This window comes from Streptomyces cirratus (assembly GCF_014650775.1).
In the GTDB taxonomy this organism is placed as follows: domain Bacteria; phylum Actinomycetota; class Actinomycetes; order Streptomycetales; family Streptomycetaceae; genus Streptomyces; species Streptomyces cirratus.
In genome coordinates this window covers 1-57,671 of record NZ_BMVP01000025.1, presented here as the reverse complement: position 1 = coordinate 57,671, position 57,671 = coordinate 1, and the positions used below count along the sequence as shown (strand labels likewise).

Here is a 57,671-nt window from a genome sequence, read left to right as displayed (position 1 = left end):
GCCGCCGCCCGGCGCGCCGCAGCACGGTCCGGCTCCCGTGGCGGCGCAGCAGCCCGGTGTCCCCACGGTGGGTCCCGGCTACCAGGCCGTGTTGCGCTACCGCGCGCCCGACGGTTCCGAGCAGCAGCTGATCCGTCGTTCGGCGCCTGGCACACCGCACCCGGAGTGGCAGATCCTGTACGAGCTGCGTGCGATGAACGTGCCGCCGCAGCAGGTGCTGGAGCTGCACACGGAGCTGGCGTCGTGCGAGCTGCCCGGTGGCTACTGCGCGCGGATGATCCGGGAGACCTGGCCGCAGGTGCGGATCACGAGCGTGGCCCCGTACGGGACGGATCACGCGAGCCGTCAGCAGGGCATGAGGCATCTGATCACCCACCAGAGCGAACTGCACCAGGTGGCGGACGGTCCGGCGCGCCCCGCGCCGGTTCGGGCGCCGCTGCCGCAGGTTCCGTTGCAGCCGGCGATCCCGCTGGAGGCGATCGCGCAGGAGCTGGCGGGGGCGTTCGGGCCGCAGGGCGTGTTCCGGTTCGAGCAGCGTGCGGTGTCCCGTCAGGGTGTGCCGGAGATCGTGGCGCAGACGCTGATGTGGTCGGGTCTGCCGGTGGACTTCGGGCCGTTCTTCTGGGCGCAGGCGGTGCCGGGTCAGCCGTTGCCGACGCTGGCGGAGCTGGCGGCGCAGCGGCAGGTGCAGGCGGCGACGGACGCGGGTTCGTACCTGGTGGTCGGCAGTGACTTCGGCAAGGCGCTGTGCGTGCAGTACGGGACGGCGCACATCGTGGCGGTTCCGGTGGAGGGCGGCCCGGGCGGGGCGCCGGTGCCGCCGCAGTTCGTGAATTCGAGTCTGCCGCAGTTCGTGCGGTCACTGGCGATGCTGGGTCAGATGTGGCGCCTGCGCCAGCATTTGACGCCGGAGCAGGCGGGGCGTTGGACCGTCGATTTCCAGGCGAATCTGGCGGGGCTGGACAGTGCGGCGCTGGCCTCACCGGAGAGCTGGTGGTCGGTGCTGCTGGAGCAGATGTGGGACGGGCTGCTCTGATCGCAGCCGTCGGCAGGTGTGGCCGGGCCGGTACCCCCGCGAGGGGTTACCGGCCCGGCCATTCCGGCTTCTGGGAGCAAATGGCGCATCCTAGACGGGAATCCCCGCGAGAGAGGCGCTTCCAGGATGAGTGCACCGATGACACCTCAGGGACCTCAGGGTTTGGCGACCACGCGCGGTCGCGGCTACCGGACGGATCAGGTCGACCGGTATCTCGCGCGGCTGTCGGGGAGCCGGGACGAGGCCTGGGAGCGGGTGGCTCGGCTGACGGTCCTGGCGAAGCGGATGGAGGCGGAGGCGCAGCGGCTGCGGGAGGCGGTGGCCTCGCTGGCGCCGCAGACGTACGACGAGCTGAGCGAGCGGGCGCGGCGGATCCTGGCGCTGGCCCAGGAGGAGGCGCAGGCCCTGCGGGAAGACGCCCGGGCGGACGCGTCGGCGACGGTGATCGCGGCGGACGCGTACGCGGAGCGGGTGGCGGAGCTGGCGCGGCAGGACGCGCACGCGGTGGTCGAGCAGACCGAGGTGCGGGCGCGGCAGGGGCTGGAGCGGGCGCAGCGCGAGGCGGAGGCGGTACGGGGCGAGGCGAGGGACGACGCGGCGCGGTGGCGGGCGGAGGCGCATGCGGCGCTGGTGGAGACGCGCCGCCGGGCGGACGTGCTGGTGGCGGAGCGGGAGCAGGAGCAGCGGGAGCGCTGGGAGGCGGCTGAGCGGGAGATCGCCGCACGGGAGGCGGAGTCGCAGGCGCGGCTGTCGGAGCTGGAACGGCACGCGGAGGCGCGGCTGTCGGAGGCGCGGCGGGGCTTCGCGGAGGCGGAGGAGGCGGCGCGGCACGGGCAGGAGGACGCCGAGGCGCGGGGGGCGGAGCTGGTCGCGGCGGCGCGGGTGCGGGAGGAGCGGGTGGGGCGGGAGACGGAGCGGGTGCTGCGGGAGCATGCGGAGGCGCAGGAGGAGATGCGGGCGCACATGAGCCATGTGCGGTCGAGCCTGGCGGCGTTGACGGGGCGGGCCCCGGCCTGAGCCCTGCGGGGCGGGGCGGGGCGGGGGCGGAGTGCGGGGTGCTGCCCGGCGCCGCCCCGTGCAGCGGCCCCGGCTGCGCCGGGCTTCGCGGGGCTCCGCCCCGCACCCCGCGCCTCAAACGCCGGCAGGGCTGGAGGGTGCGCCTGGGACGTCGGCGGGGTTGGAGGGTGCGCCTGGGACGTCGGCGGGGTTGGAGGGTGCGCCTGGGACGTCGGCGGGGTTGGACGGTGCGCCTGGAATGGCGGCGGGGGCGGTGGGGGTGGGTTGGGTCGTGTAGATGTACGGGTCGCTGCGCAGGCCGTGGGAGGTGACCGTCACGGGGAAGGGGACCTGCGGGGGGTTGGGCAGGGGCGTGGTCAGGGCGCAGGTCACGGGGTCGAGGACGGCCGGGACGGGGGTGTCGGCCACCGTCACGCGGGCGTCGTCGAAGCCGCCGCCCTCGATGGTGAGGATGCCGTCCGCGAGGGTGACGCGCGTGATCACCGGGTTGGCCCGGGTGGCCAGTTTGTTGACCAGGTAGGCGCCGGCCGGGGCTCCGGTCAGGGCCCAGATCTCCCCGGGCAGGCGCGGCAGCCCGCCGCCCACGTCGGTGAGGAAGAAGAGGACGACGTAGAGCATCGTGACCGCGCTCAGCGCCACGTACTGCAAGTCGACCAGGTCCGTGCGCCCGCTGTCGTTCGCGATCAGTTCCCGCAGCGGCCGCCGGCCCGTGGTCGTCGGCTTGGCGGCCGGTTTGGCGAGGCTGCCGTTCTGCACGCGCATCCCGACGACCGTCTTCGCCCCGATCAGTGCCAGGTAGGGGCCGCCCAGCAGCGGCAGGTACACCGTCGTCAGGTTGGACAGCGGGCCGTGTTCGCCCTGGAACCAGGTGACTCCGCCGCCTGCCGTCAGCCCGTAGGCGAGGCAGGCGAGCAGCAGCCAGACCAGGATGACGGTCCAGGCCAGGGCGAGGGTGGTGGAGGTGGAGAGCCGGCCGTCTCGGCCGGTGATGAAGGCGGGGTGGTGGTAGAGCCGCAGGGCGGTCGGGCCGGCCAGGGCGGCGAGTAAGGCCAGGGCGAGGAGTGCGGAAGTCATGGGTCCCCCGTGTGGTGGTGCCGGGCGGCGGTCGCCCTCCAGAGAGATACCCGGCCGCCCGGAGCATGACAACTCGCGGGGGCTACTCCTGGCCCGGCAGGACGGGGAACTTCCGGGGCGCCACCGTCAGCAGGATCACCAGCGCGGCGAGGGCGGCCACCGCCGCGCCGAGGAAGATGTGGTGCACGGCGGCGTTCACGGCGGCCCGCAGGTGGTCGGCGGCGGCCCGCGGGAGGAGTTCCGGCCGGTCCAGTGCCTTCGATACGTCGTCCAGGTGGTCCGGCAGTCCGGGAACGGGGGCCCGCGTCAGCCGGGCGGCGATGGTGGCGTTGGCGACGGCCCCCATGAGTGCTGCTCCCACGCTCTGGCCGACCTGCCGGGAGAACAGGACGGAGGCCGTCGTGGTTCCCCTTTCCGCCCAGACCACCGTGGACTGGACCCCGGCGATCAGCGGGAGTTGGAAGAGCCCGAGGGCGGCGCCGAGCAGCAGCATGACCGTCGCGGCCTGCCAGGGCCGGGCCGGATAGGGGAGCAGGGTGAAGGAGAACAGGACCACGGCGGCCAGGGCGACCCCGGTGGCGGCGGTGTCGCGGAAGCCGATGCGCCGGTAGACGTGCTGGGCGAAGGCGGCGGAGACGGGCCAGGTCAGGGTCATGGCGGAGGCGACCAGGCCGGCGTTGACGGCGCCGAGGCCGAGTACGGCCTGTGCGTAGGTCGGCATGAAGACCTGCGGGGCGGCCATGAGGAGGCCGAGGGCGGCCATGGCGAGGTTGACGGCGGCGATGGTGCGCCGGCGCCACACCCAGCCGGGCAGGATCGGTTCCTCGGCCCGGCGCTCGACCCGGACGACCAGGGCGGCCAGCAGCGCGCCGGTGGCCAGGAGCCCGAGGGAGGGGGCGGAGAGCCAGGGCCAGGCGACGCCGCCTTGGACGAGGGCGAAGAGCACGACCCCGCCGCAGGCGAACACGCCGAGCGCGCCCGCCCAGTCGATGGGGCCCCGGCGCCCCGGCGACCGTACGGGCTCGGTGAGGTGGCGGGCGATGACGGCGAGCGCCGTGAGGGCGAGCGGCAGGTTGAGCAGGAAGATCCAGCGCCAGTCGGCGTAGGTGGCGATGACGCCGCCCACCGCGGGGCCGCCGACGGCAGAGGTGGCCCACACGACGGTCATCCGGGACTGGATGCGGGGGCGGTCCTTGAGGGGGTAGAGGTCGGCGGCCAGGGTCTGGACCGTGCCCTGGAGGGCGCCGCCGCCCAGGCCTTGGAGGATGCGGAAGGCGATCAGGGCGGCCATGTTCCAGGCGGCGGCGCACAGCAGTGAGCCGAGGAGGAACAGGGTGATGCCGATGAGCAGGACGGGTTTGCGGCCGTAGGTGTCGGAGAGTTTCCCGTACACGGGCAGGGTGACGGTGCCGGCGAGTACGTAACCGGCGAAGATCCAGGAGAAGACGGAGAAGCCGCCGAGGTCGCCGACGATCTGGGGGACGGCGGTGGAGACGATGGCGCCGTCGAGGGCGACGAGACCCATGGTCAGCATCAGCGCGGCGACGACGGCCCCCTTCGGCCGCCCGGCCGCCGCGGCGTCCGCCCCCCGGGCCCCGGTTCGCCCGGCTCCGCCCGACTCCCCGGCTCCGCCCGCCTGTCCGGCGTTCCGGGGTCTCGCCGGCTCCCCGGAGTCGGCGGCTCCGGCCGCCTGCCCGGCCTCCCCGGGTCTCGCCGGCTCCCCGGGCCCGGCGGCGCTGGTCGCTTCCCCGGTGCCGCCGACTTGCTCCGCGTTGGCTGAAACGTTTCGTCCGGTGCGGTGTCGCACGCCCTCCCCAGGGCGGCCCTCCGCGCTCTCCCCCATGCCCACAGAAGTCCCCTCCACCGTGCACACGCGTGCGGGGAACACCCTCTCACCGGGCGCGCGCCGGCGGTATCCCCGAGGCCCGCCGTCCCGAAGGATGAAAACCCCTAGGGGTTCCTCCGCAGCATGGGCGAGGGGTCTTTCGTCCCCACGGAGGAGGTGCCGGTCTCCGGCAGGTCCTTAACTGAGTCATATGAGCGGGCCGGTGGGGGTGGGGGTAACCCCCGTACGGACACGGCGATGGGCACCAGTGCGCAGCGCACCCCCGCTCAACAGACTTGGGCCGGCGAGCTGCGCCGACCACCGACGAGGGGAAGCACCGTGACAACGGCCATGACCGAAACCAGGCAGGGGGGCACTGGGGGGCATCCCGCCGTCGCGGCCCGGGCACGCGAGGTCGTCAAGGCGTACGGCTCGGGCGAGACCCGCGTCGTCGCCCTCGACCGCGTCGACGTGGACATCCACCGCGGCCGGTTCACCGCGATCATGGGCCCCTCCGGCTCCGGCAAGTCCACCTTGATGCACTGCCTGGCCGGCCTGGACACGGTGACCAGCGGCCACATCCACCTGGACGACACGGAGATCACCGGCCTCAAGGACAAGAAGCTCACGCAACTGCGCCGCGACAAGATCGGCTTCATCTTCCAGGCGTTCAACCTCCTGCCGACGCTGAACGCCCTGGAGAACATCACGCTCCCCATGGACATCGCCGGCCGCAAGCCCGACGCCCAGTGGCTGGCGCGGGTGGTGGAGACCGTGGGCCTCGCGGGCCGCCTCAAGCACCGGCCGACCGAGCTGTCGGGCGGCCAGCAGCAGCGCGTGGCGGTGGCCCGCGCCCTCGCCTCCCGCCCGCAGATCATCTTCGGTGACGAACCCACCGGCAACCTCGACTCCCGCGCCGGGGCCGAAGTCCTCGGCTTCCTGCGGCAGTCGGTGGACGAGCTGGGCCAGACCATGGTGATGGTCACCCACGACCCGGTCGCCGCCTCCTACGCGGACCGCGTCATCTTCCTCGCCGACGGCCGCATCGTGGACGAGATGGCGAACCCGAGCGCCGACCAGGTGCTGGACCGGATGAAGGACTTCGACGCGCGCGGGCGGACCTCGTGACCGTCATGAAGACCGCGCGGCGCAACTTCGTCGCGCACAAGGGGCGCATGGCCCTCTCCGCCATCGCCGTACTGCTCTCCGTCGCGTTCGTCTGCGGCACGCTGGTGTTCACGGACACCATGAACACCACCTTCGACAAGCTGTTCGCGGTCACCAGTTCCGATGTCACGGTCAGCCCGAAGCAGCCCGACGCCGGCAAGGCGCCCGGTGACAGCGGCAAGCCCGAGGTGCTCGCCGGCCCCGTCGTCGAGCGCGTCTCGAAGATCGAAGGCGTCAAGTCCGCCGAGGGCGGCGTGATCTCGGCGGCGGTCACCGTCGTGGGCGCCAAGAACGAGAACCTCGGTTCGGACGGCGGCGCCCCGACCCTCGCGGGCAACTGGACCGAGAACGAACTCAAGTCCATGAAGATCACCTCCGGTCGGGCCCCGCGCGGCCCGACCGAGGTGATGATCGACGCCGACACCGCGAAGAAGCACCACCTCGCGCTCGGGGACGACATCCGCACGATCGCCGTCACCGGCGACAACCGGGCCAAGATCAGCGGCATCGCCTCCTTCACGGTGACCAACCCGGGTGCCACCGTCGTCTACTTCGACACCGCCACCGCCCAGCAGCTGCTGCTCGGCGCCCCCGGCGCCTTCACGCACGTCAACGTCACCGCCAAGGACGGGATCGGCGACGAGCAGCTCAAGCAGAACATCGCGAAGGCCGTCGGCGCGGACACGTACAAGCTGCAGACCGCGAAGGAAGCCGCCGACGCCAACCGCAAGAGCGTCGGCTCGTTCCTCAACGTGATGAAGTACGCGATGCTCGGCTTCGCCCTGATCGCCTTCCTGGTCGGCATCTTCCTCATCTTCAACACCTTCTCGATGCTGGTCGCCCAGCGGACCCGCGAGATCGGCCTGATGCGTGCCATCGGCGCCGACCGCAAGCAGATCAACCGCTCCGTCCTCGTCGAGGCCTTCCTGCTCGGCGTCGTCGGCTCGGTCCTCGGCGTCGGAGCCGGGGTGGGCCTGGCCGTCGGCCTGATGAAGCTCATGGGCCAGATGGGCATGGACCTGTCCACCGACGACCTGACCGTCGCCTGGACCACCCCGGCCGTCGGCCTCTTCCTCGGCATCCTCGTCACCGTCGTCTCCGCCTACATCCCCGGCCGCCGCGCCGGGAAGGTCTCGCCGATGGCCGCGCTGCGCGAGGCCGGCACCCCCGGCGACAAGCGGGCCGGCCGGATCCGGGCCGCCTTCGGCCTGGTACTGACCGGGCTCGGCGGCGCCGCGCTCTACCTCGCCTCGGCCGCCGACAAGGCCACCCAGGGCTCGATGTGGCTCGGGCTGGGCGTCGTGATGACCCTCATCGGGTTCATCGTGATCGGCCCCTTCCTCGCCGGGATCGTCGTACGGGTGCTGTCCGCGCCGGTGCTGCGGCCCTTCGGCTCCGTCGGCCGGCTCGCCGAACGCAACGCGCTGCGCAACCCGCGCCGCACCGGTGCCACCGCCGCCGCGCTGATGATCGGCCTGGCGCTGGTCGCCTGCCTGTCGGTGGTCGGGTCCTCGATGGTGGCCTCCGCGACCGCCGAGCTCGACAAGTCGGTCGGCGCGGACTACATCATCAACTCCCCTTCCGGGCAGCCGGTCGTGCCGCAGGCCGAACAGGCGATGCGGGCCGCCGCGAACCTGGACCACGTCACCGCGTACCGCGAGATCCCGGTGAAGATCACCGCGCCCGACGGGTCGAGCGCCGACGACGGCCTGGGCGCGACGGACCCCACGTACGCCAAGGACATCCGGCGCACGATGACGGCCGGCGAGCACGCGGCCGCGTACGGGCCGAACGCCATGTCGGTCGGCTCCCTCTACGCCGCCGAGCACCACCTGAGGCTCGGCGACGAGCTGACGGTCGCCTTCAACGGAGGCAAGACGGCCAAGCTGAGGATCGCGGCGATCACCAGCGACGAGGGCAACCTCGACAAGGGGATGAAGTACATCAGCACCGCCGTCGCGGAGGCGAACCTCCCGGCCGACCGGCTGCCGCGCCCCTTCATGCTGCTGGCCACGGCCAAGTCCGGCCAGGCGGACAACGCGTACGAGGGGGTCAAGGCCGCGCTGGCGCAGTACCCGCAGTACAAGGTGCTCAACCAGGCCGACTACAAGCAGGTCCTGCGTGACCAGGTCGGACAGCTGCTGAACATCGTCTACGGGCTGCTCGCCCTCGCCATCATCGTCGCGGTGCTGGGCGTCGTGAACACCCTGGCGCTCTCGGTGGTCGAGCGGACCCGGGAGATCGGTCTGATGCGCGCCATCGGTCTCTCCCGCCGTCAGCTGCGCCGCATGATCCGCCTGGAGTCGGTGGTCATCGCCCTGTACGGAGCGCTCCTCGGGCTCGGCCTCGGCATGGGCTGGGGCGCGACTGCGCAGCGGCTGCTGGCCCTCGAAGGGTTGAAGGTGCTGGAGATCCCCTGGCCGACGATCCTCGGGGTGTTCGCCGGCTCGGCCCTGGTGGGCCTGTTCGCCGCACTGGTCCCGGCGTTCCGGGCGGGGCGGATGAACGTACTGAACGCGATCGCCACCGACTAGATGTTCGACGGGGAGCGCGACATGGCCGTTGGCACTGGTTGATCGACTCGATGGTCTGCCGCAGCGGCTCGAACAGGTGCGCTCCGGCTTCGTACTCGCAGGCAATCCCTTCAACTCGTTCATTTCCGGGTGGAGATCGCCACGACATCGGATGGGGGAACGGTGCATTCACCGGACAGCGTGCTCGTGCTCGGCCCGGGCGGGCCCGTTGGTACCGCCTGGATGGGCGGACTCGCCCACGGCCTGCGCGGCCTGGGAGTCGACCTGGGCGCGGCGGACCTGGTCGTCGGCACCTCGGCCGGCGCGATCGTGGGCGCCGCGCTGGCCACCGGCCAGGACCTCGCGCACTTCGCCGACCCCGCCGGCAGCGGCGGCGACGGTCCCCGGCCGCCGCAGGCCGATCCGCAGCGCATGGGTGAGGTCTTCGCGGTCCTCGGGGCCGGCCTGCCGCCGGAGGAGGCCCGCCGGCGGGTCGGGCGGCTCGCCCTCGACGCGGCCGATCCGGATGCCGAGCAGGCCTTGGTCGCGGTGCGACGCCGGCTCGTCGGTACGGACGCCTGGCCGGCTGAACGCCGCCTGCTCATACCTGCCGTGGAGGCGGAAGGCGGCGAGCCGGTGGTCTGGGATCGCGACAGCGGCGTCCCGCTGGCGACTGCTGTCGCGGCCTCCAGCGCTTTCCCGGGCGCGGCGCCTCCCGTCTCGATCGCCGGGCGCCACTACATCGACGGCGCGCTGCGGGCCGGCACCAACGTGGACCTCGCGGCCGGTGCGCGCACGGTGGTCGTCGTGGAGCCGATGGCGCGTCAGGCTCCCGGGCAGGAAGCGTCGGCCGCGCCGGGCGCGCAGACGGTGGTGTCGCTGTTCCCGGACGAGGCATCGGCGGCGGCGCTCGCCACGGACCCGTCGGACCCGTCGGCGTGGGTGCCCGCGTTCCGGGCGGGGCAGCTGCAAGCCGCTGCCGCGCGGGAGCAGCTGGCCGACTCCTTCGGTCACTGACCGCGACGGCACCCCCTGGCGGGGCTGGTACGGGAGGCGTTCGCCACGGGGGTACACCGGCCCCGGTCCCGCCCGCGAGGGCGTGGCCGGGGCCGGTGCCGTGTCCCGTCCGGGGTCCGCGTCACAGCCGCTGGAGGACGATGACCCCGCCGGCCTCGCCGAGCACCCCGAACCGGGCGCCGGGATGCAGGTGGCGGGCGTAGGCGACCGGGTCGTCACCGGCCCAGCCGGAGGAGGTGTCGAAGGCGACGAAGGCCGGGAGCACGCCCGGGGCGGAGCCGATCCAGTAGACGCGGCAGCGCGAGGTCAGCCGGGACAGCGGCGGGGTGTCGGCCTCGACGCTGGCCCCGTCCGGGATCCGGGCGAGGAGCCGGTCGGCCTCGGTGACGCGGGCCGGAGTGGTGTACGTGGAACGGTGCCCCAGCCGTTCCAGGGGAAGGGTCGTGGCGCTGAGGGCGAGGCCGGCCGCCAGGAGGGCCCCGGGCAGCTGGACGGCGTAGGCGCGCAACCACGGCCGGGCGGCGCGCCGGGCCGGACCGAGGGCGTCGGTCAGGGCGAGCGCGGTGACCGGCATGAGGACGGCGCTGTAGTGCCAGTCGGTGGACCAGTAGTGGTCGTCGCCGGACAGGAACCGCCAGCCGAGGGTGGGCAGCGCCACCAGCAGCAGCGGGGAGCGCAGCGCCAGCAGCCCGGTGGTGGGGACCAGCACCCAGGCGAGCGTGCCCAGCTTGGTGGCGAGCCCGGCGGTCGGCGAGACGCCCCCGACCTTCTCCCAGTAGGCGTAGCCGCTGCCGAAGGCCGGTATCACGACGGTGAACACGAGGACGGCCGCCAGCACGCCGAGGACGGCGGTCAGGGCGGCGGCCAGGGCGGCCCGCCGGTCGGTGCGCCGGGCCCGCCGGGCGACGAGCAGCGCCAGAGCGGCGAGGGTGAGGCCGAGGTCCTCCTTGACGAGGAGCAGGGGCAGCCCCCACAGCAGCGCGGCCCTCGGGCGGCCGGCGAGCAGCGCCTCCAGCGCGAAGGCGAGCAGCGGCACGGCGAAGCAGACCTCGTGGAACTCGAAGTCGACGGCCCTCTGGACGCCCCAGCTCAGCCCGTACGCGGCGCCGACGCACAGGCCCTGGGCCCGGCCGAGCGCACGGGTCGCGGCGCGGGTGACGGGTACCGCGGAGACGGCGAACAGGGCGGCCTGCGCGAGGAGCAGCGTGGCGGGCCCGGGGAAGACCCGGTAGAGGGGAGCGAGCAGCGCGATGACGGGGCTGAAATGGTCGCCGAGGATGTTGGCGCCGGGGCCCTTGAGGTCGACGACGGGCGCCTGGAGGTGTGCGTACGCCCTGACCGCCTGCTCGAAGATGCCCAGGTCCCAGGAGGTGGCCTCCATCCTCCGGTGGCGGGAGAGGGAGAGCGCGGCGTACGCGCAGAACAGCAGGGCGGCCAGTGCGTACGGCTCGGCGCGTCGCGGGTGCCGGCCCGCCGCGTCCCGGGCGACGGCGGCGGGCCCGGCTATGGCGTCAGTCGTCACGCGGTGGTGCTCCCTCTGCCGGTCGGGGTCGGGCGGGGGGTGATCCCTTGCGGCGGGGCGACGCGGCACGTTCGGTCGGTGGTTCCGGGACATCGTAGGGGCGCGGCGGCAGCGCGGAGCCGGACGGGACCGCCGCGGCGGCAATCCCTCGCGCGGGTGTCGGTCCCGCGTCGTACGCTGGGAGCCCCCGGCCCGTTCACGTGTCGGGTCCTTCGCGTTGCCCCTTCACCGGACGGAAAGCCTCCTTCATGAGCCTGCACGGACTGCTCGACGCCGTCACCCGGGACCCCGCCCTCACCGAGGCGGTCGCGGCGGCCGGGGACGGCAACCGGATGCACGTCGACCTGGTGGGGCCGCCCGCCGCCCGGCCCTTCACGATCGCGGCGCTCGCCCGGCGCACCGGGCGGACAGTGCTCGCGGTGACCGCCACCGGGCGCGAGGCGGAGGACCTGGCGGCCGCGCTGCGGTCCTTCCTGCCCGCGGACGAGGTGGCGGAGTACCCCTCCTGGGAGACGCTGCCGCACGAGCGGCTCTCCCCGCGCAGCGACACCGTGGGCCGGCGGCTCGCGGTGCTGCGCCGGCTCACGCACCCCAGCAAGGACGACCCGGCCGCCGGTCCCGTCAGCGTCGTGGTCGCGCCGATCCGCTCGGTGCTCCAGCCGCAGGTCAAGGGGCTGGGCGAGCTGGTGCCGGTGAGCCTGCGGCAGGGCGAGAGCGTCGATCTGGGGCAGGTCACCGAAGCGCTGGCCGCCGCCGCGTACGCGCGCGTCGAACTGGTGGAGAAGCGCGGCGAGTTCGCGGTGCGCGGCGGCATCCTCGACGTGTTCCCGCCCACCGAGGAGCACCCGCTGCGCGTGGAGTTCTGGGGCGACGAGGTCGAGGAGATCCGCTACTTCAAGGTCGCCGACCAGCGGTCCCTGGAGATCGCCGAACACGGGCTGTGGGCGCCGCCGTGCCGGGAGCTGCTGCTGACCGGCCAGGTGCGCGAGCGGGCGGCGGCGCTGGCCGAGGAGCACCCGGAGCTCGGCGAACTGCTGAACAAGATCGCCGAGGGGATCGCGGTGGAGGGCATGGAGTCCCTCGCGCCCGTACTCGTCGACGACATGGAACTGCTGATCGACGTCCTGCCGGCCGGGTCCATGGCGGTGGTCTGCGACCCCGAGCGGGTCCGGACGCGGGCCGCCGACCTGGTGGCGACCTCGCAGGAGTTCCTCATGGCGTCCTGGGCGGCGACCGCCGGCGGCGGCGAGGCCCCCATCGACGTCGGCGCGGCCTCGCTGCGCGGCATCGCGGACGTACGGGAGCACGCGCGCGAGCTGGGCATGATGTGGTGGTCGGTGTCCCCCTTCGCCGCGGACGAGGAAGCGGCCGGGAGCGACACCCTCAAGCTGGGCATGCACGCCCCCGAGGCGTACCGCGGCGACACCGCCCGTGCCCTCGCCGACACCAAGGCGTGGATCGCCGACGGCTGGCACACCGTCTACCTGACCGAGGGCCACGGCCCGGCCGCCCGCACCGTGGAGGTGCTCGGCGGCGAGGGCATCGCGGCCCGCCTGGAGGCGGACCTGCGCACCCTGGAGCCGTCGATCGTGCACGTGTCGTGCGCCTCGCTCGACCAGGGCTTCGTGGACCCCGCGCTCAAGATCGCCGTCCTGACCGAGACCGACCTGACGGGCCAGCGCACCGCCAGCAAGGACCTGGGCCGGATGCCGACCCGGCGCCGCAAGTCCATCGACCCGCTCACGCTGGAGACCGGCGACTACATCGTGCACGAGCAGCACGGCGTGGGCCGCTACATCGAGATGGTGCAGCGCACCGTCCAGGGCGCCACCCGCGAGTACCTCCTGGTGGAGTACGCGCCCGCCAAGCGCGGCCAGCCCGGCGACCGGCTGTACATCCCCACCGACCAGCTGGAGCAGGTCACCAAGTACGTCGGCGGTGAGGCCCCGACCCTGCACCGGCTCGGCGGCGCGGACTGGACGAAGACGAAGGCGCGCGCGAAGAAGGCCGTCAAGGAGATCGCCGCCGACCTGATCAAGCTGTACAGCGCGCGGATGGCGGCCCCCGGCCACACCTTCGGGCCGGACACGCCCTGGCAGCGGGAACTGGAGGACGCCTTCCCGTACGCGGAGACCCCCGACCAGCTCACCACCATCGCCGAGGTCAAGGAGGACATGGAGAAGTCCGTCCCCATGGACCGCCTGGTCTGCGGCGACGTCGGCTACGGCAAGACCGAGATCGCGGTCCGCGCGGCCTTCAAGGCCGTCCAGGACGGCAAGCAGGTCGCCGTCCTCGTCCCCACCACCTTGCTGGTGCAGCAGCACTTCGGGACCTTCTCCGAGCGCTACAGCCAGTTCCCCGTCAACGTGAAGGCCCTCTCCCGCTTCCAGTCCGACACCGAGGCCAAGGCCACCTTGGAGGGGCTGCGCGAGGGCTCGGTGGACGTGGTCATCGGCACGCACCGGCTGTTCTCACAGGAGACGAAGTTCAAGGACCTGGGCCTGGTCATCGTCGACGAGGAGCAGCGCTTCGGCGTCGAGCACAAGGAGCAGCTCAAGAAGCTGCGCGCCAACGTCGACGTGCTGACGATGTCCGCGACGCCGATCCCGCGCACCCTGGAGATGGCGGTGACCGGCATCCGCGAGATGTCGACCATCACCACCCCGCCGGAGGAGCGCCACCCGGTCCTGACCTTCGTCGGCCCCTACGAGGAGAAGCAGATCGGCGCGGCCATCCGGCGCGAACTGCTGCGCGAGGGCCAGTGCTTCTACATCCACAACCGGGTCGAGTCCATCGACCGGGCGGCCGCGAAGCTGCGTGAGATCGTGCCCGAGGCGCGGATCGCGACGGCGCACGGGCAGATGTCCGAACAGGCCCTGGAACAGGTCGTGGTGGACTTCTGGGAGAAGAAGTTCGATGTGCTCGTCTCCACCACGATCGTCGAGTCGGGCATCGACATCTCCAACGCCAACACCCTCATCGTGGAGCGCGGCGACAACTTCGGCCTCTCCCAGCTGCACCAGCTGCGCGGCCGCGTCGGCCGCAGCCGCGAGCGAGGGTACGCGTACTTCCTCTACCCGCCGGAGAAGCCGCTGACCGAGACCGCGCACGAGCGGCTCGCGACGATCGCCCAGCACACCGAGATGGGCGCCGGCATGTACGTGGCGATGAAGGACCTGGAGATCCGCGGCGCGGGCAACCTGCTGGGCGGCGAACAGTCCGGGCACATCGCGGGCGTCGGCTTCGACCTGTACATCCGCATGGTCGGCGAGGCCGTCGCCGACTACCGGGCGGCGGTAGAGGGAGGGGTGGAGGAGGAGCCGGCGCTGGAGGTGAAGATCGAGCTGCCGGTCGACGCGCACGTCCCGCACGACTACGCGCCCGGCGAGCGGCTGCGCCTGCAGGCGTACCGGTCCATCGCGTCGGCGAACTCCGAGGCCGACATCAAGGCCGTGCGCGAGGAGCTGACCGACCGCTACGGCAAGCTGCCCGAGCCGGTGGAGAACCTGCTGCTGGTGGCGGGGCTGCGGATGCTGGCCCGCGCCTGCGGGGTCGGCGACATCACCCTCCAGGGCAACAACATCCGCTTCGGGCCCGTGGAGTTGCGCGAATCGCAGGAGCTGCGGCTCAAGCGGCTCTACCCGGGGGCGGTGCTCAAGCCCGCCACCTCACAGGTGCTCATCCCGCGGCCGAAGACCGCGAAGGTCGGCGGGAAGCCGCTGGTCGGGCGGGAGCTGCTGGGGTGGACCGGGGAGTTCCTCACCACCATCCTCGGCTCGTAACACCCGGCGCGAGGCGGTCCGGACCCGGTGTCCGGGCCGCCTCGCCGCGGATCGTGCGGCGACCGTACAACGGTTGGGCACATCCCCTCACCATGGCCGGAAACGCTGTATACGCTCATACCCGCAACCCTTCCGCACGGCCCGTCAGGAGCACCGATGCACCCCCCCGGCATCCCGCCGCAGCATCAACACCGGCCCAGTACCGAGGGCGTGGTGGCGCTGCGCGTGCTGTTCGCGCTGCTGCCGGTCCTCAGCTGCGGATTCCTGGCCTGGGGCACGATGCTGCGGCTCGCGATAGTGACCCGCGCGACCCGTGACTGGACGCTGCTGGCGCTCAGCTGCCTGCTGTCCGTGGCCTCGATCGCGCTGATCGGCGCGGACCCGACCCCGGACACCAGCGGCTGGCAGGGCAACGCCGGCGCCGGCATCATCCTCCTCACCGGCTTCGCCACCTGCGTGTACTTCCTCGTCGCCGACATCCGCCACCACGAGAAGCGGGCCCCGGCCCCCGCCGCGCACTGGTACGCCGCGCAGAACCCGCCCTACCCGGGACCGCAGCAGCAGACCACGCCCGCCTACGGCTACCCGCCCGTGCAGCCGCCGGTGCAGACGCCGCTCCCGACGCCCCCGCCGCCGCAGGTGCCGCCGCAGCCGACCCCGCCCCCGCGCATCGGGCAGGTCCGCGCCGAGCTCGACGAGCTGAGCGAACTGCTGCGCAAGCAGACCCCGCCGCCCGGCGGTCCCCACCACGACCCGGACCGGACCGCCGTGCAGGGCCCCGAGCAGTGACCGACCGGCTCATCGGCGAGCGCTACCAGCTCGCCTCCATCCTCGGCCAGGGCGGCATGGGCCAGGTGTGGACCGCCTACGACCGTCGCCTGGACCGCCGCGTCGCCGTCAAGCTGCTGCGCCCCGACAAGGTCGCCGGTCCCGGTACCGTCGCCGAGGAGCTGCGCCGCCGCTTCGTGCGCGAATGCCGGGTGACGGCGCAGGTCGACCACCCCGGCCTCGTCACGGTCCACGACGCGGGCAACGACGGCGACGAACTGTTCCTGGTGATGGGCCACGTCGACGGCTCCAACCTCGCCGACCACCTCGTGGAGCACAGCCCCTACCCGTGGCAGTGGGCCGTCGCCGTGACCGCGCAGCTGTGCTCCGTGCTGTCGGCGGTGCACGCCGTGCCGATCGTGCACCGCGACCTGAAGCCCCGCAACATCATGGTCCGGCCCGACGGCACCGTGCTGGTGCTGGACCTCGGCGTCGCCTCCGTGATGGACACCGACACCACCCGTCTCACCAACACCGGCACCCCCATCGGCAGCCCCGCCTACATGGCCCCCGAGCAGGCCATGGGCGGCGCGGTGGGCCCGTACACCGACCTGTACGCGCTCGGCGTCCTGCTCTACGAACTCCTCAGCGGCAACGTCCCCTTCGCCGGGTCGACGGCGCTGGGCGTCCTGCACCGGCACCTGTACGAGCCCCCCGCGCCGGTGCGCCGCGTGCGGCCGGAGATCCCGCACGCGCTGGAGGCCGTACTCCTGCACCTGCTGGCCAAGGACCCGCAGGACCGGCCCGCCTCCGCGCAGGCGGTCTACGAGTCCCTCGCGCCGCTGCTGCCCCGCCAGGGCGGCGCCCCCTCCGGACCGCTCGACCCGACCCGGCCGTTCCTGCGCCCCCAGGCCCCCTGGCCCGACCGCGCCACCGCCGCCCTCCAGCCCCCGCCGCAGCCCCCGGCCGCGCCCCGGCCGGACATCCCGGGAGCGGTGGACGAGGCGCGCAAGCTGCTGGACCAGGGGCAGCTCACCCAGGCCGTGGACATCCTCGGCGGCATCCTCCCGGCGGCCGCCGCCGAGCACGGGGAGCACTCGCCGGTGGTCCGCTCGCTGCGCAAGCAGTACGCGGCCACCTTGATGGACGACGGCCAGTACCGCCGGGCCCTGCCCGAACTGCGCTGGCTCGCCGAGCAGTTCCCGGCCGGGGACACGCAGTCGCTGCGCTTCCGCTACGACGCCGCACAGTGCCTCGAACAACTCGGGGAACCGGCGGCGGCGCTCGCCGAATACCGCTCCCTGCTCCCCCTGTTCGAGAACCACTACGCCAACCCGGACCCGGGCCTGCCGCTGGAGGTCCGGCGCCGGATCGCGCACCTGCTGCTGTCCATGGGCGACCGGGCCTCGGCCCACGACACCCTGGTCCGCCTCCTGTTCGACGCGGACCGCCTCCACGGGCCGGCCCACCCGCTCCCCTCGGAGATCCGCCGCACCCTCCAGTGGCTCGGGCAGGTCCGCTGACTCACCCCCGGCGCCGGCGCCGGGTTGCCCGTACGGTCACCACCAGCAGGGCCGCCACCGCGAGGGCCGAGCCCGCCGGCAGCCCCGGGGGCAGGAAGGTGCAGCTCACCGTGGTCGCGCGGCCGTCCAGCGGGACGGCGACGAGCCCCAGGCGCGCCCCGGCCGGCCGCCCGTCGCAGCTCCAGCCGGCGATCGCGGGCGCGGCGAGGACGGCGGTGCCCGTGGTGCCCGGGCGGAAGGTGGCCCGGGCCCCCGACGCCCCGACCCGCACCGCGACCGGCGCCGACGCGCGCAGCGCCGCCACCGCCGCGTCCAGGCGGGCCCGGTCCAGGCAGGACAGCAGCCATCGCGCGGGCTCGGGGGCGTCGAAGACCAGGGCCGAGGAGGCGCCCCGGGAGGGGCCCATCGGCTGGAGGGCGGCCCGGTTGCGCGGGGGAGTGGAGTTGAGGCGGAACGCCGGCCCGTCCGCGAGGCGGGCGGTGGCGTTGTACTGCGGCGCCCACAGGAACGCCTCGGTTCCCGCACGGCACACCCCGGGCGCGACGGGGTCCTCGTAGACCCGGGAGCCCAGCAGGAGTTCCTGGTTGGCGAAGGGGGATTCCCCGTAGGACGGCGCCGGCCCCGGCGGGCGGAGCGTGACCAGCGGAAGGGTGCCGGCGCGGGTGACCGTACCGTCGGGCCGAAGGCGGGCGCCGACCGAGAACAGGGCGTCCGTCACGGGGTTGTCCAGGCTCTGGACGTTGCGGCCCCGCGAGGTCCAGCCGGCCCCCAGGGCGACCATCGTGCGGGTGAACACGTCAGGGGTGTGACTGCTGTAGTAGGCGCCGCCCTCCCCGCCCAGCAGCAGCGGGTCGTTGCCCGTCAGCGCGGGCCTGCCCGGGTCGGTCCGGTACGCGGGCCAGCCCTCGGCGCGGGCCAGCGCATCGGCGCGGGCCGAGTGGGCGGGCCCCCAGGAGGGGTAGTCGTCCAGGCCGCGCAGCGTCCCCTGGTGCCCGTACGCGGTCGTCGCCGCGGCCTGCGCCACCAGTACCAGCGCCAGCGCGGCGGCCGCCGGCCAGGCGGGCCGGCCGCGGCGGCCGAGCACCCCCCAGGCGGCCACCGCCAAGGCGCCCCCGGCGCCGAACAGGGCGAACCCCCAGCCCGTCGCGAGCCCGCTCGCGGCCGCCCCGAGCGCGACGGCGGCCAGCACCCCCGCCCCCGAGGCCAGGGCCGGGAGGCGGGGCGGGCCCGCCGCCAGCGCCGTCCAGGCGGCGATCACCACGATCCCGGCGAGGACGAAGGTCTGCCGGTACGGGCTGCCGTTCGGCGTCGCGAAGACGTGCCAGGCCAGATGGGTCGGCGCCCACTGGAGCGAGAGCAGCACCGCCACCACCAGACCCGCCCACCACAGCCGGACCCGTACCGGCAGTGCGCGGTGGAAGGGCAGGGCGGCCGCGAGCAGCAGTGTCCCGGTGCCCACGAACAGTGCCGGGGAGGAGAAGGAGTAGGTGGCGGGCAGCAGCCGCGCCAGCAGATCGGCCGCCGGTACCGGCCGGAACTCCTTGAACCAGCCCGGGTAGGCCTGCTTCGAGCTCAGGAACACCGGCAGTAGGACCGGCGCGGACAGCGCCACCCCCAGTACTGCCGTCACCGCCGCCCGCCCGCACACCCGCAGCCGTTCCCGCACACCGTCCCGGGTCAGCACCACCCGTACGAGCAGCACCAGCGCGGCGCCCAGCGTCGCCATGTAGGCGGTGTAGAAGTTCGCCGTCCAGCAGAGCGCCACCACCGCCGCCCCCGCCACCGGCCGCCGCCCGCGCAGCGCCCACTCACCCGTCAGACACAGGAGCGGGAAGGCGATCAGGCCGTCCAGCCACATCGGGTTGTATGACGCCTCGATCACCGACCAGCCGCACAGCGCGTACGAGGCGCCCAGCAGCCCCGCCGCCCACCACGGACCGGGCCGCTGCGTGCGCAGCAGCCACGCCATCGCCGCCCCCGCCGCGGCCGTCTTGAGCACGGTGACGACGTACACCGCCAGGTCGATGTCCGTGCGCGGGAACAGCCCCACCAGCACGGCGAACGGGCTGCTCAGGTACGTCCCGTAGTCCGGCAGGAAGCTCGTGCCGTACCCGGACTGCCAGTTGAGCAGCATCCCGCCCTCGGCGCGCCCGTGCAGCAGGTCCCACAGGTGCGCGTGGAAGGGCACGAACTGGTTGCCGAGGTCGTTGACGCTGCGGTGGCGGTGCCCGTACGGGAAGACGCGCGCGAGGGCGTCCCCCGCGCACACGGCCGCCGCGGTGGTCAGGGCGGCGAGTACCGCACCCATGAGGGAGGTGCGGCGCCGGGAGCGGTGCGGTGTCGACATGGTGGGCCGACCCTGACAGCGGCACCGGTCCGCGCGGTGACCGCCGGGTGGCGCCGGCACGAACAGGCGCCGCCCGGCGCGGACGGAGAGCAGCCCGGCGCGGACGGAGAGCAGCCCGGCGCGGGCGGGCGCCGCACCCCGACACCGGTGGTAATCGTTGGTCGAACCGGTGGCTCGGAACCCCCCGACTGCATACCATCGATCACCGCACGGCCTTCTTGTGCATTGCCGCACAATCTCCCGGCCCTGGAGGCTCCTTTGCACCGTCGCACAGCGCTCTCCGTCTCCGCCGCCCTGCTCGCGGCGGCTCCCCTGCTGTCCGCCTGCTCCGGTCAGCCGCATCCCGGCACGGCGGCCGTCGTCGGCGGCGAGCGCATCACCACCTCCGCCCTCCAGGACCAGGTGAACGAGGTCCGCAGCGCGCAGAACCGTTCCGAACAGGGCGCCCAGCTCATCGAGGCGACGCCCCGCCTGGACCGGTCCAAGCTGAACCGGATGATCCAGACCGCCGTCCTGGAGCGCGCCGCGAAGGACGCCGGGGTCACCGTGACGACCAAGGAGATCGAGGACGTCCGCAAGGCCCAGCTCCAGCAGGCGGGCACTCCCGCGGCGCTGGAGACGGCGGCCCTCCAGCAAGCCCAGCTCGCCCCCGACCAGATGGACGCGGACACCCGCTTCAAGCTGCTGCGGGACAAGCTGTTCGAGCACTACGGCAACCAGGACAAGGCGCTGGAGAGGCTCGGCGCCGCCGCGAAGGCGCTGCACGTCCAGGTGAACCCGCGCTACGGCCACTGGGACGCGCGGCAGATCCTGCTCGGCGACGAGACGACCCCGTGGATCACCCAGCAGACCCGGCCCGAGCAGGCCCCCGCCGGGGCCTGAGCCGTGGGCGCGGGGGTAGGTTCGGAGGGTGACTGAGCACGCGCCGCCCTCCGAGCCCACCGGCCGCATCGTCTTGCTGACCACCAGCCACCGGGTCGCCCCCGGCCTGCTGTCCTGGTCGGCGTGGCAGACCCTGCACGCCGCCGACCGGGTGCTGTGCGCGGACCCCGGCCACCCGCAGCTGCCGTACCTGCGCGAGGCGGGCGTGGAGGTGGAGCACGAAGACCCCGACGCCCACGCCCTCGTAGGGGCGTGCGCCGGCGGCCGCACCGTCGTCGTGCTGCCGGTCGGCGAAGGCGACCGGCGGCTCACCGACGGACTGGCCCGCCTGGCCGGCTCCGGCCGCATCGCCATGCCCGACCTGGAGCTGATGCCCGGGTCCTACGACCTGCCCGGTGCCCGCCTCCTCGACCTGGTCCAGGTGATGGACCGGGTGCGCCGCGAATGCCCCTGGACCTCCCGCCAGACCCACGAGGGGCTGGTGAAGTACGCCATCGAGGAGGCGTACGAGCTGGTCGAGGCGATCGAGGCGGGTGACCGCGAGGAGCTGCGGGAGGAACTGGGCGACGTCCTGCTCCAGGTCTTCTTCCACGCGCGGATCGCGCAGGAGGATCCGGACGAGCCGTTCTCCATCGACGACGTGGCCGGGAACCTGGTCGAGAAGCTGATCCGGCGCCACCCGCACGTCTTCGGTGACGAGGCCGCCGAGACCCCCGAGGACGTCAGCGCGCACTGGCAGCGCACCAAGGCGGTGGAGAAGCAGCGGGAGTCGGTCACCGACGGCGTTCCGCTGGGCCAGCCCGGTCTGGCGCTCGCCGCCAAGCTGGCGGGCCGCGCCAGAGCGGCCGCCGTGGAGGCGGAGCTGCCCCGGGGCGAAGGAGTCGGCTACGAACTGCTGGAACTGGCGGCGCGCGCCGAGGCGCAGGGCATCGACCCCGAGACGGCGCTGCGCGCGGCGGCCCGCGCCTACCGGGCGGCGATCCGCGCGGCGGAAGGCGTCGCAGCGGAGTAGGTAAAAGGAGCGGAGTAATAGAGGAGCAGGCGTCAGGGCCGGCGGGGCGCCCGGGCCGCCGGGTTGTGCCAGTGCGGTGACGGCCGGCTGAGGAACCACTCGCCGAAGCCGAGGGGCCGCCCGTTCGGGCCGTGCCCGCCACCGGCCCCCGGCACGGGCACGGTGTCGTGGAAGACGCGCGCGGGATGTGCGCCGAGCCCCTCCAGGAGCCGGCCGGTCTCCCCGATGAACTGCGCCGGCCCGCTGAGGTAGACGTCCTGCTCCCACCACGGCCCCTGGTGCCCGAGCACGGTCGCCAGCCGGCCGGTGGCCTCGGCCCGGTGCCGCCCGGGCGCCGGGGTGATGCAGGTGACGGCGAGCCACCCGAAGGCGGCGGCGTACGCGTCGATGAACGGGCGGTCGTAGAGGTGCGCGGCGTCCCGCGCGACCACGAAGAGCCGTACGCTCTGGTCGGGCGGATGCTGCGCGAGCTCCTCCAGCAGGGCCCGGACCGGGGCCCAGCCGGTGCCGGCGGCGATGAGCGTGACGGGCCGGCCCTCACGGCGCAGGGTCAGCCCGCCGCCCGGCGCGCCCAGCCGCAGCAGCTCGCCCGGGTCCGTGCCGGCGACCAGGACGGTGCTGAGCCGGCCGCCCTCGATCCGGCTGACGTGCAGGTCGACCGTCCCGTCGGCGCGGGGCGCGTTGCCCAGGGAGTACGTGCGCCAGGTTGCCGGGACGCGGTCGCTGCTCACGCTCACGTACTGGCCGGGCCGGTAGCCGAGCGGGGCGTGCGGTCGCAGGGTCAGGACGGCGAGGTCCTGCCCGTGGCGCAGCCGGCGCACGATCTCGGCGTCCCACCAGGGCGGGTCCTCGCTCTGCTCGGCCGCGGCGGTCATCACCCCGGCGATCACCCGGTACGCCTCGGCCCAGGCCCGTGCCACGGCCGGGGTCCACGCCTCACCGGCGGCCTCGGCGAACGCGGCGAGCAGGCTGGTGCCGACGGCCGCGTACTGCTCGGGTCCGGCGAGGAACTTGCGGTGGTCGCGGCCGAGGTCGCGGAGGTGGGGGAGGAGGGACTCGCTGTCCAGATGGGCGATGACATGGGTGAGGGCGGCGAACAGCCGGTCCCGCTGGCGCTCCATGTCCTCGGCGGAGGCGGGGAAGAGCCCGCGGATCTCGGGGTGGTGCCAGAAGAGGTGGGAGTAGAAGAACCTGGCCGCGTGCTCGGCGCGTCTCTCCACCACCGCGAAGCTGCTCTTCAAGATCCTCACGTCCACAGGACCGAAGTAGGAACGGCGGACGCGGCCCCGTCAAGGGATGGCGCATCTACGGCCAGCCCGGACGAACCGGCCATAGCGGATGACCGGCCGGCGGCCGGGATACGGTCGAGGGGTGCACGAGCCGACTCCCGCAGCCCCCGAAGACCCCGCCTCCCCCCAGGGCCCCACCCTGTTCGACTGGGAGTTCGCCACCGACCCGTACCCGGCGTACGCCTGGCTGCGCGAGCACGCGCCCGTGCACCGCACCAAGCTGCCCAGCGGGGTCGAGGCCTGGCTGGTGACCCGCTACGCCGACGCCCGTCAGGCCCTCGCCGACCAGCGGCTCAGCAAGAACCCGGCGCACCACGCGGAGCCGGCGCACGCCAAGGGCAAGACCGGGATCCCGGGCGAGCGCAAGGCGGAGCTGATGACGCACCTGCTGAACATCGACCCGCCGGACCACACCCGGCTGCGGCGGCTGGTGTCGAAGGCGTTCACCCCGCGCAGGGTCGCCGAGTTCACCCCGAGGGTGCAGGAGCTGACCGACCACCTCATCGAGCGGTTCGAGAGCAGGGGTGAGGCGGACCTCATCCACGAGTTCGCGTTCCCGCTCCCCATCTACGCCATCTGCGAGATGCTCGGCGTCCCGCGCGAGGACCAGGACGACTTCCGTGACTGGGCCGGGATGATGATCCGCCACGGGGGCGGGCCGCGCGGTGGTGTCGCCCGCTCGGTCAAGCAGATGCGGACGTACCTCGGCGAACTCATCCACCGCAAAAGGGACGATCTGGGTGACGACCTCATCTCGGACCTGATCCGGGCCAGCGACCACGGCGACCACCTGACGGAGGCCGAGGCCACGGCGATGGCTTTCATCCTGTTGTTCGCCGGTTTCGAGACGACTGTCAATTTGATCGGCAATGGGCTGCATGCCCTTTTCATGAACCCCGATCAGCGCGAGCGGCTCCAGGCCTCGCTCGCCGCCGGGGAGAGCGCCCTGCTGGCCACGGGCGTCGAGGAACTGCTGCGCTACGACGGCCCGGTGGAGCTGGCGACCTGGCGTTTCGCCACCGAGCCGTTCCTCCTCGGTGGGCAGCACATCGCCGCCGGCGACCCGGTCCTGGTGGTCCTCGCGGCCGCCGACCGCGACCCCGAGCGGTTCGCGGATCCGGACACCCTGGACCTGTCCCGCAGTGACAATCAGCACCTCGGGTACGGCCACGGCATCCACTACTGCCTCGGCGCTCCGCTGGCCCGGCTCGAAGGGCAGACCGCCCTCGCGAGTTTGCTGATGCGTCTGCCGGATCTGGAACTGGCTGTTCCGCCTGCGGACCTGCGGTGGCGCGGCGGACTCATCATGCGTGGCCTGCGCACGCTTCCGGTCCGCTTCACACCCCGAAACGTATGAGGGCGTAACCGGACACCACCTGACCCCAAGTCAGTTACCGGCCGAACTTGTGACATGCGTTCGAAGGCGGCTAGGTTCTGCCGTTACCCCGCCGTTATGCGAAAGGTGCACTACATGCGTTCCGGGAACGGCCGCCACAGACGCCCCCGCCAGGTACCCGCCCTCGTCGTCACCGCCGGAGTCACGGGCTCCGCGCTGGCGCTGCCGCTGCTCGCGGCCACCAACGCCTCGGCCGCGGACACGTCCACCTGGGACAGCGTCGCCGAGTGCGAGAGCGGCGGTACCTGGAGCGCCAACTCCGGCAGCGGAGCCTACGGCGGGCTCCAGTTCACGCAGGAGCAGTGGAACAACGCGGGCGGGCTCGAATTCGCGAAGCGCCCCGACCTCGCCAGCCGGTCCCAGCAGATAGCCGTCGGCGAGCGGGTGCTCGCCTCGCAGGGCCCCCAGGCGTGGCCGCTGTGCGCGGCGTCGTCCGGTCTGGTCAAGGACGGCCCCGCCGCCGACGTGGACCCGGGCGCACTGGGATCCCCGCGGCAGGTCGCCCCCAGCCCCTCGCGCCCCGACGCCGCAGTGCCGGGCTCCGGCTCGGCCGACCCCGCCACCGACTTCGGCGCGCCCACCCCGGCCGCCCCGGCCCCCGCCGCTCCGGGCCCGTCGGCCACGGCGCCGTTCACGCTGCCCATCGCGCCGCTCGCGCCCAACAGCGGACTGCCCGTCATGCCCGACCCGGACCCCGTGACGCCGACGCCGACGCAGCCGGGCGACCCGAACGCCACCGTGCCGGCGACCCCCACCGCCCCGGTCACTCCGACCGTCCCGGGCGCGCCGGGGACCCCCACCACGCCGTCCCCCTCCGGGACGCCCACCACGCCCGCCGTCCCGGCCACCGGAACCCCGTCCGCCACCCCGAACGCGCCCTCGGCCGACTCCGCGACGGAGGGCGGCGGCAAGCACCGCGGCCCGGCCGCGGTCGAGACGCCCGTGGCGCCTGACGCCGCGTCGGGCCCCACCTACACGGTGAAGGCGGGCGACAGCCTGACCGCGATCGCCGACGCCAAGGGGCTCAAGGGGGGCTGGAACGCGCTCTACCAGGCCAACGAGCAGGTCATCGGCAGCGACGCCGACCTCATCAAGCCCGGTCAGAATCTGGATCTAACCAAGAAATAACGGGCACTTCGGACGGTCGTAAAGACCTGAATGCCCGTTATCCGCAAGTGAGACATGCGTCTCTTCCGGTCAACTGGCGTGTCTCGTACCGAAGCTCCCGCAAACCCCGCCCTCACCTGCGAAAACGCCCCTAAGCGGAACGCAAGCAGGTCGATTTCTCCCCGATGTCCCTCGTTGAACATCGGGGAGAGACCTGTCTACCTTCTGAATCGCTCGCCACCGCGAGCTCCTTCGACCGCATCGCCGAATCCTGCCGGCGGACGGAGGGAACAGTCGTCGCGTAAAGCGCCGAAGGCAGGAGCGGGGGAACCAAGGTAGGCGCCGGGCCCGGCCGTTGAGAGACGGTCACGGAACCGGCTAGGGGTTAAGCCGCGCGCTGGTCGCGCGGCCGGGCAACTCACTCGCCCGAACCCGACAGCTCACCTCGTAGGCGTCGGTGAGGAGAAACTCCATGCTGCTTTCCGGCAAGGGCAAGCACCGCCGCGCCACGGCCATTGAGCGGACCACCCGCATCGTCACGCTCGCCGGCGTCGCCGGTGTCGCCGTCGCCGCGCCGCTCATGGCAGCCGGCTCCGCGAGCGCCGCGACCGCCTCCGAATGGGACCGCGTCGCGGCCTGCGAGTCCGGCGGCAACTGGGCCATCAACACCGGCAACGGCTACTACGGCGGCCTGCAGTTCTCGTCCTCCACCTGGGCCGCCTACGGCGGCAAGGCTTACGCCGCCCAGGCCAACCAGGCCTCGAAGTCCCAGCAGATAGCCATCGCCGAGAAGGTCCTCAAGGGCCAGGGCAAGGGCGCGTGGCCGTCCTGCGGCGTGGGCCTGTCGAACTCCTCGTACAGCGGTGGCGGCGCGGCCGAGGCCCCCAAGCCGAAGCCGAAGACCGAGACCGAGACCAAGGCCGCCCCGGCGCCGAAGAAGGAGACCAAGCGGCCCGAGGCCCCGGTCACCCGCTCCGAGCGCTCCGAGGCCACCCCGGCCCCCAAGGCTGCCCCGAAGACCGAGGCCCCGAAGACGGGCAACGGCTCGTACGAGGTCCAGGAGGGCGACACCCTGGGCACCATCGCCGAGGTGAACGCCGTCAAGGGCGGCTGGGAGAAGCTGTTCGAGCTGAACAAGGACATCGTGTCGGACGCCGACCTGATCTTCCCGGGCCAGAAGCTGAAGCTCAGCTGAACCATCGGGTAACACCGATTCCGACCACCGCCCGGCGCGTACCCCCCACGCGCCGGGCGGTGGTGCGTGTGCGTACGGACGCGCCCGGACCGGGGCCGAACGGCGGTCCCTTTGTCCGGGAAAGCGGGTGTCCGGCCGGTTTTTCGTCCCAGGACCCGGGCGGTCGGCCGGTCCACTGCCCGGAGCCGGTTAGGCTCTAGTCGGCAGGGCCGTCCCACGGTCCCCCGCCACCGCACACCCAGCGTCACATCCCAGAAGGAGATGCTCGTGCCGTCCATCGACGTCGTCGTAGCCCGGGAAATCCTGGACTCCCGAGGCAACCCCACGGTCGAGGTCGAGGTGGGCCTCGACGATGGCAGCACCGGCCGTGCTGCAGTCCCGTCCGGCGCCTCCACCGGTGCATTCGAGGCCATCGAGCTCCGTGACGGTGACCCCAACCGTTACATGGGCAAGGGTGTCGAGAAGGCCGTCCTCGCCGTCATCGAGCAGATCGGCCCGGAGCTCGTCGGCTACGACGCCACCGAGCAGCGCCTGATCGACCAGGCCATGTTCGACCTGGACGCCACCGACAACAAGGCCTCGCTCGGCGCCAACGCCATCCTCGGCGTCTCCCTCGCCGTCGCGCACGCCGCGTCCGAGGCCTCGGACCTGCCGCTCTTCCGCTACCTCGGCGGCCCGAACGCGCACCTGCTGCCCGTCCCGATGATGAACATCCTCAACGGTGGGTCGCACGCCGACTCCAACGTCGACATCCAGGAGTTCATGATCGCCCCGATCGGCGCGGAGTCCTTCTCCGAGGCGCTGCGCTGGGGCGCGGAGGTCTACCACACCCTCAAGAAGGTCCTCCACACCAAGGGCCTGTCCACCGGCCTGGGCGACGAGGGCGGCTTCGCCCCGAACCTGGAGTCCAACCGCGCCGCGCTCGACCTCATCGTCGAGGCCATCAAGCAGGCCGGCTACACCCCGGGCAAGGACATCGCGCTCGCGCTCGACGTCGCCGCGTCCGAGTTCTACAAGGACGGCAAGTACGAGTTCGAGGGCCAGTCCCGCTCGGCCGCCGAGATGACCGAGTACTACGCCGAGCTCGTCGAGGCGTACCCGCTCGTCTCCATCGAGGACCCGCTGTTCGAGGACGACTGGGCCGGCTGGAAGACCATCACCGACCGTCTGGGCTCCAAGGTCCAGATCGTCGGCGACGACCTCTTCGTCACCAACCCGGAGCGCCTGGCCCGCGGCATCGAGGAGGGCTCCGCGAACGCCCTGCTCGTGAAGGTCAACCAGATCGGTTCGCTGACCGAGACGCTGGACGCCGTCGAGATGGCGCAGCGCAACGGCTTCAAGTGCATGATGTCGCACCGCTCCGGCGAGACCGAGGACGTCACCATCGCCGACCTCGCCGTCGCCGTGAACTGCGGCCAGATCAAGACCGGCGCCCCGGCCCGCTCGGACCGCGTCGCCAAGTACAACCAGCTGCTGCGCATCGAGGAGATCCTCGACGACGCCGCCGTGTACGCGGGCCGCAGCGCCTTCCCGCGGTTCCGCCCCGCGGACCAGTAGGCACAGCGCCCCGCGGACCAGTAGGCACAGCGCCCCGCGGATGCATCAGGCGCAGCCAGGGCCAATCACCGCCTCGCGGCGCTGGCCTCCGTACGTCCCCGCACTCGGTCCCGTACCGTGTGCGGGGACGTATTGCGTACTGCGGGCGAAGGGGAGGCGGGGCCATGGCCGGGAACCGGGATCGGTTCTCCACCTTCTCGACCGCGACGAGGCTCAAGCAGCTCGGTGAGCGGACCGCCGCGCACGTCTACCGCTCGCAGTCGCGCCGCCAGGTCCGCCGCAGCCGGCTCACCGGCCGGGCGGCGCTGCTGGTACTCGTCCTCTGTACGCTGGTCGTCGCCCTCGCGTACCCGATGCGCCAGTACGTGTCCCAGCGCTCGGAGATCGCGGACCAGCAGCGGGCCGCCGACGGCGCGCGCAAGCGCCTCGAGCAGTTGCGCGACGAGAAGGCCCGCTGGCAGGACCCGGCCTACGCCGAGCAGCAGGCGCGCAAGCACCTGCACTTCCTGCGGCCGGGCGAGATCGGCTACATCATGAACGACCCCGGGGCCGAGGCCGCCGAGCACCGCCGCACCGGGCAGGCCGGTTCCGACCGGCCCTGGTACTCGAACGTCTGGGACGGCGTCGACAAGGCCGACCGGCCCGGCGACTGACCCAGACCACCCATACGAAACGAAGAGACAGCACTCCAGGCATGCAGACGCCCCCGCCCCAGACCGACCGCACCGAGCCGACCGCCGCGGACATCGAGGCGTTCGAGCAGCAGCTCGGCCGCCCGCCGCGCGGCCTGCGCGCCATCGCCCACCGCTGCCCCTGTGGGCAGCCGGACGTAGTGGAGACCGCGCCCCGGCTCCCCGACGGCACCCCCTTCCCGACGCTGTACTACCTGACGTGCCCGCGCGCCGCCGGTGCGATCGGCACGCTGGAGGCCAACGGCGTGATGAAGGAGATGCAGGCCCGGCTCGCCGAGGACCCGGAGCTGGCCGCCGCCTACCGGGCCGCTCACGAGGACTACATCACCCGCCGCGACGCCATCGAGGTGCTCCAGGGCTTCCCGAGCGCCGGTGGCATGCCGGACCGGGTGAAGTGCCTGCACGTCCTGGTCGGCCACTCCCTGGCGGCCGGTCCCGGAGTGAACCCCTTCGGCGACGAGGCGCTGGCGATGCTGCCCGAGTGGTGGGCCAAGGGGCCCTGCGTCACGCCGTGCGCGGGGGAGAAGGAGTCGCAGTGACCCGGGTGGCAGGCATCGACTGCGGTACCAACTCCATCCGCCTGCTGGTCGCCGACTGCGACCCGGCCACGGGTGACCTCGTGGAGCTGGACCGCCGGATGATCATCGTCCGGCTCGGCCAGGGCGTGGACAGGACGGGCCGGCTGGCCCCGGAGGCGCTGGAGCGCACGTTCGCCGCCTGCCGCGAGTACGCGGCGGTGATCAAGGAGCTGGGCGCCGAGCGGGTGCGTTTCGTGGCCACCTCGGCCTCGCGCGACGCCGAGAACCGTGACGAGTTCGTCCAGGGGGTACTGGACATCCTCGGCGTGGAGCCCGAGGTGATCACCGGGGACCAGGAGGCGGAGTTCTCCTTCACCGGCGCCACCAAGGAACTCACGGGCCGCACCGACCTGGAACGGCCGTTCCTGGTGGTGGACATCGGCGGAGGCTCCACCGAGTTCGTCGTCGGCTCGGAGCACGTCGAGGCGGCCCGCTCGGTGGACGTGGGCTGCGTCCGGATGACCGAACGGCACTTGGTGGTGGACGGCGTCGTCAGCGACCCGCCGACCGAGGCGCAGGTCGCGGCCATACGGGCCGACGTCGAGGCCGCCCTGGACCTCGCCTCCGAGGCGGTGCCGCTGGACCGGGCCCGCACGCTGGTGGGTCTCGCGGGCTCGGTGACCACCGTCGCCGCGATCGCGCTGGGCCTGCCCGAGTACGAGTCGTCGGCGATCCACCACGCCCGGATCCCGTACGAGGAGGTCCGCGAGATCACCGAGCGGATGCTGACCTCCACGCACGCCGAACGCGAGGCCATCGCGGTGATGCACCCGGGACGCGTCGACGTCATCGGCGCCGGCGCCCTCGTCCTCCTCGCGATCATGGACCGCGTCGGCGCCCGTGAGGTCGTCGTCTCGGAACACGACATCCTCGACGGCATCGCCTGGTCCGTGGCCTGAATGGGCCTGGCCCGCGGGTCGTTCGGGCCTGGAGCGGGCGTGGACGGGGCCTGGTGGGGGCCTGTTCGAGAGCCGGAAGGGCCTTCGAATGCACGAGCTTCGTGAAGTTCTTCACAAGGAAAAAAGGCCCGCAGGGTGAAGCGGGGGGTCCTTCGGGGCGCTCCGGCCCCCTGCGGGCCGTTTTTGTGCGAGCGTTCGTGCGATTGTCGGAGGCGCGCGGGGTGGCCCGGTAGGTATCCACGAACCCGGTGGTCTACTCCGTTTTCGGCCCAGGAGGCCAGTTCAGGACGGGTGAACAACGTCCGCCGTTACACGGTGGTTCCCGTTCGGCGCCATGACGTGGGTCACGTGGGCGGCGCAGTGTAGCAGAGGGTGCCGAGCACCTTGTGAAGGGGCTCACGAGCGTCACCCCTGGGGGTGCTGGATACTCGTTCCATGAGCACCACGGAGCGTCCCAGGATCCTCGTTGTAGGAGGTGGGTACGTAGGCCTGTACGCAGCCAAGCGCATCATGAAGAAGATGCGCTACGGCGAGGCGACCGTCACGGTTGTCGACCCGCGCTCGTACATGACCTACCAGCCCTTCCTCCCCGAAGTGGCCGCAGGCAGCATCTCGCCTCGGCACGTCGTCGTCCCGCTGCGACGCGTGCTGCCCAAGGCAGAGGTTCTCACCGGCCGGGTCACCAGCATCGACCAGGACCGTAAGGTCGCCGTCGTCACGCCGCTGGTCGGCGAGGCGTACGAGCTGCCCTTCGACTACCTGGTGATCGCGCTCGGCGCCGTCTCCCGCACCTTCCCGATCCCCGGCCTCGCCGAACAGGGCATCGGTATGAAGGGCGTCGAAGAGGGCATCGGCCTGCGCAACCACGTACTCGAGCAGCTCGACAAGGCCGAGTCCACGACGGACGAGAACGTCCGCCGCAAGGCCCTCACCTTCGTCTTCGTCGGCGGCGGCTTCGCCGGTGCGGAGACCATCGGCGAGGTCGAGGACATGGCCCGCGACGCGGCCAAGTACTACTCCAGCATCAAGCGCGAGGACATGCGCTTCATCCTGGTCGACGCGGCGGACAAGATCCTTCCCGAGGTCGGGCCGAAGCTCGGCACCTGGGGCAAGGAGCACCTCGAGTCCCGCGGCATCGAGATCTACCTCAACACCTCCATGGACTCGTGCGTCGACGGCCACGTGGTGCTGAAGAACGGCCTCGAGGTCGACTCCAACACCATCGTCTGGACCGCCGGCGTCAAGCCGAACCCGGTCCTGGCCCGCTACGGTCTCCCGCTGGGTCCGCGCGGTCACGTCGACGCCTCCCCGACCCTCCAGGTCACCGGCACCGACTACATCTGGGCCGCGGGCGACAACGCCCAGGTCCCGGACGTCGCGGCCCGCAAGGCCGGCGTCGAGAACGCCTGGTGCCCGCCGAACGCGCAGCACGCGCTGCGGCAGGCCAAGGTCCTCGGCGACAACGTCATCTCGGGCATGCGGGGCTTCCCGCAGACCGAGTACTCGCACTCCAACAAGGGTGCGGTGGCGGGCCTCGGCCTCCACAAGGGCGTCGCGATGATCGTCATGGGCAAGATGAAGATCAAGCTCAAGGGCCGGCTCGCCTGGTACATGCACCGTGGCTACCACGGCATGGCCATGCCGACCTGGAACCGCAAGATCCGCGTCTTCGCCGACTGGACCCTCGGCATGTTCCTCAAGCGCGAGGTCGTCTCCCTCGGCGCGCTGGAGTCCCCGCGCGAGGAGTTCTACGAGGCCGCCAAGCCGGCCCCGGCCCCGGCCGCCACCCAGGCCCCGGCCCAGAAGGCGAAGGCCTCCTGACGCGCGCCTGAGCACGCCCAGCACGTCCCCGAAGGGGCCGCCCGCCATCCGTGGTGCGGGCGGCCCCTCCGGCATTCCTGTCCCGGCCGCTCGGAGTGCCGGGCGCCGCCATTTCCGGCTTCGCCGGAGCCTTTCCCGGGGACCGGGCGCCCCGCCCGATCCGGCCTCGCCGGAGCTGCCCCGGGGGCTGGGCGCCGCCGATTCGGCCTCGTGGGGCGCCTCCCGGCGGTGGCCGGGGTGGTTCGGGCGCGCGGGGTCTGGGGCGGAGCCCACGGAGCCCCGAGAGCGCAGTGAGGAGGCCCGCGCGCCGGGTGGTTGGCCCGCGGGGGCTCGCCCGCCCGATCCGGCCTCGCCGGAGCTGCCCCGGGGGCTGAGCGCCGCCGATTCGGCCTCGTGGGGGCGCCTCCCGGCTCTGGGCGGAGCCCCGGGCGAGGGCCCGCCGGGCCGGGGTCCGCAGGGCTACGGGGGCTCGGCACCCCCCGCACCGCCGGCCAGGCGACTCGTGTCGTCCTGGAGGGTTCCTTGAGCCGCCTCCGCGAAGATCGTCCGGACAGGGCCTAACCCGTGCCGGAAATGGGTAGGCCGTTCGGTCGGAACTTATGGAGGTGCCCGCCATGACCGACGCCGCGCCGCGGCTGGCCGCTCTCGCCGAAACCCTGCTGGGCGCCCCCGTGCCCGTCCGCATACGAGCCTGGGACGGCAGCGAGGCCGGCCCGTCCAACGGACCGACCCTGGTCCTGAACCACCGCCGCGCGCTGCGCCGCATGCTGTGGAAGCCGGGCGAGCTCGGCCTCGCCCGCGCCTGGGTGGCCGGTGACCTGACCGTCGAGGGGGACCTGTTCGAGCTGCTGGACCGGGTCGCCGGAATCCTCTGGGAGCGCGAGCCCGCCCCCGCCCCGGCCCCGGAGCCCGCGACCACCGGCCTCGCCAGACTCGCCGCCCTGCGCCGGCACCTGCCGGCCGCCGCCTCCGGCGCCGCCGGAACGGCCGCTCTGCTGCGCGACCCCGAAGTGCGGGCAGCCGTACGCGACCTCGTCGCCCTGGCCCGGCCCTGGCCGGCCCCCGCGCCGCCCCCGGAGGAAGCCGTCCGCCGGGGTGGCGCCATACACAGCAAGGGCCGCGACCGCCAGGCGATCAGCCACCACTACGACGTCGGCAACGCCTTCTACGAGCACGTCCTGGGCCCCTCGATGGTGTACTCCTGCGCCTACTGGACCCCCGGCGGCACCCTGGAGGACGCCCAGCGCGACAAGCTCGACCTGGTCTGCCGCAAGCTCGAACTCGCCCCGGGCCGGCGCCTGCTCGACGTCGGCTGCGGCTGGGGCTCGATGGCCCTGCACGCGGCCCGCGAGTACGGGGTCCAGGTCACCGGAGTCACGCTCTCGCAAGAGCAGGCCGTCTATGCCCGCAAGCGGGTCGCCGAGGAAGGCCTGGCCGACCGGATCGACATCCGGGTCCAGGACTACCGGGACGTCAAGGACGGCCCGTACGACGCGATCTCCTCGATCGGCATGGCCGAGCACGTCGGCGCCGCCCGCTACCGCGAGTACGCCCACACCCTGCACGAACTGCTCCGCCCCGGCGGCCGGTTGCTGAACCACCAGATCGCGCGGCGGCCGGAGCCGGACGAAGAGGCGTACCGGATCGACGAGTTCATCGACGCCTACGTCTTCCCCGACGGGGAGCTCTCCCCGATCGGCACCACCGTCGGCGAACTGGAGCGGGTCGGCTTCGAGGTCCGCGACGTGGAGGCGCTGCGCGAACACTACGCGCTGACCCTGCGGGCCTGGGTGGCCCGGCTGGAGCAGCACTGGGACGAGGCCGTCCGGCTGACCTCGCCCGGCCGCGCCCGGGTGTGGCTGCTGTACATGGCCGCCTCCGCGCTCGGCTTCGAGCACAACCGGCTCGGCGTCAACCAGGTCCTCGCGGTCCGCCCGGGGAACGGCGGGATCTCCGGGATGCCGCTGCGGGCCCGCGTGTGGGGCGCGCCGCAGACCCCGTAGACCCGCAAACCCGCAGGCCGGCGCGCCCCGCAGGCCCGTAACCCCGCAAGCTCCGTAGTGCCGCGAGCCCCGCACCCCACGAGCTCCCACACCCCTACGCGGGCACGCGAAGGGCCCCGCGACCGGAACTCCGGTCGCGGGGCCCTCCTGCGTCGGCGGGCGGTGCCTACTCGGTCTTGATGGCGGTCAGCATGTTCAGCCGGGCGGCGCTGCGGGCCGGCCACATGGCCGCCAGGGCGCCGACCACGCCGGCCAGCAGCATGAAGATCGCGATCCGGTCGAACGGGACGACCAGCGCGTAGTGCGGCACCCCGTCCTTGATGGTCTGCCCGACGGCCCAGGCGATGAACGTACCGAGGACGACCCCGATGACCGCGCCGAACAGCGAGATCACGATGGCCTCCAGGCGGATCATGTTCTTGACCCGGCCCCGGTCCAGGCCGATGGCGCGCAGCATGCCGGTCTCCTGCGTCCGCTCGTAGACGGACATCGCCAGGGTGTTGACGACGCCGAGCACCGAGATGATCAGCGCCATGCCGAGCAGGCCGTACATGATGTTGAGCGCGGTGTTGATCGCGCCGCCGAGCTCGTTGCGCATGTCCTGCTGGGTGGCGATGTTCATCGCCGGGTTCTTGCCGAGGGCGTCGACGAGGGCCTGCTGGGCCTTGGCGGAGGGGCCGCCGTCCATCTTGACGAAGACCTCGGGCAGGTACGGCTTCTCCTCGTGCTGGCTGAGGAGCTTGTAGTCCAGCACGTAGGGGGAGAGCATGCCGTCCATCTCCTTGTAGACGGCGCCGACCACCAGGTCGCCCTTCTTGTCGTCGTCGAAGGCGGCCTTGAGCACCGATCCGACCTTGAGGCCCTGCGACGCGGCCGTCTTGTCGGCGACCGCGAGCTGTCCCTTGCCGAGGCTGTCGAGCGAACCGGAGACGACCTCGATGTTGAGGAGCGAGCCGATCGTGGACGGCTCGACGCCGGAGACGGAGCTGAACTCCTTGCCGCCGCCGAAGCGCAGCGAGCCGGCCTGCTGCGGGGAGACCGCCTTGACGCCCGGAGCCTTGGCCAGCGCGCCGATCACGCTCTGGTCGAGGCCGCCGAAGCCGCCGGACAGGGAGATCTTGTAGTCGGCCTTGAGCTTGTCCGTGGTCATGCGGTCCACGGCCTTGCCCATGGTCACGCCGAGCACCGACAGGGCGGTGACCAGGGTCAGGCCGATCGCGAGCGAGGCGGCGGTGACGGCCGTACGGCGCGGGTTGCGCACCGCGTTCTGCGCGGCCAGCTTGCCGGCGACGCCGAACGCCTTGCGCAGCGCCGGGCGCAGGGCCGCGATGACCGGGCGGGAGAGCGCGGGCAGCAGGACGATGATGCCGATCATCGTGAGGAACGCGCCCCCGCCGATGATCATCTTGCCGTCCTTGCCGGCCAGCGCGCCGCCGAGGATCCCGGCCAGGCCGAACAGGGTGAGCGCGCCGCCGATGCTGTTGCGCAGCACCAGGGACTTGGCGGTGGCCGGCAGGTGGGCGCTGCCCATGGCGGCGACCGGGGCGATCCTGGCGGTGCGGCGGGCCGGCAGCCAGGCCGCGAGCAGTGTGACGAGGACACCGATGACGATCGCGATGCCGATGGTCCCCGGGCTGACGACCAGCGGGCCCGCCGGGATCTTCGCGCCGATGGAGTCCATCAGGGAGCGCATGCCGACGGCGAGGCCGACTCCGGCCAGCAGGCCGACGGCGGAGGACACCACGCCGACGACGAGGGCCTCGGCGAGTACGGACCGCTTGACCTGGCCGCGGTTGGCGCCGATGGCGCGCAGCAGGGCCAGCTCCTTGGTGCGCTGGGCGACCAGCATCGTGAAGGTGTTGTAGATCAGGAAGACGCCGACGAACAGCGAGATCAGCGCGAACGTCAGCAGCATCTGGTTGGTGGTGTCCATCTGCCGCTCGATGTCCTTGGCCTGCTCGGCGGCCAGCTCGGCGCCGGTCTTGGCCGTGGCGTCCTTGCCGACGAGCGGCTTGACCTCGGCCAGCAGCCGGTCGGCGGTGGTGCCGGGCTTCGCGCTGACCGAGAGTTCCTCGTAGAAGCCGGGGGCCAGGTAGAGCTTCTGGGCGGTGGCGGTGTCGAACAGCACCAGCGAGCCGCCCGCGTTGACCTGGCCGTCCTCGGTGGTGAACACGCCGGACAGGGTGTACTCGGAGGGCAGGCCGTTGGAGGCCACCCGCACCTTGTCGCCGACCGCGTACTGGCCGCGGCGGGCGGTCTCCTTGTCGAGGGCGATCTGGTCGGCCTTCGCGGGGCCGTTGCCCTCGGTGAAGGCGTAGCGCGGGTCCTTGCCGTCCTTGACGGGGGCGAAGTTGGAGCCGCGGTTGGCCCAGCCGCTGCCGATCAGCTTGCCGGAGGGGTCGGCGACACCGGCGAAGCCGGAGACCCGGCCGGAGACGGTGTCGACGCCCTGGAGGGCTTTGACCTTGTCGAGGGTCTGCGTGCTGATGCCCGGCTCGCCCTCCTTGGTGCCCTCGTCGTTGCGGGAGGGGCCGTGGGAGGTGACGGAGACGGCGATGCCGTCGAAGCTCTTGGCGGACTGGCCGGACAGCGCCTTGCCGACGGTGTCGGTGAAGACGAGCGTGCCGGAGACGAAGGCCACGCCGAGGACGACGGCGAGCACCGTCATCAACAGCCTTGCCTTGTGCGCGAGTACGTTGCGCAGGGCGGTACGGAACATGGTGGAGGCGTCCAGTGGTCGGGGGTCAGCGGGGACGGGGAGGGGACGTCCCTCAGCTGGTGCGGCCCTTGGCGTCGAAGGCCTTCATGCGGTCGAGGACGCCGTCGGCGCTCGGGCTCAGCATCTCGTCGACGATGCGGCCGTCGGCGAGGAAGATGACGCGGTCCGCGTAGGAGGCGGCGACCGGGTCGTGGGTGACCATCACGACGGTCTGGCCCATTTCGCGGACGGAGTTGCGCAGGAAGCCGAGTACCTCGGCGCCGGAACGGGAGTCGAGGTTGCCGGTCGGCTCGTCACCGAAGATGATCTCCGGCCGGGAGGCGAGGGCGCGCGCCACCGCCACGCGCTGCTGCTGGCCGCCCGACAGCTGCGTGGGGCGGTGGCCGAGGCGGTCGGAGAGGCCGACCATCCGGATGACCGAGTCCAGCCACTGCTGGTCGGGCTTGCGGCCCGCTATGTCCATGGGGAGCGTGATGTTCTCCAGGGCCGTCAGCGTCGGCAGCAGGTTGAAGGCCTGGAAGATGAAGCCGATCTTGTCGCGGCGCAGCTGGGTGAGCTGCTTGTCCTTGAGGGAGCCGAGCTCGGTGTCACCGATGCGTACGGAGCCGCCGGAGAAGGTGTCCAGGCCCGCGACGCAGTGCATCAGCGTGGACTTGCCGGATCCGGAAGGGCCCATGATCGCGGTGAACCGGCCCTGGCCGAAGTCGACGGAGACGTTGTCCAGCGCGACCACCTGGGTCTCGCCCTGGCCGTACACCTTGGACAGCTGCGTGGCGCGGGCGGCCACCGCCTGGGTGGCGGGGGCGTAGTTCATGGCGGTCACGGGTGACTCCTGTCGAGCGGGGTGCTGCGCTGTGGCGGGACCCTCCCATCGTCGCCGAGCCCACCCCCGCCCCGGATCAGCCGTGGTGCCGGTTCGACGGCCCACTGGAGGCTGACACGGGGGCGCGCGCCTCCTCCTCTGGTATGACGCCGCTCCCCCCGGGCGACGCCGTGCGCGGGGTGGCGAGTGGGGTGGCGCGGGGAGGCGAAATCCCGTCAAATGCGCGCGCGGGAGATCGCCGCCCGCGAGGTGCCGACCGTGCGTTATCGCGTCTGACGCCCACTCAAGCGCCAATAAAATCAGACAACATCGGACAGACGCCCAGGTCGGAGCAGGGATACTTACGGATAGGCTCACCCTTAGCGTCCACAGCTTTTCCACGGGGGTCGCCACGCCCTGCCCGGATGGTGGAATGCAGACACGGCGAGCTTAAACCTCGCTGGCCTTCGGGCCGTGCCGGTTCAAGTCCGGCTCCGGGCACCACTCACCCAGGGCAGGGGCGCGCCGGTGACCACGGCCGCCCCGGCGGACGCACCACCCCGGCGCGTGCGCACGTGCTGACTGCGCGTCGACACTCCTTGCGCCAGCGCAGTGCGTGACCGCGGCGGCGGCACCGACGCACATGCGCAGCGGGGATCACATGGCCTGGCCGCCGCCCGTCAGTTTGTGCGCCACCGACTCGATGAAGGCGGCCGCCTCGTGTTCGCAGACGGGGACGTGGTCGATGTCGTCGTGGCCGAGCGCGTAGAGCTTGAGGTACTCGGTCGGCTCCCAGCGAAGGTTGCGGGTGAACGCCTCGTCGTAGGTCCCGTCCTCGTCGATCCGACGTCGGACGATGCCCCTCGGGCTCTGCCGCGGGTGCCGTTCGTCGATCTTCGCGTAGTACGTGATCTCGCCCTCGGCGTCCAGCGCGTCCAGGGTGGCAGGGGCGAGGGTGAGGAAGGGGGGCACGGAGGCGTTGGTCTCCACGGTTCCCAGCGGGATCATCACGCCGTTGAGGTCGAGGTACTCCTCCAGGTAGAACCCGCCACCGCGCTCGAACAGCAGCAGGAGCGGCTCGTACGGGTCCGGCAGACCGGCGGTCGACTCGGTGCGGGCGTCACCCAGGCAGGCCCAGCGGACGGCCGCGCGGCATGTCGTCCGCAGCGACTCCGGTGCCAGCCCCTGCACCAGTTCTTCCACCTCGGCGGCCACGTCGGCGGGCGCATGCACCTCGGCGTCGACGTGTTCCGCCACGTCGAAGAAGGGCCATGCTTCCTCGGCCCCGCAGGCCCGGGCCCACAGCGCCGAGCGGCGCAGGAACTCGCGCATCAGCAGCGCCCGCGAGTGCTCCCGCCCGAAAGCCGAGGTTTCGTCACTCCAGTCGACCGCCCGCAGCCGGTCCAGCACGGTACGCGAAGGACGGTTGGTCACTTGAGGTTCAGCCCCTTGGCTCGCAGCTCCTGGAAGACATCCTTGAGGTTATTCACGGCGCCACTCGCGGATGAAACCGAGGAACACCACCTGTCCCTCCTGGTACTCGGCGATCTCCCCCGTGAACGGTTCTCCCCGGTAGAGCATTCGCAGCCCATGTCCATATCGACGTCGGGGTCATCGATGTCGATGCGCCGCACTGGGTCCCTCATGGAATCACCTCCGGTCCGGCCGGCAAGCCGATTCGGGGCCCGTCCGCAGCAATTCGTACATCGCCTTTTCGTCCGTCCCCAACCCGATTTTCCGGCCCGGGGCATGGCCACCGGGGACGTGGTCGCCCATGGAGCTGTCCGAGCGCGACCAGGCCCTCACTGCTCTTTGCGCGCCTCGTGCGCGACTCCCGGGTCTCCAGTACGGAACCGCCGGCTTCCGGCCAGTTGGTCCTGGTCCTGGCACACGACGGCCAGGGGGAGGCGGTGAGCCGTGGAGCCGCGAACCGAGGCGTCCAGCATTCGGATCTGACGGTTGATCCGGCATTCCACGGTCCCCTCGGTCGCGGAAGCCGTGGCGAAGATGGCGGATCCCACCTGCAGGGCGTTGACGACCGCTTCCCAGGTCTCCAGCTTCGCCGCACGAGGGTCGACCGTGCAACGTGCGCCGAGGTGGAGGAGCGCGTTGTTGAAGACGCGCCCGAGGGCGTGGGGGCGCCGCTCCAGCTTGTCGATGTCATCGGCCAGATCCTCACCGAGTGACTCGGCCCACTCTTCTTCCGTGGCCCCCGGTGCGGCAAAGTGCCTACTGACAACCGTGGTCACCGCAGGGTCCCCTTACTGATGCCGAAGCGCTGGAACTGGTAGCCACTGTACTGGAGCCCGTTTTGGTCGCCCTTGACGACCACGTATTCCAGATTCCCGTCGTCGAAGGCGTCTTCCAGTGCCTTCGCGAGCCTCCGCTCGCTCGGGATGGTCTTACCGCGCTCCTTCATTTCGCGGATTATGAAGAGGTCGACCGGCGGATAAAGAATTTTGAGCATCAAGTCTTTGCCTGGCGATCCGCACGTTCGCCGGGGCCGTGAGGTCCATGGCGCGAGGCAAGGTGTCCCAGTTCTCCGGGCGGCCGAACCAGTGGTTCTGGATGGTCTCGATCCAGGGGTAGGCGTATGCGTCGAATTCCGCATCGGACGCGCGCAGGAAAGAGAGGGGGAACCTGCGCCAGTTGCTTCACGCGGTCGTTCTCGCGGCGTATCGCGGCCAGATAGAAGGAAGTGAGCCAGTTCCCGGCGTGCAGGTACTCCTGTGGCCCGTTGGCCGGCAGTTGCCGTTCATCCCCGTTGACCCCGATCCGGCAGGTGACGGTGCCTTCGGTGGCCGGCCCGCCGCGAACAACGCGGATCCGGTCTGCATGGCGATGATCCACGCTTCCCACGTGGTGAACCGGTCCGCGACGGGGACTGCGACACAGTGCCACTTGGCCGCCAGCGTAAGCACGAGCGCCTCGTACCGGTCGTTCTCGGACGCCGAAAGCCCTACCAGTGCCTCTTCGGCACTCTCAACGATCGGCGCCGTGGCCTCGGCCACGTTGTCCGTGGCGACCGTGGCGGGCGATGTGCGTCATCCCTGCCGTGCCCTCTCCACAACCGCCGTCCAGTAGTCCTGGTGCCGGCGCGGTGCGTCGCCCAGTGCCTCCGTTCGGTGCCGGGGCCGCCCGCCACCTCCGTGACGGACGCGGCGGGGGCCCGGCGCAGCGCGTCGCGCCGTCGCGCAGTAGCGGTAGAACATACCGCCGCTTGCCCATCGACTCCGCCTGGAAGATGCGGGCGGGGCCCCGGCTCTCGGTCAGTCGCCTTACGTGGGGAATTCTCCGCACCAGTTGCGGCTGATGAGGGTGGAGGGCAGGTAGTCGGACTCGACCTCGATCGGGATGCCCGCGTCGTGGGCGAAGCAGGCCATGGCGAGCGGTGCGAGTGCGACGAGGCCCGAGACGCGGGTGGCCCGGCCGTCTGCGCTCCAGTACTCCTTGTGCCACTGGAGGGCGGCGGTCAGGGCGCGATTGAAGCCGTCGTGGTCGGCGCGGACGATGCGGTGGAACATCTCCATCGGCGGGTACAGGAGCTTGCCCACCGCCTCGGGGTCCGTGGTGACCGTTTCGGCGTCGGCGCCGTCTACCGCGGCCACCAGCTTCCGACCGAGGTCGTCTCCGCCGAGCCAGTAGGTCTGCAGGGCGTCGATCCAGGCGTACTCGAACTCCTCGAAGTGTGAGCGGTTCTCCCGCAGCAGGGAGAGCGGGACCCGGCACAGGGCCGTGATCCTGTCCCGCTCCCGGGCCACGACGGCCAGGTAGAACGCGGTGAGCCAGGTACCCGGGGTCACATACTGCTGCGGGCCGGTGGCGGCGAGCGTCCGGTCCTTGTGCGCGATCCGGCACTGTACGTGATCACCGGTCGCGGTCGCGGCGGCGAACACGGCCGAGCCCACCTGCATCGCGTTCACCCAGGCATCCCACGTCGGGTAGATCGCGGCCTTAGGGTCCATCAGGCAGTGGGCCTTGGCCAGCATGAGCGTGGTGTCCAGGGCCTCGCCCAGACCCGTGGAATCGCCCTCCAGACCGTCGATCCACCCTTCGGCACTCTCCTGGAGAACGGCGACTCCCGCTTCTGCGTTCCCGGTGGGAAAGGGGTGGCGGGGGATGATCGCGACCAACGAACTGCTCCTTAGAAGAGTTTGAAGTGTTTGAGCACGGCCCCAGCATACTCACCGGTGTTTTCGCTGGCCTGGACGAGGACGTAGCGCAAGGTCTTGTTCTTGATGCCGTCCTCGATCTCCTTGATGTACTTGGCCTCGTCCGGCGACTCGAAAACGCGCTCTTTCATGTCGGCCACGATGGTGCGGACATAGTCGATGCTGCCCTGCTTCACCTTGAACGTGCCGCCGGGGTAGCCGTTGCTCTGGCGCCACTCCAGAACCCCGTTGGGGCTCTTGGCCTCGACGATGATGAGGTTGCCGTCCTTGTCACGCCAGAGCTGGTCGAAGCGCTTCGACCCGTTGGGGGTATCCGGCAGTGGTGGATCGTCGACCTCTTTGGCGCCGGCGAACTCTTCCTGAAGGAGCATGTGACGCCTGGCGGCCTCTTCTCCGAGCTCCTCACCGAGTTTGGAGTTGTTGGACACGCCTTCGCCGACCGTCAGGTTGTAATGCTCCTGCGCGTGGGCCAGTTCATACGCGTTCTCGTAGGTCGGATTCTTGTCGAACGCCTTCTCCCACGCGGTCAGGTCCATGCCTGCCATGCGTTTTGCCGCGACTTTGTCGAGGTGCGCGAGGTCATCGGGCGCGACAGTGTCGCGACCCCTTTCCAGAGGCGTGAGATGGAACCCGCCCGGGTGGGCGTGAGGGAGGTCGGACGCGGCGATCCAACTGCCGTCCGGCTGCTCGATCAACTTCGGGAGGAGCTGGCCGTCGACCAGCTCGTTGGCGTTGTTGCGCTTGCCCAGTCCCCACTTGTCGTAGTGCTCCGCTCGCCACAACGGATCCTCGTTGGCCAGCCGGACATGTTCGCGGGTGATCGCCATGCTTTCTTCGGACGTCCGGTCCTGGGCCGGAACATCACGGGCGGCTTCGTACTCCGCGTGGTGGGCCGCGCGGGTCGCGTCGTCGGGAGCCGCCGAAGCCGGGGGCTGGTGCCCGCCCGCGCCCGGGGTGTCCGGCAGGTGGGGGCCGCCCGTGGACGGGGCGTCGGGGTGGGCGCCGCCGGTCGAGGGGCCGTCGGGGTGGCCTCCGGTGCCCGGGCCGTCCGGGTGGTGGCTGCCCGCGCCCGGGCCGTCGGGGTGGCCGCCGATGGAGGGGGTGTCGCCGCCCGGGTGGGGGGTGCCCGGGGTGGTGTTGAGGTCGTTGCGCGGCATGCCGTCCGGGGCGTGGCCGCCCGGGGTGTGGTCGCCGGTGTGGCCCGTCGGGGTGTGGTCGCCCACGTGGACGGGGTCGGATATGTCGGAGCCGAGGCGGATCACGTCGTCGCCGCCGCGGGCGCCGACGCCCACCAGGACGGGGGTCTCGACCTTCGGGGCGTGGGCCGTGGCCGGCGGGGTTTCGGGTTTGGCGTCGGCGGCGCGTTGGAAGAGGCTGCCGTCCTTCTTGTAGAGGTTGCCGTCCGCGTCCATGTACTTCGCGGGGCTGTCGTCGAAGGGCAGCTTGACGGTGCCCGGGGGGAGGGTGGCGGTGCCCTCGGGGAGTTTGATGCCGCCGTCGGGGAGCTTGATCGCACCCTCGGGGACGGCGGTGCCGGAGGGGAGGTGAATCGTTCCGTCAGGCAGCATCGTCGAGCCGTCGGGCAGCGAGAACGCGCCGTCGGAGATCTTGGGGATCTCGACCTTGCCGAGGCCCTTGAGGCCGGCCATCACATCGCCGATCTTCGACAGGCCGGCGCCCGCGCCCTTGAACACGTACGTCATCGGGTCGATGGCCCGCCCGGCCTTGCCCGCGAACGACAGTGCCTTCGCCGCGACGCCCGCCTTGCCCGCGCCCGAGGCCGCCGCGCCCGCCCCGTCGGTGAAGATGGCGGTGACCACGTTGAAGGTGACCGCGCCCGCCGCCCGCGACGGGTTCTCGCTCCACTGGTCCCACGCCAGGAGCGCCTTGCCCGTCTCCTTCATCGCCGTACGCGAATCACGCAGCCAGGGCGGGAGGTCCTTGTCGTCCGCCATCCAGTAAGCCGTCGCGAGCCCCGGTGTCAGCGTGATCGCGAGACCCGTGCTGAGTTTCGCCAGGCCCGTCCACGCCTGCTTGGTGGCGTCCCAGCCGTCAAAGCCGACGAGCGTGCCCAGGCCCTTGATGGTGCCCCACACGCCGTCGACGATGACGCCCTTGCCGAAGTCGTAGGCGTGCTCCCACACCTGCCACCACGGCACCGACTCCTCGACCGCCTCACCCCACGGCAGCGACTTGGAGTGCTTGAGCGCCTCCGCGTCATAGCCGTACATGTTCGCGCCGTGCGAACCGTCGTCGACCTTGAGCGGCGTCCCGCACACCAGCGCCACGATCTTGTCGTACGCGGTGCGCTCCGCCGCCTGGAACTGCGACCACACCTCGGCGATGTCATTGCGCCGGTCGAGGTTCTCCTCGACCAGGTCGCCGTCCTCGTTCCACTTGTGGTCGCCGGAGACCTTCGACTTGAACGAAGCCGCCTCCGCCTTCAAAGTCTCCAGCTTCTTCACCAGCGGGCGGATCTCGTTCGCGTACGTCCCGAGCGCGCCCGCGATGGTGCACATGTCACCGCTGAACGACATCGTGATGTCCACGACCGGCTTCGTCACGGCGAAGAGCTGCTCGGCCTCGGGCGCCTTGTAGTACGCCGACAGGCCGCCGAACGTGGTGTGCACCGACGAGCCGGCATTCGCCAGGGCGCCGCCGTCCCCCGACAGCGCCTTGACCTTCTCGTCCAGCACCGCGAGCTCGCCGGTGAACACCGGCACCTCGGCAGGGTTGACCGGATCGTTGTTGCTCACTTCGCGCCCCCCGTGGCGTCCCGCAGCTCATCCAGCCGCACGTTCTTCGCCGCGTCCTGCGCGTGCTTGGCCGCGTCCAAGTCGCCCTCGATGTACTCGTTCGTCGCCTTCGCCGCACCCAGCACCGCGGCTTGGATCCGGTCGACCATCGCCTTCACGTCCGGCTGGCGCTTCTCCAGGTACTGCGACAACGCCGCGCCCACCGGGCCCATCGTCCCCCGGTGCGACAACGGCACCTGCCCCGTCGCCACCGGCCCCTGCCGCGCCGCGTTCGGCACCGTCGCCGCCGAGCCGGGCACCGCCGTACCCGCCGCATACGCGGCCTCCGACATGTGACCCATCAGCGCGTTCAGCGCCTTCTCCAGATCACCCGCCCGCTCACCGGTGAGCTTGAGCTGAGACTGCACACCCTGCGGCTTGATGTCCCACGACGTCATGCTTCCCCCGTAAAACCGTCCGGCCCGACCGACTCAGCCGATGTTGTCGACCGCGGCCTTCGCCCGCGCGATCGTCTGCTGCGCCGTCGCGTCGTTCTTCTCCAGCGTCGACTTCAACAAGTGGATGATGTTCTTCACCTCTTGCGACGCGTTCCGCCAGCGCAGCTCCTTACCGTGGTACTCATCCGCCACACCATCAGCCGCGAAGTCCGTCATCGCCGCCTTCACCTGCGCGTCCCGCGCCGCGATCACCTGCTCCAACTGCCCGATCACGACCTGGATGTTGCCCTGCGCCTCGGTCGAAGCACCCGTGTCATACGAACGACGATCCGTGCCACCGGCCATCACACATCACACTCCCCGTGTGGTTGAAAAAGTTGAAAGACCCGCGCTCAGCGACCGGCGAAACGCGCCGCGTCGAAGTTCGCCGCCGACATCTGCTGCCGCGCGTTGTCACCCTGCTCGTGGTCACCGGTCCCGAAGGCCTGCTCCATCCCCGACTGACCACCCAGGATCGCCGACAGCGCGGCGTTCAGCTCCTTCGTGATCCCGTCCGAGTGCTCCTTGAACGAGTCGAACGCGACCTTGCCCTGACCGTTGAACTTCCCCTCCAACGGATGCGCCGCCGCGATCAACTGCTGGATCAGCGTCCCCAGATCCGTACTCGACGTCCGCGATCCCGACATCAGGTTCGTCAGAACCTGCGTCCCCATGTCGAACTTCATCCCACACCCCCGTCACGATAGAACGACCATCAGTATGGCCAATTCTCTCAACCTGCGTCGCTCTTGCAACCTGCAATCTGCCGGTTGTGACCAAAGCCGAACATCATAACGGGTCCGGTCAGGAACCCTTCAGATGCCGCATCAGCAGCTCGAAGTCCTGCCAGCCCGCCAGGTCCGACGGGTCCCCCGGCAGCGGGTAGTACAGCGCCGGCCGGCTCTTCGGACCCAGCGGCAACGGCCGCTGCGCCAGCGGGGTGTTACGGGCCCGGTCGCCCGGCATCGCGCGGACCTCCTCCGCACCCAGGACGAAGGCCACCGGCACGCCCGGTCCCTCGAAGCGCGGCGGCACCGCCAGATCGCGGCGGGCCCTGCGCAGCTGTACGAGCATCGACTGGAGGTGGTGGCGGGTGGCGAGCACCTCGGCGGCCCTGGGCAGGGCATCCATCGGAGGCTCCTCGTCCGCCCCGTAGCCGAACGCGAGGGTGACCTCCTCCTCGACGCCCGCCTTCGTGCGGCGCACCCGCACCGTGGCGACGCCCGGGCGCTCCGGAGCGCCGACCACCACGAACCAGGTCGGCTCCGGCGCCCGCGCGTACGCGACGTCGGTCAGCCGGGCCGGGGACCACGGGAGGTTGGCCGGCTCCGCCGTGCCCCACCCGGCCGGCGGCCCGCCGGTCAGCTCCCGCCACACCGCCTCCAGGGCGCCCCCGAGGACGAGCCGTTCATCGGCGGGGTGGACCGCGCGGAAGGTGACGGCCAGTTGCCGTTCCCCGGTAGCGGCGACGTCCTGGAACGCGGCCGCCACCGGGGTACGCGGATCCTCGGCGGTCGCGTCCAGTGCCTCGACCGGGGCGAACATCCCGCTCTGCCAGCGCAGTACGGCCCCGGTGAGGCCGTCGTAGTAGCCGTCCCGCTCGTCCTGCACCACCCAGCGCGAGGGCCAGCCGCTCAGGTTGTCCCGGACGGCGGGGGAGAGGGTGGTGCCGGGCGGGGTGACGATCTGCAGGCCCAGCCCGGCACTCGCGGCGGCCCGGAAGGCGTCGGAGAGCCAGGCGGTCATGGCCACCACGGGGCGGTCCTGGATGACGACGGCCACCCGGTCGGTGAGCACGTCGACGGCGGGCTGCGCGGCGGCCGGCTCCGGCGCCACGCCCACCCCCTCGGTCCGCACCACACCCAGCGAGCGCCCCGGCTCGCGCGGCCACACCGAGCCCCCGGCCAGCGCGGCCAGCCTGGCGGCGAAGGTGCCCGCCAGCCGGGCGGCGTCCTCGACGCCGGTGGTGGCGCGGGCCTCCGTCCACCAGAACGGGACCGGCGGGGCGGTGGCTCCGAGCAGCCGCTCGGCCTCCCCCTCGACCTGCACCAGCAGCGGCGCCTCGATGGAGACGAGCGGGCGGCCCTGTTCGTCGCACAGCTGCACCACGGCCCCCTCGGCCGCCGCGTCCACCAGCTTGTCGGGGCCCCCGGAGAGCAGTCCGGCGAGCACGGTCCACGGGTCGGGCATCCGCTCGGTGAGGGCGACGACGTCCTTGGTCATGTGCTGGTCAGATCCTTCGAAAGCGGGAGTAGCGGGAGTAGCGGGAGTAGCGGGAGTAGCGGGAGCAGTTGGAGTGGCGCGAGTGGCGCGAGTGGCGCGAGTGGCCGGAGTAGTGGGAGTGGTTGGAGTGGTGGGATGGGCGCGAGCCACGCGGCGGGCAGGCGCTCACCCCCGGCCGTACACGGTCTGGATCAGGCGGCTCGACTGGCCCCGGCGGACCAGCACCCCCCGCCCGGCGGGCTGCTGCGAGGCGTACACCCCGGGCAGCAGCTGGCCCTCGCTGCGGTCGCCGGCCATGACCAGGGCCGAAGCGCCCGACTCGCGCAGCCCCTGCACCAACGGCTCGTACATTCCGCGCGAGGCGCCGGCGACCCGGCGGGTCAGGACGAAGTGCAGGCCGATGTCCGCGGCCGAGGGGACGTACGGCAGGAACGGGGCCAGCGGCGACTGCCCGGCCGTGGTCAGCACGTCGTAGTCGTCGACGAGTACGACGATCCGCGGGCCGCCGCCCCAGCTGCCCGGCTCCAGGTCCTCCAGCGGCGCGGTGTCGTCGGGCATCCGCCGCTCCAGTTCGGTGGCGATCCCGGCGGACAGCCCGGCGCACAGCTTCGCGTTGTACGCGTAACCGCCGTTGAACTCCTCCGGGACCACCCCGCGCAGGCCGCGCCGCGGATCCATGACGGCGAAGACCAGCTCCTCCTCGCCGTAGCGTTCGATGAGCCCGCCCGCGATGGTCGCCAGCAGGTTCGTCTTCCCGCACTCGCTGTCGCCCAGGACCAGCAGGTGCTGGTCGTGCCCGAACAGGTCGACCAGGACCGGCGCGAGCGCCTGCTGGTCCAGGCCGATCGGCACCCGCTTCGGCTCGGCGGCGGGGCCCGGCAGCAGGTGCGGCTCCAGGACGTGCGGCAGCACCCGTACCGGCTGGGCGGTCTCCCCGCTCCAGGTGGCGCGCACCGTACGGGCCGTGCGCTCCAGTACGGCGCCCAGCTCCGAGGGGTCGGCCAGCCCGTCCGTCCGGGGCAGCGCGACCTGCGCGAAGAGCTTCCCGTCGGTCAGGACCCGGCCGGGTTCGTCGGGCGACAGCGTCTCGGCCAGCTTGCGGTCGATGCTGGACTCGCTGGGGTCGTTGAGCCGCAGCTCGACCCGCGTGCCGAAGTTCGACTGGGTGGCGATCCGTACGTCGTTCCAGCGCAGCATGCCGGCGACGACGTGGATGCCGTACCCGCTGCCGCGCTTGAGGACGTCGACGACCGCGTCGTCCAGGCTCTCGAAGTCGTCGCGCAGCGCGCCGAAACCGTCGATGACCAGGATGATCTCGGCGGAGGCGAGCTGGGGCAGCCGGCCGGCCGCGTGCAGGGTGCGCAGCTGCTCGACGGAGTCGATGCCGTGCTCGCGGAACAGCTCCTCGCGGGCGGCGAGCATCGTGCGTACTTCCTCGACGGTCCGCGCCGCCCGCTCGCGGTCCGCCCGGCCGGCGATCCCGCCGACGTGCGGCAGCCCGGCGAGGGCCTGGAGCCCGCCGCCGACCAGGTCGAGGCCGTAGACGCCGACTTCCTGCGGGGTGTGGGTCAGCGCGAGCGAGAGGACCAGGGTGCGCAGCAGGGTCGTCTTGCCGGACTGCGGGCCGCCGATGACGGCGGCGTGCCCGCCCGCAACCGTGAGGTCCAGGTACCAGTTGCCCTGCCACTGCTTCGTCGGGTCGTCGAGCACGCCGAGCGGCACCGCCAGCCGGCCGCGCCGCCCGGCGAGCTGCATCCCGCGCGGGCCCACGTCCAGCGGGCCCGCGACCGTGTCCAGCGCGATCGCACCGGGCAGCGGGGGCAGCCAGATCCGGCGCACCGGTGGGGCGGCCTGCTCCAGCTGGCCGACGACGACCCCCAGCTCGGTCGGGCCGGTCTCGCGGCGCCGGGCGGTGAGTTCCTGCGCCTGCGTGCCGTCCGGCCTGGCCGGGCTGTTGAACGCCTCGTACGGGAGGGCCAGGGGCCCGGTGTCCTGCTCGTCGGCGCGCTCGACGGGACCCCGGTATGCGCCGGAGACGTAGCTCGCCTTGAAGCGTTCGTAGTGGCTCGTGTCCACCTTGAGGTAGCCGAAGCCGGGCAGCGGCGGCAGGTGGAAGGCGTCCGTGGTGTCCAGGACCGTACGGGACTCGTCGGCGGAGAACGTGCGCAGCCCCAGCCGGTAGGAGAGGTAGGTGTCCAGGCCCTTGAGCTTGCCGCCCTCGATCCGCTGGCTGGACAGCAGCAGGTGCACGCCGATGGAGCGGCCGATCCGCCCGATGGACAGGAACAGGTCGATGAAGTCCGGTTTGGCGGTGAGGAGTTCGCCGAACTCGTCGATGACGACGAACAGGTGCGGCAGCGGCTCCAGATCGGGCCGGCGTTCGGCCCGCAGCGCGTTGTAGTCGCCGATGTCGGCGATGTTGCCCGCGTCCTTGAGGACCTGCTGGCGGCGCTTGACCTCGCCCGCGAGCGAGGCGTGCACGCGCTCGACCAGACCGGCCTGGTTCTCCAGGTTGGTGATGACACCGGCGACGTGCGGCAGGCCGGCGAACGGCGCGAACGTCGCACCGCCCTTGTAGTCCACGAGGACCAGCGCGAGGTCTTCCGGCGGATGCGTCGCCACCAGCGCGAGGACGAGGGTGCGCAGCAGCTCCGACTTGCCGGAACCGGTGGCTCCGACGCACAGACCGTGCGGGCCCATGCCCAGCTCGGACGACTCCTTCAAGTCCAGCAGCACCGGCTCGTGGGAGTCGCTGATACCGATGGGCACGCGCAGGAAGGCTCGCTCTCCGCGCGGCGCCCACAGGCCGTTGACGTCGAGCTGGGCCACGTCCTCGATGCCCAGCAGGCCCGCGAAGTCGACGGGCCCCGACAGCGGGGCGTCGATCAGCGACTCGGCGGACAGGCGCAGTGGCGCGAGCATCCGGGCCAGCCCCTCGGCGAAGGGAACGCCGACCTCGTCCACCGTGCCGTGGGCGCTGACCGGTTGCTCGTCACGGAGGTCTTCGATGAGCACCCGGTCGCCCTCGACGGTGATCCGTACGCCGACGTGGCCCGGCTCCTGGATGCGCTGGTCGAGGAGGTGCAGGACGGTGACGCCCATCTCGCGCAGCCCCACGGCGTCGTCGGGACGCGGGAGCTCGACGGCGTCCTCCCCGTGCCCGTCGGCGATGACGAGCAGCCGGGAGGTCATCGACAGGGCGTCCTTGCCGGACAGGCCGCGCCGCACCTCGGCGGCGTAGGACGCCCGGCGGCGCAGCTCGGGGCCCAGCAGGCGTGCGAGCTGCGGCGCGGACGGGGCGATGCGGCGGGCGGCGACGGGGCCGTCGAGCTGCTCGGTGTCCAAAAGGTGCGGCAGCCACTTGGCCCACTCCCAGTCCGCGAGCCGGTCACCGGGCACCGCCAGCGCGATGGCCACGTCGTCGGGGGCGTGGGTGGCGGCGGTCTGCATCATCAGGGCGCGGGCGACGCGCAGCCCGTCCTCGCGGGGGCCGATGACGGTGACGTTGCCGACGCGGTCCAGCGGGACGGTCAGCGGCAGCTCGGTGCCGGTGCGGAAGCGGGAGGTCAGCGCCGAAGCCTCGTTGAGCATGAAGCGGTCGGGCGGGGTGAGGACGGTGGAACCCTGCTCGGCGATCCGCAGGTCGCGCACCGGCATCTCGCCGGTGCCCACGCGCACGCGCAGGAAGTCACCGTCGACCCTGCGGCGTTCCCACAGCCGGGCCGGGTCGCGCACGATGTCGTACAGGGCGCTCGGCGGCGGGTTGAGCACGCCGGCGTGCTCCGCCCGCTCGCGCTCCTCGGCGGCGAGTTCCTCCCGGAGGTCCTCCAGGTAGGCGAGGTACGCCTCCCGCTGGGTACGGCGGGTGCGCTGGGCCTTGCCGCGCTGGGAGAAGACGAGGCCGACGGAGCCGATGACGGTGACGACGAGGATGAGCGCGCCGAGCGCGGCGAACTGGCTGTTGCGCACGACCGTCATCATCACGACCGACGACATCACGCCGGCCACGGGCAGCAGCGACATCGCGATGTTGCCCGCCTTGCCCTCGGGCAGGTTGGGCGGCGCCTCGATGGTGCGGGCCTCGGAGGCGGCCGGGGGCCTGACCGTCCTGGCCGGGCGGTGGATCAGTCGGGTGCTCATGCGTGGTCCGTCGTCGTCCGTCTCGTCCGTCAGTGGCGCTTTTGGGAAAGCTGGAACGCGTCCGCGGCGATGCGGGTGGCGGCCGCTCTCGTCGACCGGGCGAGCAGGTCGTTGCGGATGGCGCCCCCGTCCGCCAAGTGGCGGTCGTGCGGCAGGACGTGGACGCTCGCGCCGGTGGTCCGCAGCGTGCCCACGGCCTCTTCCACGTCGATGCCGGAGTGCGGGGCCTGCTCCGTCAGGACGACGACCGTGCCGGCGATCACGTGCGGGGGCAGGCCCTGCATCCACTGGAGCACCGCGTACGTGCTGGCGACGCCGTCGAGGGTCGCGGGGGTGGTCAGGACCCGGGCCTGGGAGGCGGAGAGCGCGACCCGTGCGACCTCGGCGGGCAGCGTCTCGCAGTCGACCACCGTCACTCCGAAGTAGCGGCGCAGCGCGACCATGGCCCGCTCGTAGGACCGGGTGTCGAGCATGGCGCCGATCTGGCCCTGGCTGCCGGGCAGCAGCCAGGCGTTGTCGCGGAGCTGAACGAGGTAGCCGGTGACGTCGAGCAGCGACATCTGCGGCTCGATGATCCCGGCGACGTCGCCGGTGGTCCAGCGCAGCGACTCGGCGCCGAGGCGGATGGGCAGCGAGCCGAGGGCGGGGTCGGCCTCGACGAAGAGCACCGGGTCCTGGCGGTAGTGCGCGTACGTCGTGCCGAGCAGGGCGGCGACCGTGGACTTGCCGGCGCCACCGCGGATGGAGGTGACGGCTATCTGGCGGCCGGTGGTCACGGGCTGCTGGAGCAGCTCCGCGGTGCGGGAGGCTTCGGCGACCTCGCGGGCGACGGATGAGGAAACGGTTCGCCAGAGCGCGCCGACGGCACGGGACACGAAGGGCTCACCGTGACGGGGCTTGCGGCCGGCGCGGACGAGGCCGGGGTCGACGGCGGGACGGGAGTCGAGCGTGCGGCCGGCGCGGCCGTCGACGGGGGTGCCCGGCGGCGCGTCGGCGTGCGGGGGGTAGCCGTAGCCGGGGGCCGGCGGCGCGGCGGCCTGCCCGGCCGGGACCTGTCCCGGGTACCCGACCGGGTACCCGGGGGCCCCGGAGCCCTGGGACGGGGCCGAGCCGTGGGCCGGGCCCGCGCCGTGGGGCGTCGCGCCGGGGAGCGGGGTCCCGCCGGGGGGCGGGTTGGGGCCCTGCGGGGTCGCGCCGTAGGGCGGCACGCCGTGTGACGTCGCCTCGTGGGACGGGGTCCCGCCGTGGGGCGGGATGGCGCCCTGCGACGGGGCCGGGCCCGGGGACGTTCCGCCCTGCGGCGTCGCGCCGTGGGGCGGGTTCACGCCCTGCGGGGCTGCGTCGGGAGGCGTGTTCTGGGGGTCCGGGCGGACCTGCTCCGGGTCCTGGGGGAGCGGTTGCCGGGCCCCGCCCCTCAGGTCGCGCAGGACATCGCCCTGCCAGTTCTCTCCGCTCGGCATCCCTGCCCCTACCCCTCTCGTACCGACCTGCCCTGCGAGTTGACTCAGAACTTGTCGAGCAGCTGCCCGTACACGCCGAACACCCCGACGCTCAGCGGGAACAATCCCACGACCCCCACCGACTCGACGAAGTCGGCGGTGCGCCGCAGCCGGACCTGCACGTGTTCGGGCGGCTGCACGGCGAGCCCGAGCAGCGGCAGCAGCGCGGCCGCGCACAGCACGACGAGCGCACCCGTACCCCCGCCGTGCCCGATCCACAGCACCACGAGCCGTACGAGGAGGACGGCCGCCGCGGCGAGCAGCGACACGACCTCGGCGACCAGCGGGAACGCCCGCGCCCGGGACAGCAGCACCACCGCGACGAGCGACGGCAGCACCACCGTCCACACGCTCGGCTCCCCGGCCAGCGTCAGCAACCAGCCCGCGGCGGCGGCCGAGGCGGCGGTCACAACGGTCGCGAGGGCGAGGCCGCGGTGCGTGGCGGCGAGGGCGTTGCCCACCTGGTGGCGGCTGACGGAGGCCCCGCCGGAGCGCGTGTCGTCCAGCGCGGTCAGGCCGGAAGCCATCAGCGCGAGCCGCGGCAGCAGCCCGAGCAGCAACACGGAGAACAGGGCCATGACCGCGCCCAGCCGCTCCGGTTCGCCCTGGACGGCGGCCACGGCCTCCCACACGACGGTGATGCCGGCGACGGCTCCCGCGCCGATGAGCCCCCCGCGCCCGAGGGGGGAGAAGTATCCGAGCATGACGAGCGTGACGACCAGCGCGCCCGCGACCGCGGCGAGCCGTAGCTCCCACGACCAGTGGTGGGCGTCGGCGGCGGTCCACGCCGTGAGTACCCCGAGCCCCCCGGAGGCGAACAGCAGCGCGGTGGCCAGGCCCCGGTTGCCCTGCCCGATCCGGGCGCCGAGCGCGCCGGCGGCGAGCAGGACGAGCGTGACGGCCAGCAGGGCGGCGGCCAGGGAGTCGAGGGCGACCTCGCGGCGGGCGAGCAGCGCCGTGGTCATCGTGAAGACGACCGTCGCGACCCCGGCACTGCCCCGGCGGGCGGCGGGGCGCCAGCGCCACGCCCGCAGGTCGAGGTCATCGGCCACCAGGTCGGTCACGTCGTGCACGACGGGGGCGGGCGGCGCCGAGTGGATCCTGACGAGCCGTAGGACCGCGCCGTCGGCTATGCCGGCCGAAGCCAGGGTGCTGTCCTGCGGCAGCGCGGAGCCGTCCGAGGTCAGCAGTTGGCGCGTCATCGGCCGCGAGGCGGCCCGGTCGTCGAGCAACTGGAGTATGTCCGGGAGCAGCTGCCCGATCGGCGTGTCGGAGGGCAGGACCATGTCGGCCCGGCGCCGCTCGCCGACCAGGGTCACCCGGGACAGCTGTGCTCGGGAAGTCGTTGCTGTGCTCACCACTTGCAGGAACCTACCATCGCGCTGTTGCGGGCCTTGGGGACGCAGTTCCTACGAGCCGCTCGGCCGGGGGGACTTCGATGCGGGCGAGGACGGCGCTTTCGACGGTTTCGGCGGTTTCGGCGACGGGTCTCCCGTCGCGGCCGGGACGACGGCCTTCGGCGCGGCCGGCGAGCCCGAGGGGCCGGGCGGCGGGCCGGGCGTCTGCCGGTACTGCTGCATCTGGCTCTGCTGCTGTTGTTGTTGCTTCTGCTGTTCGGCCTTCTGCTTCGCTAGCGTGGCCTGGATGAAGGACCAGCCGACGCACCCCGCGCACAGGACCGCCGCGATGGCGATGCCCGCGAACATCTTCCCGAGCCGTTCGTCCGCGGTGCGCCGCGCCCGCTGCGCGCCGAACAGCAGCGCGTCACGCATCCTGCGGCGGCGTACCGCCACCGACTCCAGCAACTGACTGTCGTAGTCCCGTGCCATGTGCGGTCGCCGCCTCCCCCCGTGTTTTGCCTGTGCAACATAAAGCATTTATCAGCTTGGAACACGCGCGGACCTCTTAAGATCCTCCTCCAGCAGTAGGGTGGTTTCTTTGCTAACGCATTACTCTTGTTCATGACGGCCGCGTCCCGCGGCCAACGGAGGAGTGAGATGAGGAGCAGTAACCCGGTCTTCTCGCGACGGGGGTTCAGCCGCGACACCGGCGGCTACGCGGGCTTTGACGCGCAGCAGGCCGGGACCGCGACCAACCCGTACGCGACGAACCCCTATGCCGCGGACGCCGTCACCGGCATGCCGCAGGCGCCGGCGCGCACCCACGCGATGACCATGGACGACGTCGTGAGCCGTACGGCCATGACGCTCGGCACCGTCGTGCTCACCGCGGTCATCTCCTGGATCGCGCTGCCCGTCGACCCGGCCAACATCAACAAGTCGTACGGCATCGCCATCGGGGCCGCGCTCATCGCGATGGTCCTGGCGCTCGTCCAGTCGTTCAAGCGGACCCCGGTCCCCGCGCTGATCCTGGCGTACTCCGCCTTCGAGGGCGTGTTCCTCGGCGTCATCAGCTCGGCGACCAGCACCTACATCGGCACGGGCGTGGTCATCCAGGCCGTGCTGGGCACGATGTGCGTCTTCGCGGCCGTGCTCTTCGCGTACAAGATGCGCTGGATCCGCGTCACGCGCCGCTTCACCGGCTTCGTGATGGCCGCGGCCATGGGCTTCATGCTGCTCATGGTGGTGAACCTGCTGTTCTCCCTGTTCGGGGGCGGCGACGGCCTCGGCTTCCGCAGCGGCGGCCTCGGCATCCTGTTCGGCATCGTCGGTGTGATCCTCGGCGCGTGCTTCCTCGCCATGGACTTCAAGCAGGTCGAGGACGGCATTGCCTACGGCGCCCCGCGCGAGGAGTCCTGGCTGGCGGCCTTCGGCCTCACCCTGACCCTGGTGTGGATCTACCTGGAGCTGCTGCGCCTGTTCCAGATCCTCTCCGGCGACGACTAGAGGCCGGCTGGTCCCGGCTGCCCCCGGCAGCCCCGGCAGCCCCGGCAGGAGGAAGGCCCCGCGAGCGACTGCGCTCGCGGGGCTTTCCCGCGTCGTGGAGCGGTACGGATCGAAGCGGCACGGATGGGGGTCGGTCGGGGGGACTTGTCGGGGCAGCGGCTCAGCCGAGTCTGCGGGCGGCCCTGCGCAGGTCGTACTCGTGGATGATCGCCTTCGCCTGGCCGTACGAGAGGTCGTGCGCGCCGCGCAGCCAGCTGACCTTCTCCTCGAACCGGACGAGGGAGGGGCCGTCGTCCACGGTGCGCAGCCAGTCGGACACTTCACGACCGGTGGTCAGCGGAATTCTGTCGATCATGTTGCGGTGTGTCTGCTCCGAGAACTCTACGGACATGGGCGCCTCCGGAGGTATCGCCTTGTTCTCTTCACGACACCGTGCCTCAGTGTTCGCCCGTTGGCAATGGCGCCGGGGCGGCGCGTAAGGTCGGCCGGGTGCTCGATACTTCGCCGCTGACCGCCGCCGTGGAACGTTTCGCCGACCGGTTGCGGTCCGCTCCGCAGAGCCGGCTCCAGCGCGGCGCCGCCACCGAGGCGCTGGAACTGGCCCGCGAACTGGCCGTGCGGGCCCAGCGGCTGGAGGACGCCGCCCGGGACCCGCAGGGGGCGGCTCCGGCGCGCGTCGTGCCGGACGAGGGCGTCTTCGTGGTCGGCGACCAGGTGGCGGTCACCGGCCAGGACCTCGCCGAGGCGCTGCGCGGCGTCGGCGAGGGGGAAAGCGGGACGGCCCCGTCCGAGATGCTGGACGAGGCCGTGCGGCTGGTGGAGCAGGCGGAACTCAAAGCGATGCGATGACGCGGTCCGCGAGGATGTAGACGTTGCTGTCCGGGTCCTCGGAGTCCCCGCAGGAGAACGTCAGGGCGTAGGCGCCGGAGATCCCCGAGCCGCCCAGCAGGACCGGAGCGGTACCCGAGCGCAGGGCCTCCGCCAGACGCTCCGCGGTCTCCCGGTGGCCCGGGGTCATACAGAGCGTGGTCCCGTCGGTGAAGACGTACACGTCCAGCGTGCCCAGCGGGCCGGGCCGGACGTCCGCGAGGGCCGTACGGGCCTCGGCGAGCTCCTCCAGGCGGTTGACGGTGCGCTCGTGGTCCACGCCCGGGTGCGGGGCCTGGACGGGCACGAAGTCGGGGTGCGAGGGGTGACGCCGGCGGGCCGCGGCCAGCTCGGCGGAGTCCTCGGGGTAGTCGTCCAGGAGCTCCTCGCCCAGGACCGGCTCCAGCCCCACCAGGTCCGCCTGCCGGGGCAGGAAGAGCGGGCTGTCCTCGCCGAGACCGGGCAGGCCGCCCAGCAGCGAGGTCGGGGCCTCCCCGGCGAAGCTGGGAGAGGCGTCGGCGGCGTCACGGGCCTCTTGCGCGGCCCAGAAGGCCCGCGCTTCGGCCAGCTCCCGCTCCCGCTCCTCCGCGAGGGCTTCGGCGACGGCGGCTCGTATCTCGGCGGCGGGGGACTCCACGGCGTTGCGGGCGTGCGGCACGGTCGCTCCGCGCGGGTGGGCCGGCATGGCCAGCTCGCCGCGCAGGGCCGTGACCTGCTTACGCAGACCGTGTACGGCGTGCAGCGCAGCGGCGCCCACGGCCGTGGCAGCGGCCGTGGTCAGCAGCAGGGCAAGAGGCATGGCGCTCACTGACTAACTCCTGGTTGATTCGGTCCCCCGACTTCCTACATCAGCTTGACGGGTGCTGGGAATGGCATGCAGTGCATTACGTCATGAATTGGACAGGCCATTGGTCCCGCGGAGGTCCGGCGCACTTCTCTGACCTGGGGAAATGCCGATCCCCCAGGACATAGGTCACATCCTGGGGGAGATTCGGTCACAGGTCGGCTGCGACGGGGTTGAAACAGCGGCCGGCCCAGCCGCCGGATGACCTTGGTCGCGCTGGGCTTCGCCACCGCTGCGGGCAGATGCGTCCCTCGTTCCTCGGGGCGCCCCTACCCTCCGCTACGGCTCAGCTCAGCCGCATGGTG

The 57,671-nt window shown here is 72.2% G+C and carries 43 protein-coding genes, 1 tRNA gene and 1 riboswitch (1 of these 45 running past the window's edge); of the genes, 22 read left to right on the top strand and 22 right to left on the bottom strand.

Features of this window, described 5'->3' with window-relative positions; all coding sequences use genetic code 11:
• Both IE207_RS31510 and IE207_RS31505 read left to right on the top strand, forming a co-directional pair.
• Nucleotides 1-1,036 carry part of the coding region annotated (locus IE207_RS31510; RefSeq protein WP_190187757.1) for an SUKH-4 family immunity protein on the top strand (this coding region is incomplete at its 5' end). The annotated region extends 195 nt beyond the left edge of the window, so 1,036 of the 1,231 annotated nt are shown.
• Between the two features lie 162 nt (nt 1,037-1,198).
• Nucleotides 1,199-2,053: a coiled-coil domain-containing protein gene (locus IE207_RS31505; RefSeq protein ID WP_308433697.1), complete on the top strand. Its 855-nt coding sequence runs from the start codon at nt 1,199-1,201 to the stop codon at nt 2,051-2,053.
• A 114-nt stretch (nt 2,054-2,167) separates the two neighbouring features.
• On the opposite strand, the gene IE207_RS31500 is transcribed toward IE207_RS31505, so the two are convergent.
• Both IE207_RS31500 and IE207_RS31495 read right to left on the bottom strand, forming a co-directional pair.
• Complete coding sequence (locus IE207_RS31500; protein WP_229874207.1) at nt 2,168-3,127, bottom strand: hypothetical protein; 960 nt, start codon at nt 3,125-3,127, stop codon at nt 2,168-2,170.
• An 82-nt stretch (nt 3,128-3,209) separates the two neighbouring features.
• Nucleotides 3,210-4,970, bottom strand: a complete 1,761-nt coding sequence (locus IE207_RS31495; protein WP_190187755.1) for an MFS transporter — start codon at nt 4,968-4,970, stop codon at nt 3,210-3,212.
• Nucleotides 4,971-5,303: 333 nt separating this feature from the next.
• Between IE207_RS31495 and IE207_RS31490 the strand changes: the two genes are divergently transcribed.
• The 3 genes from IE207_RS31490 to IE207_RS31480 all read left to right on the top strand — a co-directional run bounded on the left by IE207_RS31490 (nt 5,304) and on the right by IE207_RS31480 (nt 9,649).
• Complete coding sequence (locus tag IE207_RS31490) at nt 5,304-6,080, top strand: ABC transporter ATP-binding protein (protein WP_373304803.1); 777 nt, start codon at nt 5,304-5,306, stop codon at nt 6,078-6,080.
• Complete coding sequence (locus tag IE207_RS31485; RefSeq protein ID WP_190187753.1) at nt 6,077-8,653, top strand: ABC transporter permease; 2,577 nt, start codon at nt 6,077-6,079, stop codon at nt 8,651-8,653. The genes IE207_RS31490 and IE207_RS31485 overlap by 4 nt, the downstream gene beginning before the upstream one ends.
• Before the next feature lie 162 nt (nt 8,654-8,815).
• Entirely contained in the window at nt 8,816-9,649 is an 834-nt protein-coding gene (locus IE207_RS31480) for a patatin-like phospholipase family protein (RefSeq protein ID WP_229874205.1), read from the top strand.
• Nucleotides 9,650-9,770: 121 nt separating this feature from the next.
• Here IE207_RS31480 and IE207_RS31475 read toward each other — a convergent pair whose 3' ends face one another.
• The gene (locus tag IE207_RS31475) at nt 9,771-11,171 is read right to left on the bottom strand and encodes a DUF2079 domain-containing protein (RefSeq protein WP_229874203.1); all 1,401 of its coding nucleotides are present in this window, start codon (nt 11,169-11,171) and stop codon (nt 9,771-9,773) included.
• Nucleotides 11,172-11,419: 248 nt separating this feature from the next.
• Between IE207_RS31475 and mfd the strand changes: the two genes are divergently transcribed.
• The 3 genes from mfd (at nt 11,420) to IE207_RS31460 (ending at nt 17,244) form a co-directional block, all read left to right on the top strand.
• The gene (gene mfd, locus IE207_RS31470) at nt 11,420-14,953 is read left to right on the top strand and encodes a transcription-repair coupling factor (RefSeq protein WP_190187751.1); all 3,534 of its coding nucleotides are present in this window, start codon (nt 11,420-11,422) and stop codon (nt 14,951-14,953) included.
• Between the two features lie 156 nt (nt 14,954-15,109).
• A complete protein-coding gene (locus tag IE207_RS31465; protein WP_190187750.1) occupies nt 15,110-15,742 on the top strand; it encodes a hypothetical protein in 633 nt (210 codons plus the stop codon).
• A complete protein-coding gene (locus IE207_RS31460; protein WP_190187749.1) occupies nt 15,739-17,244 on the top strand; it encodes a serine/threonine-protein kinase in 1,506 nt (501 codons plus the stop codon). The genes IE207_RS31465 and IE207_RS31460 overlap by 4 nt, the downstream gene beginning before the upstream one ends.
• A gap of 1 nt (nt 17,245) precedes the next feature.
• On the opposite strand, the gene IE207_RS31455 is transcribed toward IE207_RS31460, so the two are convergent.
• Nucleotides 17,246-19,591, bottom strand: a complete 2,346-nt coding sequence (locus tag IE207_RS31455; RefSeq protein ID WP_190187748.1) for a YfhO family protein — start codon at nt 19,589-19,591, stop codon at nt 17,246-17,248.
• Between the two features lie 258 nt (nt 19,592-19,849).
• Between IE207_RS31455 and IE207_RS31450 the strand changes: the two genes are divergently transcribed.
• Both IE207_RS31450 and IE207_RS31445 read left to right on the top strand, forming a co-directional pair.
• Complete coding sequence (locus IE207_RS31450) at nt 19,850-20,473, top strand: SurA N-terminal domain-containing protein (RefSeq protein WP_190187747.1); 624 nt, start codon at nt 19,850-19,852, stop codon at nt 20,471-20,473.
• Nucleotides 20,474-20,501: 28 nt separating this feature from the next.
• Nucleotides 20,502-21,485, top strand: a complete 984-nt coding sequence (locus IE207_RS31445; RefSeq protein ID WP_190187746.1) for a nucleoside triphosphate pyrophosphohydrolase — start codon at nt 20,502-20,504, stop codon at nt 21,483-21,485.
• A 32-nt stretch (nt 21,486-21,517) separates the two neighbouring features.
• Here the strand turns inward: IE207_RS31445 and IE207_RS31440 are convergent, their stop codons facing one another.
• Entirely contained in the window at nt 21,518-22,735 is a 1,218-nt protein-coding gene (locus IE207_RS31440) for a globin domain-containing protein (protein WP_229874201.1), read from the bottom strand.
• 121 nt (nt 22,736-22,856) lie between these two features.
• On the opposite strand from IE207_RS31440, the gene IE207_RS31435 reads away from it, so the two are divergent.
• The 9 genes from IE207_RS31435 (at nt 22,857) to IE207_RS31395 (ending at nt 34,022) form a co-directional block, all read left to right on the top strand.
• Nucleotides 22,857-24,131: a cytochrome P450 family protein gene (locus IE207_RS31435; protein WP_190187744.1), complete on the top strand. Its 1,275-nt coding sequence runs from the start codon at nt 22,857-22,859 to the stop codon at nt 24,129-24,131.
• A 114-nt stretch (nt 24,132-24,245) separates the two neighbouring features.
• Nucleotides 24,246-25,298 carry a LysM peptidoglycan-binding domain-containing protein gene (locus IE207_RS31430; RefSeq protein WP_190187743.1) on the top strand — a complete coding sequence of 351 codons (1,053 nt, stop codon included), beginning with the start codon at nt 24,246-24,248 and terminating at the stop codon, nt 25,296-25,298.
• A gap of 276 nt (nt 25,299-25,574) precedes the next feature.
• A riboswitch (cyclic di-AMP (ydaO/yuaA leader) is annotated at nt 25,575-25,746 on the top strand.
• A gap of 3 nt (nt 25,747-25,749) precedes the next feature.
• Nucleotides 25,750-26,472: a transglycosylase family protein gene (locus IE207_RS31425; protein WP_190187742.1), complete on the top strand. Its 723-nt coding sequence runs from the start codon at nt 25,750-25,752 to the stop codon at nt 26,470-26,472.
• Nucleotides 26,473-26,733: 261 nt separating this feature from the next.
• Nucleotides 26,734-28,029: a phosphopyruvate hydratase gene (gene eno, locus IE207_RS31420; protein ID WP_190187741.1), complete on the top strand. Its 1,296-nt coding sequence runs from the start codon at nt 26,734-26,736 to the stop codon at nt 28,027-28,029.
• 164 nt (nt 28,030-28,193) lie between these two features.
• Nucleotides 28,194-28,682 carry an FtsB family cell division protein gene (locus tag IE207_RS31415; RefSeq protein WP_136213601.1) on the top strand — a complete coding sequence of 163 codons (489 nt, stop codon included), beginning with the start codon at nt 28,194-28,196 and terminating at the stop codon, nt 28,680-28,682.
• A 41-nt stretch (nt 28,683-28,723) separates the two neighbouring features.
• Nucleotides 28,724-29,260: a DUF501 domain-containing protein gene (locus IE207_RS31410; protein WP_190187740.1), complete on the top strand. Its 537-nt coding sequence runs from the start codon at nt 28,724-28,726 to the stop codon at nt 29,258-29,260.
• A complete protein-coding gene (locus IE207_RS31405; RefSeq protein ID WP_190187739.1) occupies nt 29,257-30,198 on the top strand; it encodes a Ppx/GppA phosphatase family protein in 942 nt (313 codons plus the stop codon). The genes IE207_RS31410 and IE207_RS31405 overlap by 4 nt, the downstream gene beginning before the upstream one ends.
• A gap of 435 nt (nt 30,199-30,633) precedes the next feature.
• Nucleotides 30,634-32,019 (top strand): NAD(P)/FAD-dependent oxidoreductase, encoded by a 1,386-nt coding sequence (locus IE207_RS31400; RefSeq protein ID WP_190187738.1) that lies wholly within the window; start codon nt 30,634-30,636, stop codon nt 32,017-32,019.
• Nucleotides 32,020-32,633: 614 nt separating this feature from the next.
• On the top strand, nt 32,634-34,022 hold the full coding sequence (locus IE207_RS31395) for a class I SAM-dependent methyltransferase (protein ID WP_190187737.1): 1,389 nt from the start codon (nt 32,634-32,636) through the stop codon (nt 34,020-34,022).
• A gap of 166 nt (nt 34,023-34,188) precedes the next feature.
• Here the strand turns inward: IE207_RS31395 and IE207_RS31390 are convergent, their stop codons facing one another.
• Together IE207_RS31390 and IE207_RS31385 are read right to left on the bottom strand one after the other, a co-directional pair.
• Nucleotides 34,189-36,741, bottom strand: coding sequence for an ABC transporter permease (locus tag IE207_RS31390; protein ID WP_190187736.1), 2,553 nt, complete (start codon nt 36,739-36,741; stop codon nt 34,189-34,191).
• 52 nt (nt 36,742-36,793) lie between these two features.
• Nucleotides 36,794-37,555: an ABC transporter ATP-binding protein gene (locus tag IE207_RS31385; RefSeq protein WP_190187760.1), complete on the bottom strand. Its 762-nt coding sequence runs from the start codon at nt 37,553-37,555 to the stop codon at nt 36,794-36,796.
• A gap of 407 nt (nt 37,556-37,962) precedes the next feature.
• On the opposite strand from IE207_RS31385, the gene IE207_RS31380 reads away from it, so the two are divergent.
• Nucleotides 37,963-38,047 (top strand) — tRNA-Leu (locus IE207_RS31380).
• Nucleotides 38,048-38,200: 153 nt separating this feature from the next.
• On the opposite strand, the gene IE207_RS31375 is transcribed toward IE207_RS31380, so the two are convergent.
• The 13 genes from IE207_RS31375 to IE207_RS34265 all read right to left on the bottom strand — a co-directional run bounded on the left by IE207_RS31375 (nt 38,201) and on the right by IE207_RS34265 (nt 54,638).
• Nucleotides 38,201-38,977 (bottom strand): hypothetical protein, encoded by a 777-nt coding sequence (locus tag IE207_RS31375; RefSeq protein WP_190187735.1) that lies wholly within the window; start codon nt 38,975-38,977, stop codon nt 38,201-38,203.
• Between the two features lie 368 nt (nt 38,978-39,345).
• Entirely contained in the window at nt 39,346-39,792 is a 447-nt protein-coding gene (locus IE207_RS31370) for an Imm49 family immunity protein (RefSeq protein WP_190187734.1), read from the bottom strand.
• Nucleotides 39,789-40,010 carry a hypothetical protein gene (locus IE207_RS31365; protein WP_190187733.1) on the bottom strand — a complete coding sequence of 74 codons (222 nt, stop codon included), beginning with the start codon at nt 40,008-40,010 and terminating at the stop codon, nt 39,789-39,791. Before IE207_RS31365 ends, IE207_RS31370 begins: the two co-directional genes overlap by 4 nt.
• 811 nt (nt 40,011-40,821) lie before the next feature.
• Complete coding sequence (locus IE207_RS31360) at nt 40,822-41,676, bottom strand: immunity 49 family protein (RefSeq protein WP_190187732.1); 855 nt, start codon at nt 41,674-41,676, stop codon at nt 40,822-40,824.
• An 11-nt stretch (nt 41,677-41,687) separates the two neighbouring features.
• Nucleotides 41,688-44,471, bottom strand: a complete 2,784-nt coding sequence (locus tag IE207_RS31355) for a hypothetical protein (protein ID WP_190187731.1) — start codon at nt 44,469-44,471, stop codon at nt 41,688-41,690.
• A complete protein-coding gene (locus IE207_RS31350; protein WP_190187730.1) occupies nt 44,468-44,908 on the bottom strand; it encodes a DUF6507 family protein in 441 nt (146 codons plus the stop codon). Before IE207_RS31350 ends, IE207_RS31355 begins: the two co-directional genes overlap by 4 nt.
• A 33-nt stretch (nt 44,909-44,941) precedes the next feature.
• A complete protein-coding gene (locus IE207_RS31345; RefSeq protein ID WP_190187729.1) occupies nt 44,942-45,253 on the bottom strand; it encodes a pore-forming ESAT-6 family protein in 312 nt (103 codons plus the stop codon).
• A 47-nt stretch (nt 45,254-45,300) separates the two neighbouring features.
• Nucleotides 45,301-45,633: a hypothetical protein gene (locus IE207_RS31340; protein WP_190187728.1), complete on the bottom strand. Its 333-nt coding sequence runs from the start codon at nt 45,631-45,633 to the stop codon at nt 45,301-45,303.
• Nucleotides 45,634-45,751: 118 nt separating this feature from the next.
• Complete coding sequence (locus IE207_RS31335; RefSeq protein WP_190187727.1) at nt 45,752-47,170, bottom strand: DUF6177 family protein; 1,419 nt, start codon at nt 47,168-47,170, stop codon at nt 45,752-45,754.
• Between the two features lie 165 nt (nt 47,171-47,335).
• Entirely contained in the window at nt 47,336-51,310 is a 3,975-nt protein-coding gene (eccCa, locus tag IE207_RS31330; protein ID WP_190187726.1) for a type VII secretion protein EccCa, read from the bottom strand.
• Between the two features lie 29 nt (nt 51,311-51,339).
• Entirely contained in the window at nt 51,340-52,770 is a 1,431-nt protein-coding gene (locus tag IE207_RS33605; RefSeq protein ID WP_229874200.1) for a MinD/ParA family ATP-binding protein, read from the bottom strand.
• A 44-nt stretch (nt 52,771-52,814) separates the two neighbouring features.
• Nucleotides 52,815-54,170, bottom strand: coding sequence for a type VII secretion integral membrane protein EccD (gene eccD, locus IE207_RS31320; protein WP_190187725.1), 1,356 nt, complete (start codon nt 54,168-54,170; stop codon nt 52,815-52,817).
• A gap of 48 nt (nt 54,171-54,218) precedes the next feature.
• On the bottom strand, nt 54,219-54,638 hold the full coding sequence (locus tag IE207_RS34265) for a hypothetical protein (protein WP_373304802.1): 420 nt from the start codon (nt 54,636-54,638) through the stop codon (nt 54,219-54,221).
• Nucleotides 54,639-54,806: 168 nt separating this feature from the next.
• Here IE207_RS34265 and IE207_RS31310 point away from each other — a divergent pair, with 168 nt between their 5' ends.
• On the top strand, nt 54,807-55,655 hold the full coding sequence (locus IE207_RS31310; protein ID WP_190187724.1) for a Bax inhibitor-1/YccA family protein: 849 nt from the start codon (nt 54,807-54,809) through the stop codon (nt 55,653-55,655).
• A 160-nt stretch (nt 55,656-55,815) separates the two neighbouring features.
• On the opposite strand, the gene IE207_RS31305 is transcribed toward IE207_RS31310, so the two are convergent.
• Entirely contained in the window at nt 55,816-56,046 is a 231-nt protein-coding gene (locus IE207_RS31305) for a DUF4287 domain-containing protein (protein ID WP_136213617.1), read from the bottom strand.
• Between the two features lie 98 nt (nt 56,047-56,144).
• Between IE207_RS31305 and IE207_RS31300 the strand changes: the two genes are divergently transcribed.
• Entirely contained in the window at nt 56,145-56,504 is a 360-nt protein-coding gene (locus IE207_RS31300; protein WP_190187723.1) for a hypothetical protein, read from the top strand.
• Here the strand turns inward: IE207_RS31300 and IE207_RS31295 are convergent.
• Nucleotides 56,488-57,321 carry a hypothetical protein gene (locus IE207_RS31295; protein WP_190187758.1) on the bottom strand — a complete coding sequence of 278 codons (834 nt, stop codon included), beginning with the start codon at nt 57,319-57,321 and terminating at the stop codon, nt 56,488-56,490. The genes IE207_RS31300 and IE207_RS31295 overlap by 17 nt on opposite strands.
• Nucleotides 57,322-57,671 lie beyond the last annotated feature (350 nt).

Bases quoted from the DNA above. Each gene is read 5' to 3' on its own strand.
- IE207_RS31500 (WP_229874207.1), bottom strand. From the start codon at position 3,127: ATGACTTCCGCACTCCTCGCCCTGGCCTTACTCGCCGCCCTGGCCGGC.
- IE207_RS31495 (WP_190187755.1), bottom strand. From the start codon at position 4,970: ATGGGGGAGAGCGCGGAGGGCCGCCCTGGGGAGGGCGTGCGACACCGC.
- IE207_RS31490 (WP_373304803.1), top strand. From the start codon at position 5,304: ATGACCGAAACCAGGCAGGGGGGCACTGGGGGGCATCCCGCCGTCGCG.
- mfd (WP_190187751.1), top strand. From the start codon at position 11,420: ATGAGCCTGCACGGACTGCTCGACGCCGTCACCCGGGACCCCGCCCTC.
- IE207_RS31465 (WP_190187750.1), top strand. From the start codon at position 15,110: ATGCACCCCCCCGGCATCCCGCCGCAGCATCAACACCGGCCCAGTACC.
- IE207_RS31455 (WP_190187748.1), bottom strand. From the start codon at position 19,591: ATGTCGACACCGCACCGCTCCCGGCGCCGCACCTCCCTCATGGGTGCG.
- IE207_RS31430 (WP_190187743.1), top strand. From the start codon at position 24,246: ATGCGTTCCGGGAACGGCCGCCACAGACGCCCCCGCCAGGTACCCGCC.
- IE207_RS31425 (WP_190187742.1), top strand. From the start codon at position 25,750: ATGCTGCTTTCCGGCAAGGGCAAGCACCGCCGCGCCACGGCCATTGAG.
- eno (WP_190187741.1), top strand. From the start codon at position 26,734: ATGCTCGTGCCGTCCATCGACGTCGTCGTAGCCCGGGAAATCCTGGAC.
- IE207_RS31415 (WP_136213601.1), top strand. From the start codon at position 28,194: ATGGCCGGGAACCGGGATCGGTTCTCCACCTTCTCGACCGCGACGAGG.
- IE207_RS31410 (WP_190187740.1), top strand. From the start codon at position 28,724: ATGCAGACGCCCCCGCCCCAGACCGACCGCACCGAGCCGACCGCCGCG.
- IE207_RS31400 (WP_190187738.1), top strand. From the start codon at position 30,634: ATGAGCACCACGGAGCGTCCCAGGATCCTCGTTGTAGGAGGTGGGTAC.
- IE207_RS31395 (WP_190187737.1), top strand. From the start codon at position 32,634: ATGACCGACGCCGCGCCGCGGCTGGCCGCTCTCGCCGAAACCCTGCTG.
- IE207_RS31390 (WP_190187736.1), bottom strand. From the start codon at position 36,741: ATGTTCCGTACCGCCCTGCGCAACGTACTCGCGCACAAGGCAAGGCTG.
- IE207_RS31385 (WP_190187760.1), bottom strand. From the start codon at position 37,555: ATGAACTACGCCCCCGCCACCCAGGCGGTGGCCGCCCGCGCCACGCAG.
- IE207_RS31365 (WP_190187733.1), bottom strand. From the start codon at position 40,010: ATGCTCAAAATTCTTTATCCGCCGGTCGACCTCTTCATAATCCGCGAA.
- IE207_RS31350 (WP_190187730.1), bottom strand. From the start codon at position 44,908: ATGACGTCGTGGGACATCAAGCCGCAGGGTGTGCAGTCTCAGCTCAAG.
- IE207_RS31345 (WP_190187729.1), bottom strand. From the start codon at position 45,253: ATGGCCGGTGGCACGGATCGTCGTTCGTATGACACGGGTGCTTCGACC.
- IE207_RS31340 (WP_190187728.1), bottom strand. From the start codon at position 45,633: ATGAAGTTCGACATGGGGACGCAGGTTCTGACGAACCTGATGTCGGGA.
- IE207_RS31335 (WP_190187727.1), bottom strand. From the start codon at position 47,170: ATGACCAAGGACGTCGTCGCCCTCACCGAGCGGATGCCCGACCCGTGG.
- eccCa (WP_190187726.1), bottom strand. From the start codon at position 51,310: ATGAGCACCCGACTGATCCACCGCCCGGCCAGGACGGTCAGGCCCCCG.
- IE207_RS33605 (WP_229874200.1), bottom strand. From the start codon at position 52,770: ATGCCGAGCGGAGAGAACTGGCAGGGCGATGTCCTGCGCGACCTGAGG.
- IE207_RS34265 (WP_373304802.1), bottom strand. From the start codon at position 54,638: ATGGCACGGGACTACGACAGTCAGTTGCTGGAGTCGGTGGCGGTACGC.
- IE207_RS31310 (WP_190187724.1), top strand. From the start codon at position 54,807: ATGAGGAGCAGTAACCCGGTCTTCTCGCGACGGGGGTTCAGCCGCGAC.
- IE207_RS31305 (WP_136213617.1), bottom strand. From the start codon at position 56,046: ATGTCCGTAGAGTTCTCGGAGCAGACACACCGCAACATGATCGACAGA.
- IE207_RS31295 (WP_190187758.1), bottom strand. From the start codon at position 57,321: ATGCCTCTTGCCCTGCTGCTGACCACGGCCGCTGCCACGGCCGTGGGC.